The sequence below is a fragment of the Chryseobacterium sp. CBSDS_008 genome (assembly GCF_049959325.1).
Taxonomy (GTDB): Bacteria; Bacteroidota; Bacteroidia; order Flavobacteriales; family Weeksellaceae; genus Chryseobacterium.
The window spans coordinates 3,745,880-3,803,550 of sequence record NZ_CP188202.1 but is presented as its reverse complement, the minus strand read 5'-3'; the positions used below and the strand labels follow the sequence as shown (position 1 = coordinate 3,803,550).

54 protein-coding genes and 1 riboswitch (2 of these 55 running past the window's edge) are annotated in these 57,671 nt (G+C 36.6%); of the genes, 12 read left to right on the top strand and 42 right to left on the bottom strand.

Annotated elements, in window-relative coordinates; genetic code table 11:
• The 5 genes from ACP3T3_RS17240 to ACP3T3_RS17220 form a co-directional block, all read right to left on the bottom strand.
• Positions 1 to 198, bottom strand: partial view of a fatty acid desaturase family protein gene (locus tag ACP3T3_RS17240; protein ID WP_426477015.1) — the 5' end (the start) only. The gene continues 894 nt to the left of window position 1, outside the view; 198 of the gene's 1,092 nt are visible here — the first part of the coding sequence; its start codon is at positions 196 to 198; its stop codon lies beyond the left edge, outside the window.
• Positions 199 to 280: 82 nt separating this feature from the next.
• Positions 281 to 1,291: a homocysteine S-methyltransferase family protein gene (locus ACP3T3_RS17235; RefSeq protein WP_426477014.1), complete on the bottom strand. Its 1,011-nt coding sequence runs from the start codon at positions 1,289 to 1,291 to the stop codon at positions 281 to 283.
• A gap of 36 nt (positions 1,292 to 1,327) precedes the next feature.
• On the bottom strand, positions 1,328 to 2,488 hold the full coding sequence (locus tag ACP3T3_RS17230) for an O-succinylhomoserine sulfhydrylase (protein ID WP_426477013.1): 1,161 nt from the start codon (positions 2,486 to 2,488) through the stop codon (positions 1,328 to 1,330).
• Positions 2,489 to 2,616: 128 nt separating this feature from the next.
• The gene (locus tag ACP3T3_RS17225) at positions 2,617 to 4,155 is read right to left on the bottom strand and encodes an ACT domain-containing protein (RefSeq protein WP_426477012.1); all 1,539 of its coding nucleotides are present in this window, start codon (positions 4,153 to 4,155) and stop codon (positions 2,617 to 2,619) included.
• Positions 4,156 to 4,160: 5 nt separating this feature from the next.
• On the bottom strand, positions 4,161 to 5,099 hold the full coding sequence (locus ACP3T3_RS17220; protein ID WP_426477011.1) for an alpha/beta fold hydrolase: 939 nt from the start codon (positions 5,097 to 5,099) through the stop codon (positions 4,161 to 4,163).
• Between the two features lie 60 nt (positions 5,100 to 5,159).
• A riboswitch (SAM riboswitch) is annotated at positions 5,160 to 5,266 on the bottom strand.
• A gap of 188 nt (positions 5,267 to 5,454) precedes the next feature.
• On the opposite strand from ACP3T3_RS17220, the gene ACP3T3_RS17215 reads away from it, so the two are divergent.
• Positions 5,455 to 8,070, top strand: coding sequence for an MGH1-like glycoside hydrolase domain-containing protein (locus ACP3T3_RS17215; RefSeq protein ID WP_426477010.1), 2,616 nt, complete (start codon positions 5,455 to 5,457; stop codon positions 8,068 to 8,070).
• 183 nt (positions 8,071 to 8,253) lie between these two features.
• Here ACP3T3_RS17215 and ACP3T3_RS17210 read toward each other — a convergent pair whose 3' ends face one another.
• The 8 genes from ACP3T3_RS17210 to ACP3T3_RS17175 form a co-directional block, all read right to left on the bottom strand.
• Positions 8,254 to 8,673 (bottom strand): OsmC family protein, encoded by a 420-nt coding sequence (locus tag ACP3T3_RS17210; RefSeq protein ID WP_426477009.1) that lies wholly within the window; start codon positions 8,671 to 8,673, stop codon positions 8,254 to 8,256.
• Positions 8,674 to 8,700: 27 nt separating this feature from the next.
• Positions 8,701 to 10,023, bottom strand: a complete 1,323-nt coding sequence (locus tag ACP3T3_RS17205) for a DUF58 domain-containing protein (protein ID WP_426477008.1) — start codon at positions 10,021 to 10,023, stop codon at positions 8,701 to 8,703.
• Positions 10,024 to 10,191: 168 nt separating this feature from the next.
• Positions 10,192 to 10,425, bottom strand: coding sequence for a four helix bundle protein (locus ACP3T3_RS17200; protein WP_426477007.1), 234 nt, complete (start codon positions 10,423 to 10,425; stop codon positions 10,192 to 10,194).
• Between the two features lie 69 nt (positions 10,426 to 10,494).
• Positions 10,495 to 11,526, bottom strand: coding sequence for an AAA family ATPase (locus ACP3T3_RS17195; protein WP_426477006.1), 1,032 nt, complete (start codon positions 11,524 to 11,526; stop codon positions 10,495 to 10,497).
• A 115-nt stretch (positions 11,527 to 11,641) separates the two neighbouring features.
• Positions 11,642 to 12,799, bottom strand: coding sequence for a hypothetical protein (locus tag ACP3T3_RS17190; RefSeq protein ID WP_426477005.1), 1,158 nt, complete (start codon positions 12,797 to 12,799; stop codon positions 11,642 to 11,644).
• Between the two features lie 11 nt (positions 12,800 to 12,810).
• A complete protein-coding gene (locus ACP3T3_RS17185; RefSeq protein ID WP_426477004.1) occupies positions 12,811 to 13,602 on the bottom strand; it encodes a DUF4129 domain-containing protein in 792 nt (263 codons plus the stop codon).
• Positions 13,595 to 14,557 carry a DUF4013 domain-containing protein gene (locus ACP3T3_RS17180; protein ID WP_426477003.1) on the bottom strand — a complete coding sequence of 321 codons (963 nt, stop codon included), beginning with the start codon at positions 14,555 to 14,557 and terminating at the stop codon, positions 13,595 to 13,597. Before ACP3T3_RS17180 ends, ACP3T3_RS17185 begins: the two co-directional genes overlap by 8 nt.
• Positions 14,541 to 15,524 (bottom strand): stage II sporulation protein M, encoded by a 984-nt coding sequence (locus tag ACP3T3_RS17175; protein WP_426477002.1) that lies wholly within the window; start codon positions 15,522 to 15,524, stop codon positions 14,541 to 14,543. Before ACP3T3_RS17175 ends, ACP3T3_RS17180 begins: the two co-directional genes overlap by 17 nt.
• 28 nt (positions 15,525 to 15,552) lie before the next feature.
• On the opposite strand from ACP3T3_RS17175, the gene ACP3T3_RS17170 reads away from it, so the two are divergent.
• Positions 15,553 to 16,302 (top strand): RDD family protein, encoded by a 750-nt coding sequence (locus tag ACP3T3_RS17170; protein WP_426477001.1) that lies wholly within the window; start codon positions 15,553 to 15,555, stop codon positions 16,300 to 16,302.
• 145 nt (positions 16,303 to 16,447) lie between these two features.
• On the top strand, positions 16,448 to 16,738 hold the full coding sequence (locus ACP3T3_RS17165; protein ID WP_426477000.1) for a GNAT family N-acetyltransferase: 291 nt from the start codon (positions 16,448 to 16,450) through the stop codon (positions 16,736 to 16,738).
• Here the strand turns inward: ACP3T3_RS17165 and ACP3T3_RS17160 are convergent.
• The 5 genes from ACP3T3_RS17160 to smpB all read right to left on the bottom strand — a co-directional run bounded on the left by ACP3T3_RS17160 (position 16,727) and on the right by smpB (position 21,464).
• A complete protein-coding gene (locus tag ACP3T3_RS17160; RefSeq protein ID WP_426476999.1) occupies positions 16,727 to 17,698 on the bottom strand; it encodes a glycosyltransferase family protein in 972 nt (323 codons plus the stop codon). The genes ACP3T3_RS17165 and ACP3T3_RS17160 overlap by 12 nt on opposite strands.
• Positions 17,699 to 18,523, bottom strand: coding sequence for a UDP-2,3-diacylglucosamine diphosphatase (locus tag ACP3T3_RS17155; RefSeq protein ID WP_426476998.1), 825 nt, complete (start codon positions 18,521 to 18,523; stop codon positions 17,699 to 17,701).
• Positions 18,524 to 18,580: 57 nt separating this feature from the next.
• Positions 18,581 to 19,321, bottom strand: a complete 741-nt coding sequence (locus tag ACP3T3_RS17150; protein WP_426476997.1) for a YebC/PmpR family DNA-binding transcriptional regulator — start codon at positions 19,319 to 19,321, stop codon at positions 18,581 to 18,583.
• A 95-nt stretch (positions 19,322 to 19,416) separates the two neighbouring features.
• A complete protein-coding gene (locus tag ACP3T3_RS17145; RefSeq protein ID WP_426476996.1) occupies positions 19,417 to 20,928 on the bottom strand; it encodes an OmpA family protein in 1,512 nt (503 codons plus the stop codon).
• 77 nt (positions 20,929 to 21,005) lie between these two features.
• Complete coding sequence (gene smpB / locus ACP3T3_RS17140) at positions 21,006 to 21,464, bottom strand: SsrA-binding protein SmpB (RefSeq protein ID WP_045501613.1); 459 nt, start codon at positions 21,462 to 21,464, stop codon at positions 21,006 to 21,008.
• Positions 21,465 to 21,585: 121 nt separating this feature from the next.
• Between smpB and ACP3T3_RS17135 the strand changes: the two genes are divergently transcribed.
• Entirely contained in the window at positions 21,586 to 23,208 is a 1,623-nt protein-coding gene (locus ACP3T3_RS17135; RefSeq protein ID WP_426476995.1) for an ABC-F family ATP-binding cassette domain-containing protein, read from the top strand.
• A 77-nt stretch (positions 23,209 to 23,285) separates the two neighbouring features.
• Here ACP3T3_RS17135 and ACP3T3_RS17130 read toward each other — a convergent pair whose 3' ends face one another.
• Positions 23,286 to 24,098 carry a M48 family metalloprotease gene (locus ACP3T3_RS17130; RefSeq protein ID WP_426476994.1) on the bottom strand — a complete coding sequence of 271 codons (813 nt, stop codon included), beginning with the start codon at positions 24,096 to 24,098 and terminating at the stop codon, positions 23,286 to 23,288.
• Between the two features lie 109 nt (positions 24,099 to 24,207).
• Here ACP3T3_RS17130 and recJ point away from each other — a divergent pair, with 109 nt between their 5' ends.
• The 6 genes from recJ (at position 24,208) to ACP3T3_RS17100 (ending at position 32,760) form a co-directional block, all read left to right on the top strand.
• Complete coding sequence (gene recJ / locus ACP3T3_RS17125) at positions 24,208 to 25,920, top strand: single-stranded-DNA-specific exonuclease RecJ (RefSeq protein ID WP_426476993.1); 1,713 nt, start codon at positions 24,208 to 24,210, stop codon at positions 25,918 to 25,920.
• A gap of 102 nt (positions 25,921 to 26,022) precedes the next feature.
• Positions 26,023 to 26,607 carry a nicotinate (nicotinamide) nucleotide adenylyltransferase gene (gene nadD / locus ACP3T3_RS17120; protein ID WP_426476992.1) on the top strand — a complete coding sequence of 195 codons (585 nt, stop codon included), beginning with the start codon at positions 26,023 to 26,025 and terminating at the stop codon, positions 26,605 to 26,607.
• Positions 26,608 to 26,684: 77 nt separating this feature from the next.
• Positions 26,685 to 27,023 (top strand): DUF3817 domain-containing protein, encoded by a 339-nt coding sequence (locus ACP3T3_RS17115; RefSeq protein WP_426476991.1) that lies wholly within the window; start codon positions 26,685 to 26,687, stop codon positions 27,021 to 27,023.
• 238 nt (positions 27,024 to 27,261) lie between these two features.
• The gene (locus ACP3T3_RS17110; RefSeq protein WP_426476990.1) at positions 27,262 to 29,523 is read left to right on the top strand and encodes a TonB-dependent receptor domain-containing protein; all 2,262 of its coding nucleotides are present in this window, start codon (positions 27,262 to 27,264) and stop codon (positions 29,521 to 29,523) included.
• Positions 29,524 to 29,568: 45 nt separating this feature from the next.
• A complete protein-coding gene (locus tag ACP3T3_RS17105) occupies positions 29,569 to 31,821 on the top strand; it encodes a TonB-dependent receptor domain-containing protein (RefSeq protein ID WP_426476989.1) in 2,253 nt (750 codons plus the stop codon).
• Between the two features lie 78 nt (positions 31,822 to 31,899).
• Entirely contained in the window at positions 31,900 to 32,760 is an 861-nt protein-coding gene (locus ACP3T3_RS17100; RefSeq protein ID WP_426476988.1) for an alpha/beta hydrolase fold domain-containing protein, read from the top strand.
• A gap of 45 nt (positions 32,761 to 32,805) precedes the next feature.
• Here ACP3T3_RS17100 and ACP3T3_RS17095 read toward each other — a convergent pair whose 3' ends face one another.
• The 11 genes from ACP3T3_RS17095 to ACP3T3_RS17045 all read right to left on the bottom strand — a co-directional run bounded on the left by ACP3T3_RS17095 (position 32,806) and on the right by ACP3T3_RS17045 (position 43,359).
• Complete coding sequence (locus tag ACP3T3_RS17095; protein WP_426476987.1) at positions 32,806 to 34,560, bottom strand: discoidin domain-containing protein; 1,755 nt, start codon at positions 34,558 to 34,560, stop codon at positions 32,806 to 32,808.
• A gap of 27 nt (positions 34,561 to 34,587) precedes the next feature.
• On the bottom strand, positions 34,588 to 35,613 hold the full coding sequence (locus ACP3T3_RS17090; protein WP_426476986.1) for a hypothetical protein: 1,026 nt from the start codon (positions 35,611 to 35,613) through the stop codon (positions 34,588 to 34,590).
• 4 nt (positions 35,614 to 35,617) lie between these two features.
• Entirely contained in the window at positions 35,618 to 37,147 is a 1,530-nt protein-coding gene (locus ACP3T3_RS17085; RefSeq protein ID WP_426476985.1) for an NAD(P)-binding protein, read from the bottom strand.
• A gap of 37 nt (positions 37,148 to 37,184) precedes the next feature.
• Positions 37,185 to 38,699 carry a polyamine aminopropyltransferase gene (locus tag ACP3T3_RS17080; RefSeq protein WP_426476984.1) on the bottom strand — a complete coding sequence of 505 codons (1,515 nt, stop codon included), beginning with the start codon at positions 38,697 to 38,699 and terminating at the stop codon, positions 37,185 to 37,187.
• Positions 38,692 to 38,907, bottom strand: a complete 216-nt coding sequence (locus ACP3T3_RS17075; RefSeq protein ID WP_062673653.1) for a DUF350 domain-containing protein — start codon at positions 38,905 to 38,907, stop codon at positions 38,692 to 38,694. Before ACP3T3_RS17075 ends, ACP3T3_RS17080 begins: the two co-directional genes overlap by 8 nt.
• Before the next feature lie 12 nt (positions 38,908 to 38,919).
• Entirely contained in the window at positions 38,920 to 39,114 is a 195-nt protein-coding gene (locus tag ACP3T3_RS17070) for a hypothetical protein (protein WP_426476983.1), read from the bottom strand.
• Complete coding sequence (locus tag ACP3T3_RS17065) at positions 39,111 to 40,568, bottom strand: DUF4178 domain-containing protein (RefSeq protein ID WP_426476982.1); 1,458 nt, start codon at positions 40,566 to 40,568, stop codon at positions 39,111 to 39,113. Before ACP3T3_RS17065 ends, ACP3T3_RS17070 begins: the two co-directional genes overlap by 4 nt.
• Before the next feature lie 2 nt (positions 40,569 to 40,570).
• Positions 40,571 to 40,930 carry an S-adenosylmethionine decarboxylase family protein gene (locus ACP3T3_RS17060; protein ID WP_426476981.1) on the bottom strand — a complete coding sequence of 120 codons (360 nt, stop codon included), beginning with the start codon at positions 40,928 to 40,930 and terminating at the stop codon, positions 40,571 to 40,573.
• A gap of 20 nt (positions 40,931 to 40,950) precedes the next feature.
• Entirely contained in the window at positions 40,951 to 41,874 is a 924-nt protein-coding gene (gene ctlX / locus ACP3T3_RS17055) for a citrulline utilization hydrolase CtlX (RefSeq protein WP_426476980.1), read from the bottom strand.
• Positions 41,875 to 41,929: 55 nt separating this feature from the next.
• Entirely contained in the window at positions 41,930 to 42,337 is a 408-nt protein-coding gene (locus tag ACP3T3_RS17050) for a four helix bundle protein (RefSeq protein ID WP_426476979.1), read from the bottom strand.
• A 107-nt stretch (positions 42,338 to 42,444) separates the two neighbouring features.
• Entirely contained in the window at positions 42,445 to 43,359 is a 915-nt protein-coding gene (locus tag ACP3T3_RS17045) for a dimethylarginine dimethylaminohydrolase family protein (RefSeq protein WP_426476978.1), read from the bottom strand.
• Between the two features lie 290 nt (positions 43,360 to 43,649).
• Between ACP3T3_RS17045 and ACP3T3_RS17040 the strand changes: the two genes are divergently transcribed.
• Positions 43,650 to 43,814, top strand: a complete 165-nt coding sequence (locus ACP3T3_RS17040) for a hypothetical protein (RefSeq protein WP_426476977.1) — start codon at positions 43,650 to 43,652, stop codon at positions 43,812 to 43,814.
• A 34-nt stretch (positions 43,815 to 43,848) separates the two neighbouring features.
• On the opposite strand, the gene ACP3T3_RS17035 is transcribed toward ACP3T3_RS17040, so the two are convergent.
• From ACP3T3_RS17035 to ACP3T3_RS16995, 9 genes are all read right to left on the bottom strand, one after another.
• On the bottom strand, positions 43,849 to 46,023 hold the full coding sequence (locus tag ACP3T3_RS17035) for a TonB-dependent receptor domain-containing protein (protein WP_426476976.1): 2,175 nt from the start codon (positions 46,021 to 46,023) through the stop codon (positions 43,849 to 43,851).
• An 80-nt stretch (positions 46,024 to 46,103) separates the two neighbouring features.
• Complete coding sequence (locus ACP3T3_RS17030) at positions 46,104 to 47,165, bottom strand: helix-turn-helix domain-containing protein (RefSeq protein ID WP_426476975.1); 1,062 nt, start codon at positions 47,163 to 47,165, stop codon at positions 46,104 to 46,106.
• Between the two features lie 208 nt (positions 47,166 to 47,373).
• Entirely contained in the window at positions 47,374 to 48,660 is a 1,287-nt protein-coding gene (locus tag ACP3T3_RS17025) for a citrate synthase (RefSeq protein ID WP_426476974.1), read from the bottom strand.
• 84 nt (positions 48,661 to 48,744) lie between these two features.
• On the bottom strand, positions 48,745 to 50,037 hold the full coding sequence (gene eno / locus ACP3T3_RS17020) for a phosphopyruvate hydratase (protein WP_426476973.1): 1,293 nt from the start codon (positions 50,035 to 50,037) through the stop codon (positions 48,745 to 48,747).
• A 204-nt stretch (positions 50,038 to 50,241) separates the two neighbouring features.
• The gene (locus ACP3T3_RS17015; RefSeq protein WP_426476972.1) at positions 50,242 to 51,030 is read right to left on the bottom strand and encodes a sensor histidine kinase; all 789 of its coding nucleotides are present in this window, start codon (positions 51,028 to 51,030) and stop codon (positions 50,242 to 50,244) included.
• The gene (locus ACP3T3_RS17010) at positions 51,027 to 51,647 is read right to left on the bottom strand and encodes a hypothetical protein (protein WP_426476971.1); all 621 of its coding nucleotides are present in this window, start codon (positions 51,645 to 51,647) and stop codon (positions 51,027 to 51,029) included. The genes ACP3T3_RS17015 and ACP3T3_RS17010 overlap by 4 nt, the downstream gene beginning before the upstream one ends.
• Before the next feature lies 1 nt (position 51,648).
• A complete protein-coding gene (locus ACP3T3_RS17005; protein WP_426476970.1) occupies positions 51,649 to 52,476 on the bottom strand; it encodes a hypothetical protein in 828 nt (275 codons plus the stop codon).
• A 3-nt stretch (positions 52,477 to 52,479) separates the two neighbouring features.
• The gene (locus ACP3T3_RS17000; protein WP_426476969.1) at positions 52,480 to 53,112 is read right to left on the bottom strand and encodes a response regulator; all 633 of its coding nucleotides are present in this window, start codon (positions 53,110 to 53,112) and stop codon (positions 52,480 to 52,482) included.
• A gap of 217 nt (positions 53,113 to 53,329) precedes the next feature.
• Positions 53,330 to 55,180: a glycoside hydrolase family 35 protein gene (locus ACP3T3_RS16995; protein WP_426476968.1), complete on the bottom strand. Its 1,851-nt coding sequence runs from the start codon at positions 55,178 to 55,180 to the stop codon at positions 53,330 to 53,332.
• Between the two features lie 68 nt (positions 55,181 to 55,248).
• On the opposite strand from ACP3T3_RS16995, the gene ACP3T3_RS16990 reads away from it, so the two are divergent.
• Positions 55,249 to 55,683 (top strand): hypothetical protein, encoded by a 435-nt coding sequence (locus ACP3T3_RS16990; protein ID WP_426476967.1) that lies wholly within the window; start codon positions 55,249 to 55,251, stop codon positions 55,681 to 55,683.
• Between the two features lie 104 nt (positions 55,684 to 55,787).
• Here ACP3T3_RS16990 and rplQ read toward each other — a convergent pair whose 3' ends face one another.
• The 3 genes in view from rplQ to rpsD are tightly spaced (at most 33 nt apart) and all read right to left on the bottom strand, a layout consistent with a single transcriptional unit that may run on beyond the window.
• The gene (gene rplQ / locus ACP3T3_RS16985; protein ID WP_047422412.1) at positions 55,788 to 56,309 is read right to left on the bottom strand and encodes a 50S ribosomal protein L17; all 522 of its coding nucleotides are present in this window, start codon (positions 56,307 to 56,309) and stop codon (positions 55,788 to 55,790) included.
• A gap of 6 nt (positions 56,310 to 56,315) precedes the next feature.
• Complete coding sequence (locus ACP3T3_RS16980; RefSeq protein WP_002983269.1) at positions 56,316 to 57,311, bottom strand: DNA-directed RNA polymerase subunit alpha; 996 nt, start codon at positions 57,309 to 57,311, stop codon at positions 56,316 to 56,318.
• A gap of 33 nt (positions 57,312 to 57,344) precedes the next feature.
• Positions 57,345 to 57,671 carry the 3' portion of a 30S ribosomal protein S4 gene (gene rpsD / locus ACP3T3_RS16975; RefSeq protein WP_047096812.1) on the bottom strand. It continues 282 nt past the right edge of the window, so 327 of the gene's 609 nt are visible here — the last part of the coding sequence; the start codon falls outside the window, past its right edge — the gene reads right to left on this strand; its stop codon occupies positions 57,345 to 57,347.

Genomic DNA, 57,671 nt, shown 5'->3' with positions numbered 1-57,671 from the left:
ATAGATCCAATGTTTCTCGGCATTCAAAAGAGCCAGAAAATAAAATCCAACGTAGATCAGCGGAAGAACAACCGCCTTGATCTGAATATAGATATCCCTGTTCTCAGAAATGGCTTCTACCCTTTGGTTCACTTTTTTTCTCAATTCATTAAACAGTTTTGTATCCTCTGAATCTTTTAAGTAAATCGGCTTTTCCATATAGTTAACTTTGTGGTTTACTTAAAGTTAATATTTATATTTCAGCCTTCATTCTTGATTTTGATTAAAAAAATCTATCAAATCACACAAATTCCTTCAATTTTCTAGGCGGATAATTTTTTACCAGCTCAGCAATCGCTTTAATATGTTCAGGAGTTGTACCACAGCATCCCCCGATAATATTGATCAGCCCTTTTTCTACATATTCTTTGATCTGTCTTGCCATATCTTCAGGCGTTTCATCATATTTTCCGAAAGCATTCGGTAAACCGGCATTCGGGTATGCTGAAACGTAGAATTCTGAATTATGAGCCAGTGTTTCAAGATAAGGGGTCAGCTGATCGGCTCCCAATGCACAGTTGAACCCTACGCTTAATAAATTCAGGTGGGAAACGGAGATCAGGAAAGCTTCTGCGGTCTGTCCACTCAATGTTCTTCCTGAAGCATCGGTAATGGTTCCTGAAACCATGATCGGTATTTTAATTCCTCTTTCATCCTGCAGTTCATCAATCGCAAATAATGCTGCTTTTGCATTCAAAGTATCAAAGATGGTTTCTACCAGAAGGATATCTGATCCTCCATCCAGCAAAGCTTCACACTGCTGCCTGTAAGCGACTCTCAACTCTTCAAAAGTGATGGCTCTGTATCCGGGATCATTCACATCAGGACTTAAGCTTGCCGTTCTGTTCGTTGGCCCGATAGATCCAGCTACAAATCTCGGCTTATCCGGATTTTTCGCAGTGTATTCATCACAGGCTTTTCTTGCAATTTTTGCAGATTCATAATTCAGATCATACACCAGATCTTCCATGTGATAATCTGCCATCGCAATGGTAGTTCCGGAAAAGGTATTGGTTTCAATGATGTCTGCTCCTGCTTCCAGGTATTTCTTGTGAACTTCTTCAATTGCCTGAGGCTGTGTCAGAGAAAGCAGGTCATTATTTCCTTTTACCGGATGCTCCCAGTCTTTAAAACGCTCTCCTCGGTAGTCTTCTTCTTCAAATTTATACCTCTGAAGCATCGTTCCCATGGCACCGTCAAGAATTAAAATTCTTTCGGATAAAGCTTTATATAATTGTTCTGAATTTTTCATTTTTATCTATTTTAGGTATTCCCTCAACGGTTTGAATTAATCTAAAGCCTGCTTCAGATCTGCAATAATATCGTCTACATTTTCCAGTCCTACTGAACAACGTACCAGCCCTGCAGTAATCCCTACCTCATTTCTTTCTTCGTCTGATAGTTTGGAATGTGTAGTGGATGCCGGATGCGTAACGATCGTTCTTGTATCACCTAAATTGGCAGAAAGCGAACACATTTGTATCTTATTTAAAAAATTTCTTCCGCCTTCTATTCCGCCTTTTATTTCAAACGCTACGATATTTCCTCCCAGCTTCATCTGTTTTTTGGCGACTTCATAGCTTGGGTGGGATTTCAGGAATGGATATTTTACGAGTTCTACATTAGGATGACTTTCTAAGAACTCGGCTACTTTCAATGCATTCTCACAGTGTTTTTCTACACGGATAGCCAATGTTTCAAGGCTTTTTGATAATACCCAGGCATTAAAAGGAGATAATGCAGGTCCTGTATTTCTTGCGAAAAGATAAATTTCTCTGATCAGGTCTTCTTTTCCTACGGCTATTCCTCCTAGAACCCTTCCCTGCCCGTCAATTAATTTCGTTGCTGAGTGTACAACAATATCTGCACCGTATTTGATTGGCTGCTGAAGATAAGGGGTTGCAAAACAATTATCTACAATAAAGATAAGATTATGTTTTTTGGCGATCTGTCCGAAAAATTCAAGATCCAGAATTTCAATAGCCGGATTGGTAGGCGTTTCAAGATATAAGATCTTTGTATTGGGTTGAATGTATTGTTCAACATTTTTTGCATCACCTGCTTTGAAGTAAGAAGTTTCAATATTCCATTTCGGGAAATATTTGGTAAACAAAGTATGTGTAGATCCGAATACAGACTGACAGCTCACGATATGATCTCCGGCATTTAATAGTGCTGCAAATGTAGAATAGATAGCGGCCATTCCTGTAGCAAAGGCATATCCTGCTTCTGCGCCTTCCATTTTAGCAATCTTATCGGTAAATTCTGTTACGTTTGGATTAGAGAAACGGCTGTATAAATTTTTTGGTTTTTCTTCGGCAAAGCTTGCCCTCATATCTTCCGCATCCTGAAATATAAAACTGGAGGTAAGATATAATGGTGTAGAATGCTCGTCAAATTGGGTTCTTTCCGTTTGGGTTCTTATTGCTGATGTTTCAAAATTTTCCATATAGTTTTAATTTGTCAATTTACCAATATATCAATCTAACAGTGCAACAATGAGATTCTTTGCTATGCTCAGAATGACAATAATCAATATTGGTAAACTGTTACATTGTTAGATTGTTACATTACATATTATTTCGTTTCACTTACTCTTAAAATATCTCCGAATACGCCTCTTGCCGTCACTTTTGCCCCGGCTCCGGCTCCCATAATCACAATTGGATTTTCACCATAGCTTTCTGTATAAATCTCAAAGATGGAATCAGAACCTTTTAATTGTCCTAAAGCTGAAGTTGCCGGAACAGAAATCAGTTTTACATCTAATTCACCTTTGTCTTTCTGCAGATCACCATGTAAATCTCCTACATATCTCAGTACATGCCCCGGTTCCTGGTTTTCTTTTATTTTCTGATATTCTTCGTCCAGTTCTTCCAGTCTTGAAAGGAATTCTGATTTTGAAACTTCAAGTAAGCTTTCCGGAACCAGATTTTGAACACTGATATCTCCGAATTCGTTGATCAGGTCTAATTCTCTTGCCAGGATCAATAATTTTCTTGCTACATCATTTCCTGATAGGTCTTCTCTCGGATCCGGTTCTGTATACCCTTTTTCCAAAGCTTCGTTGATGATGGTTGAGAATTTATCTTCTCTCAAAGAAAAATTGTTGAAAACATAGCTTAGTGTTCCGGAGAATACGCCTTTGATTCTGGTTATATTTTCTCCTGAAAGGTGTAATAATTTGATGGTATCAATTAACGGCAACCCTGCGCCCACATTGGTTTCATACAGATAGCGTCTGTTATTTTTATTCAACGTATATCTTAGTTTTCTGTATTCTTCTATCGGAAGGGTATTGAAAATTTTGTTGGAAGAAACCAGATCGAATCCGTTTTCTGCCAAAGCGTGATAGTTCTTTACAAAATCTTTGCTTGCTGTGTTATCCACAACGATAAGGTTCTCCAATTGATTTTCATTGGAGAAATTAATCAGTTCTTCTACACTCGATGGATGTTCTGCTGTCAAAACCTCATCGCCCCAGTTGGCATCAAATCCTTTTTTGTTGAAGGCAATTTTCTTTGAGTTGGCTACTGCAACTACTTTAAGGTCTATTTTTTTACGTTTTTTAATTTCTTCGGCAGATTCAAGCACCTGTTCGATCAGAGTTTTTCCTACGTTTCCGTGACCAATAATTGCCAGATGAACGGTCTTTGGCTTTTTGAAAATTTCAGATTCTATGATATTTCTTGTTTTTTCATCCTGTGAGGAAGTCACAACGATGTTGACTCTGTTTTCTCCTGCCACCTGATTCAAAAGCAATGGGAAAACATTGTTTCTTGCCAGCTCGGCAAAGACTTTATTGAAATCTTCTGCTACAAAACCGATCACAGAAACATTATTGATACTATAGATCTGGGAAACTTTTCCGGACTTTCTTTCTGCTTCAAACTCATTAATAAGACAAGCTACTGCTTTTTCTGCATCAACTTCCTGAACCAGAATAGAAATTCCGTTTTCTATGGCCTGCTGGGAAATTACTCCCACACTGATGCGCGCTAAAGTAAGCGCTTTAAAAATTCGTCCGTCAATCCCGATTTCACCCAGGAAATCTTCTCCTTCAAATTTGATGATTGATCTGTTCTTCAAAAATTTTATTTCGTTAGCATTTTTCATTACTTCTATAAAATGTTTTTAATGATATTATTTAATTGTTGATATTCCATTAGGAAAGCGTCATGCCCGTGTATAGATTGGATCTCGTGATAAGAAACATCCTTATTTTTCTCTTGTAAGTTTTCAAAACACATTCGGATTTCAGAAGCCGGGAAGAATAAGTCTGTATCTACGGAGATCATGTGCATTCGCGCCTGTATGTTCTCCAGTCCTGTCTCATCAGCATTGATATTCATCAGGAGATGATTCATCAGTTTGTATGCTTTTAAACTAAACCTCTCGTTTAGTGCATTACCATGATAAACCAGCCAGTCTTCTGATTCCAGGCGTTGTTTGTCCTGGTTATATTGGTTTTGAAATCTGTCATTGAGTGACTGTGGAGTTCTGTAACACAACATGGCATGAATTCTCGCTTTCTGTAATGGTTCTTCTTTATCATTCAATAAAAATTTCTGAACCAGACATTGGGCATGAAGCCAATCGTGTGTTCTGTAATCACAGGCAATAGGAATAAATATTTCTGCGAGATCCGGCTGCCTGGCAAGCATTTCCCAGGCAATGCCTCCTCCCAGAGAGCCTCCTATAATGGCATATAGGTTTTTGATATGTAAAGCTTCAAGCCCTTTCAGAAATATCTGTGCGATATCTGAAGGCGTAAAGTCTTCATAATCTTCAATTAAAAAATTGTCATATCCGTTTCCGGGTATGTTGAAGCACAGCACTGTATATTTATCGGTATCAACAATCTGATTTTCTCCTACCAGCTGCTTCCACCATCCTTTTTCTCCGGATACATTTGAGTTTCCGGTAAGAGCATGGTTGATTAAAATGACAGGGGCTGTAAACAGATTTTTCCCAAAAAGCTGATAGCTTAATGAGATATGGTATTCCTTTTGGGAATTGGTTTGATACGAAAGATTAATATAGTTTAGTTCTGTTTTCAATTCTATTAAATTTTAATACAATTGAAAATGCCACAGGAAATGGCTGAAAAGAACTTCAGTAAGTTATCTGTCCAAAATACTTTGGTAGAACGTAGCACCTTCTTTGCTTGCGCAAAGGGTTGCTAAGGTTTCATAGGGTCTAATCCCTCAACCTTTCTTGATAACATTTTCAATATTTGAATGAACGAATGGTGCAAAGGTAGCTCTTTTCTTTTAATTTCAAAAAAAAATTATTTTAATATTTAAAAAAGCCCTTAAATACAAGTATTTCAAAGCTGTATTAAGAATTATTCAGATGAAAAAAATTGGAATTACTTTTCAAAAAAACTAACTTCGTATAGAAAAGTGATGAGATATGACCGCCGAAAAAGAAAGACTACAAGATACCAAATGGAAAAACTGGGGACCTTATGTAAGCAACCGGCAGTGGGGAAATGTACGCGAAGATTATAGCCCGAACGGGAATGCATGGAATTTTACCAATCATAGCAATGCCGAAAGCTATGCCTACCGATGGGGTGAAGAAGGTATTGCCGGAATTTCTGATGTAAAGCAGCTTTTATGTTTTGCTTTCTCATTTTGGAATAAGAATGATAAAATGGTAAAGGAAAGATTCTTTGGATTGAGCAACCCTCAGGGGAATCATGGGGAAGACATTAAAGAAATCTTTTATTATCTGGATAATACGCCTACTCACAGCTATATGAAGATGGTGTATAAATATCCGATCAATGAATTTCCTTATGATGAGCTTGTTGCAGAAAACGGAAGACGCAGTAAAAAGGAACCTGAATATGAGCTATTCGATACCGGAATTTTCGATAATGATGAATATTTTGATATTTTCATTGAGTATTGCAAAGCCGATCACAATGATATTCTGGCCCGAGTAACAGTCTGCAACCGAAGCCAGCATAATGCACCTATTGTTGTAGCACCTACAGCATGGTTCAGAAATAACTGGAAATGGGGTTACAATACTTATAAAGGAGAACTGAGTGCTTCTGATGACGGATGTATAAATATCGGGCACGACAGTATTCCTATCAAAAAGTTCTATTCCCGGAATCCAAATGCACAAAGTGTATTCTGTGATAATGAAACCAATACCTCCAGGCTTTACGGAGCTCCTAAAACAGAGGATACTTATTATAAAGATGGAATCAATAATTTCATTATTCATGAAACCAATACCATAAATCCTGAACAAAAGGGAACAAAAGCTTCTTTTCTGATTGATGAGCTTATTGGAGCTGGAGCATCAAAAGTTTTTGAATTCAGATTATGTCCCGATGAGACTGATGAGCCTTTTGAAAACTTTGATCATATTTTTGACATGCGACAGGCTGAAGCTGAAGAATTTTATAACGAAATTCAGAGTGACACCGTAAATGAAGACGAAAGAAATGTTCAGAGACAGGCTTTTGCAGGACTTCTCTGGAACAAGCAGTTCTATCATTATAATATCGGAAAATGGCTGAAAGGAGATCCTAATTTTGAGGCTCCAAGAAACTTCAACGAATATGTAAGAAATACAGAATGGAATCATCTTCACAACAAGGATATTATTTCCATGCCTGACAAATGGGAGTATCCATGGTATGCAACGTGGGATCTGGCATTCCACTGTGTGCCTTTTTCTATCATCGATGCTGAATTTGCCAAAGGACAGCTTTTACTCCTTACGAAAGAATGGTACATGCATCCTAACGGGCAGCTTCCTGCCTATGAATGGAATATGAGCGATGTGAATCCGCCTGTACATGCCTGGTCCTGCTTCCGTGTTTTTAAAATTGATGAAAAAAATAACGGAAAGCCGGATTTATTATTTTTAGAGAAAGTATTCCAGAAACTGCTGCTTAATTTTACCTGGTGGGTGAACCGAAAGGATAAAAACGGTAAAAATATTTTCGGAGGCGGTTTCCTTGGGCTTGATAATATCGGGGCTTTTGACCGGAATATGGTTTTAAAAGATGGCCAGCACCTTGAACAGGCAGATGGCACCAGCTGGATGGCCATGTATGCACTGAATATGATGCGTATTGCCATGGAACTTGCCCAATATTACCAGGTATATGAAGATATGGCGATCAAGTTTTTTGAACATTACCTTTATATCGCTGAAGCCATGGAAAACCTGGGTGAAGGAACAAAAGGCCTGTGGAACGAGGAAGACGGATTTTTCTATGATGTATTGCAGCTTGGAAACGGAGACAGTGTTTCTTTAAGATTAAGGAGCATTGTAGGCTTGATTCCTCTGTTTGCTGTTGAAATTGTAGACCACCGTCTGTTGGAAAAGATGCCGAATTTCAGAAGCAGAATGGAATGGATCCTAAAAAATAAACCGGAACTTACCAAACTTGTCTCCCACTGGGATGAGGAGGGACAGGGACGAAAGCATCTGATGAGCATCCTCCGCAAAAACAGGCTTACTAAAGTTCTGACCAGAATGCTTGACGAAAAAGAATTTTTAAGTGCTTATGGAATCCGTGCAATGTCTAAAGTATATGAGGAAAATCCGTTTGTATTCTCCGTGCATGGAACAGAAAATATGGTGTATTATACTCCTGCAGAAAGTGACAGCCGGATGTTTGGCGGAAACAGCAACTGGCGCGGACCGATATGGTTTCCTATTAACTTCCTGATTGTAGAAAGTCTGCAGCGCTTCCACTATTATTACGGAAACAGCCTGAAGGTAGAACTTCCAACGGGAAGTGGTGATAAAAGAAATCTTGATGAAGTGGCTCAGAATATCAGCAAAAGACTTTGTTCAATATTTTTAAAGGATGAACACGGGCAACGGGCTTTCAATGGGGGAAATCCAAAATTCAATTACGATGAACATTTCAGAGATTATATTACCTTCTTTGAATATTTCCATGGAGATAACGGCCGTGGTGTAGGTGCTTCTCATCAGACAGGATGGACTGCTACTGTGGCCAAATTAATAAAGCCAAGACTTACCATTTAATGAGTAATAGGTAATGAGTAATATAAAAGAGGCTGTCTCAAAAGTGTCATTCTGAACACAGGCTGAAAGTCTGCGAACGTAGTTCATAAATGCAATGAAGAATCTTATTAATGAGATTCTTCCTTCGTCAGAATGACAAAAGCCAAATTATTTGGCTTTGTGACAGCCTCTTTTTCTAAGAGATTAAATTTTTTCTCCGTTCACATATACTTCGTATCCGATTTCTACATTCGGTTCTAATGTTTTCGATACGGAACAGTATTTTTCAAAAGAAAGTTCTGCAGCCTTCAGTGCTTTTTTAGGATCAATTTCTCCTTCTAAAAGGAACTTCAGGTTGATAGATTTAAAAGGTTTCGCATCCTCTACCTGTACTCTTTCTCCTTCTACTTCTGCCTGGAAACTCTTGATTTCCTGACGCTGCTTTTTCAGAATAGATACCACATCAATTCCGCTGCAGCCTGCTACAGCCATCAGCACGCTTTCCATAGGAGAAACCCCTTTTGCTCCCGGCTGGGAAGTGTTGTCTAAAAGGATAGAATTTCCTTGTGAGTTGGTGCATTCAAATAAAAAGTCGTCGTTTATTCTATTAAGTGTAATTTTCATTGCTTATTGCTTATTGCTTCTGCAAAGTTATAAAATTCCTCTCGCTTTTATCTCCAGATATTTATTGATAACATCGATATTCAAATTTTCCGGAAGGGTATATACCGTATAAATTCCATATTTACGAAGCTCCTGAATGATCAGTTTCTTTTCAAATTCAAACTTTTCAGCAATGATCTCATCATAGATTTCCTGCATATTTTCAGGATTTTTATTAATCAGTGTCTGCAGTTCTGAGTTTTTGAAGAAGACCACTACCAGTAAGTGATTTTTAGCAATTCCGCGAAGATATTTTAATTGCCGGTTCAGCCCATCCAGCGTTTCAAAGTTGGTAAAAAGCAGAATTAAACTTCTTTGATTGATGGAATATTTTACATCCTGATACAAACGGTTGAAATCACTTTCAAAGAAATCTGTTTTAATATTATAAAGCGCTTCTGAGATTTTCTTAAGCTGCCCGGATTTATTATCAGCCGCAATTTTATTCTCAGCTTTTTTGGAGAATGTCATCATTCCGGCCCGGTCTCCTTTTCTCAAAATAATATGAGACAATGCCATGGTTGCATTGATGGAATAATCCAGTAAACTTAATCCGTTAAAAGGCATTTTCATCGTTCTTCCTTTATCAATCAGCATAAAAATACGCTGTGATTTTTCATCCTGAAACTGGTTTACCATCAGGCGGTTGGTCTTGGAGGTTGCCTTCCAGTTGATCGTTCTGATATCGTCTCCGGGTACATATTCTTTGATCTGCTCAAATTCCATCGTGTGTCCCAGCTTTCTGACTCTCTTGATTCCTCCTAATAAAAATTCACTCTGAATGGCCATAAGCTCATATTTTCTGAGATGAATAAAGGATGGATAAGAAGGCAGCATAGCATCTTTCTGGAAGATAAATCTTTTTGAGATCAATCCCAGTGGTGATGATGCATACACATTCAAGCCTCCGAAATGATATTCTCCTCTTTCTTTGGGCTCTAGTGAATATTGAAAAAAGGTATTCGCTCCTGAAGCAATCTGCTTTTCGATCAGAAAATCTCTTTTCTGAAACTGGAACGGGATTTCATCAATAATCTTAGTAGCTATAGTAAAGCTGTAATTATTCTTGATATCAATTTTAACAAAATTTTCATCTCCGTTGGACAGTTTTTCCGGCAGAATTCTTTGAGCCTGCAATGCATTCTTTTGATTAAAAAGCAACAGAAAATCTACCATTGCTGTCAGAAAACAGATCAACAGTACGATATGAGCTGCCCACATCAGCACCGGAAAGAAAAATGCCAGGACATACAGAACTCCCACTCCGATGAGCGCAAAAAAGAAACGTGTATTGATGTATAAGTTTTTCATTGGTTAGGTTGCAGATGAAAGGTTTTAGGTGGTCGTTTATTAGCTTTTTTACAATCATTATTATTGTAAGGAATTAATGAGGCCGTTCAACATTTTAGATATTTCTATAATCTTTTCATTTAATTTTAAATACTCATTTTCATTTAAAATTGAGATTTTTTGAAATGATTAATTGTGCTTCACTTCTGCGCAACTGCCTCTTGATATTTTTAAAAACTGCAGATAATCAGGTTTGCTTCTTCTTCCCTCAGCAATGTTAGAAGGGATAGAAACAGCAGCTCTTCTGATTTGTGATATTAATCCATAGACTTCGGCTTTGGGAAAAGTTTCGGTAATCCTATACATTTCAGTAACAAAATCAATAGACTTCTGCCAAACTAAAAGCTCTTTAAAATTTGCCATTCTGCAGCTATTTAAACATTCACCCACTATCAACTGCTACCTGCCACCTATTATCTACTATCTATTAATCTATCTAGGAATCTCTATTCCTTCTAAAATCTGACGGATAATTTCATCTGCAGTAAGACCCTCCATTTCTCTTTCGGGAGATACAATTACTCTGTGTCTTAAAACAGCATAACTTGCTTCTTTAATATCTTCAGGAGTTACAAAATCTCTTCCCCTAAGTGCTGCAAATGCTTTTGAAGCTGTAAGAAGTGCCAGTGATGCTCTTGGAGAAGCTCCCAGATACAAAAATTGATTTTCTCTGGTATTGATAATAATCTTAGCAATGTATTCCATCAATTGTCCTTCCACAATGATTTCTTTTACCAGATGCTGGTAGCTCTTCAACTGTTCGGCTGTGATAACCCGGTTTACCCCTTCTGTCTTATCTTCTTTTTTACTTTCATGCTGATTTTTAATGATCGCTATTTCCTGCTCAAGATTAGGATATCCTACATTGATTTTGAATAAGAAACGATCCAGCTGAGCTTCCGGAAGCCGGTATGTCCCCTCATGTTCTATAGGGTTTTGTGTTGCAATTACAAGAAAAGGTTCTTCCAAAATATAACGGGTACCGTCCATTGTGATCTGCCTTTCTTCCATTACTTCAAATAAGGCAGACTGCGTTTTGGCAGGTGACCTGTTGATCTCATCAATCAATATAAAGTTGGAGAAAATGGGTCCTTTTTTAAATTCAAATTCTGAGTTTTTCACATTGAATACAGAAGTTCCCAAAATATCAGAAGGCATCAGATCCGGAGTAAACTGAATTCTGCTGAAACCTACGTCAATAGTCTTGGCCAGTAATTTTGCGGTAATCGTTTTGGCTACTCCCGGAACACCTTCAATAAGAACATGACCGTTGGAAAGTAATGCTGCCAAAAGATGCTCAATCATTTTTTCCTGGCCTACAATCACCTTTCCTATCTCTGATTTTACTTTCTCTAAGCTGGCACGAAGTTCGATCATATCAATTCTCGACTGAAACTGCTCTTCCTGCTTATTAAGGTTAATAGAGCTTTGGTTTTCTATATTGGGGTTATCAAAGTTTTCCATAATAAAATTTAATTTATCATTCTAACAATGTAAGAATCTATAATTGTATCCTTCCTGTGAATACTGATTATAACATTGATCAATTCTACATCATTAGGTTATTATATTTTTTATATTATTTAAGTATTTCATCAAGGAGCATATTGATCCTTGTAAGGTCTTCCTTCATTACGCTGTCGTAAGGGTCTTGGGCTTTTTTGATAAGTACTATCGCTTCACCTATCATTTCTACTGGCTTTCCGGTTTTCAACTGTAATTTTTTCGCAAATTCCTCATCCAGATTCTGGGTATCTATCAACAGATCCATTCTCACTTTATTTAAAAAATACTGTGCTTTCTTGGCCATCATATCATGAAAATCACCTTCCTGAAGATACAGATTTCCAATACTTTTTACAAAATCCAGGGAAGTATTCCTCAGCGGCTCTTCTACAGGTACTATTCTCTGTTTTCTTTTTGCATTAAAAAAAATGAAAAGAATAAGCCCGCCCAAAAACACCCACCATGCATATTTTAAAGCCGGATTTGATAAAACAAACCTCATAAAGAAACGGGATGCAGAACTTTTATTGGATACAAACCAAAGGGTTTCCCTGTCCTGTAAATACGAAAATACATCCTGAGCATATTTTACTTTTCCGGGTTTCAAAAGGTAATAGTTGGTCAGAAAAAGAGGTTCGGTATGAGCATAGATATGTCCTTTTCCAAACTTCACTTTGATAAAGTTGGCCTGATCTGTATTCTTTTTCTCCACCGTTTTCCCAAGGACTTCCACTTTAGGTTTGATAAATGAAAATCCTCTTCCGGATGGAAATTTATCTAATCTGATAAAATCATTCTGAAATTTTTTATCAGTAAGCTTCAGAACATTTTCTTCTTCAAAAGATATTTCTGAATCGTAATATCCGATACTGTCTGAAACTTCTTTCGGCATACGGGTCACCATCAGAAATGCATCTGAACCTTCCGATACCTGAGACAGGATTTTTTTCCATGACTCACCGTCAAGGGTGTTTTCAATGACTACAATATTGTGAGCTCCTTTTTTATGCTGGCTGTAATATTCATAAGGAACCTGCTCAATCTTCTGCAGATTGTTTTTAAAAAGATATTTGGCTTCATTATTAAAAACAAACAGCCCGAACGGAGACTTTTCATTGATATCAAAATTCTTGCGCCAGTCTGTTGTTTCTTTTTTGTTAACTTCAAGCAATGCCAGAATAATCATCACAACGATGAAAATTGCAGCATATGTTTTGAAAGTTTTATTCATGGTTACTATTGTTATGGTTTAAATGCCTGATACTGGTTTTTAAATTTCTGATAGCTTTCTTCTTCAATATTAAATTCTCCATACCAGACATAATCAAAGATATAAGAAAGATTAGAGAATTCCTTTTTCAGATGAGTAGCTTTTAATTCTATGGCATAGTCCTTATTTGTTTTTTCCGGATTCCAGCTGATCAGCTTTTTATCACTTAGTTTTTTAAGAATAAAAAGGAACTGGTAGCGGACTGCAGAACGGTAATCTCCTGCATGTTCAAATTTCGCAATACTTTCAGGAAAATTGATTTCATGGATATTTTCATGGAGTTCCTGCACATTAAGATCCAGTTTTTTATTCTTTTTACCAAAAATAAAATTCCCGTCTTTCCCCAGGATATATCTGATGATGAAATAAAGCAGAAACCCGATCAGGATAATGGCAAAAAGACGTATAAGAACGGTGGTGAATTCTGCTGACTTAGTCAATGTCGTTTCCCCAAAAATACTCTGTATAATCTGATCCAGTTTTCTCATCAGCTTCTGAAAGAAAGATTCTCTCGGCTTTGATACTGAATAATCAAACTCCTTTCCTTTATATCTTGACGGGATATTCTCTTTGAATGTCTTAGGATAGACTGTATTTTCCGATACCGGATTTTTCATCAGCACAGAATCTGCACGCAGCATATTTCTGTAATGTCCGGTGGTATATAATGAATCTGCCAGATCATCAGACCCGGAATTATCATCCTGAGCATGAACCAGCCCAAGAGAGAGAAAAAGCAGTATGAAAAAAAGAATTCTATTCATTGATTCCAATCGTGTCTATTTCTGCCAATTCTACTTTCTGATGAAGATCTGTTCTGCTGTCATAATACATCAATCCTGCATTCACATACATCAGATTGGAAAGAAAAAATGAAAGCAGCATCGAAACTCCATAGAATACAAAAAACAGGATTCCTGCTGTTCCCGTAAAAGGATTCTGCTCAAAATTTCCATCCGGTGTAGAGGTGAGAAGCGAGCCGTAAAAGAAAATCATCGGAATAAATGTGAATACAGATGTTGCCATGTAAATAATAATAAACATCACAAATGCAGATCCCCAATATTTCCAATATGGCGACTTTTCGCTTCCGTTCGGATAGGAAAACTGAGAACGCAAAGCATAGCTCAGACTTCCCCAGAAACCTCTGTCGGAATTAAAATAATCATACATCAGGAATGTAGTGAAATTAAATATCGTAGGATAAAGCAGCAGGATCAGAAACAATCCGATAATAATAAAAATCAGGATGTAAGAAAATCCTACAACAAATAAAATCGCTGGAGTAACAATAAAGATCATTCCAAGGCACAGCTTACCAATTCTTCCGGCATTGTTTTTAAAGTCACTCAGAATTTCATCAGCCTTTATCTTTTCCGCTCCCTGTGCAATTCTTTTTAAATAAAAAACAGGATACAGGTAATTGACAATCATCAGGATCATGAAAAGCAGGAAAGTGAGCAATCCTACCGTAATCAGCATTCCTGAATTTTCCGAAAAGTACTGTTCGAAATAATACGTCTCACCTCCCAAATTGGAACCGAATAGCTGCGAAAAAAGTTCTTTATATCCGAAAATAACAACAGCTACCATTAAGATCAAAAGCAAACCGTTGATCAGAATATAATTTTTAAAATAATTCTTCCCGTATAATTTGAAAAAATTGAAACTATCACTAATAAAAGTTCCAAAATCTCTTTTTTTATAAAATTGTATCATTGATATGTTTATTAGTTTTTTTGTAGACAACAGACGGATAGATGAAGTAATAAAATCCTATAATTGCCAGTGAGCTGAAAATAATAACCAGGTTCAGAAACAAAGGCATCTTCAATGCATGTCTTGTGACATAACCTTCTATAATCCCTGCACAAATGGTGAAAGGAACCGTACTTAAAAATATTTTAAATGAATCTTTAAATCCTTTTTTGAATGAATTAAACCTTGAAAACGTCCTTGGAAATAAAATAGAAGCCCCCAGAATCAATCCGCACATCGCTTCCACCACCATGGCAAAAATTTCAAACACTCCATGAAGCCATATTCCCCTTGCACTGTCTTTCAATGCTCCATAATCATAAAAGAAATACTGGAAAGCACCCAGCATCACACTGTTGGAAAGCAATGCAAACAATGTTCCCACGCCTCCTGCAATGCCATAAATATATAGTTTTGCCCCCACCTGGATATTATTGAAAATAATCCCGATTGTACTTCCCCAGGTACTTCCGCTCTGATAAACACCTACAGCATTATTATTTTTAATATTTTCAACCGTTTCATTCACATATCCTTCACCCAGAATAATATTAACAAAATCTTTATCATAGATTGCAGAAAGCACTCCTATTGATGTAAATAAAATAAAAAAAAGAAATGCATACATCAGATACCTCCGATACTGATACATCAGCAGCGGAACTTCCGTTTTGAAAAAATAAACCAGCCTGTTCTCCTCTACTCTTTTTGTTTTATAGATCTTCTGAAAAATCTGCGCAGATAAATGATTCAGATACACCGTAGTGTTACTTTTGGGATAATAAGTCTGGGCAAAAGAAAGATCATTGATCAGGTTTATATACAGTGAAGACAGGTCATCAGGATTTTTTTTAATTTTACCTTGAATAACCTGTTCGATTCCCAACCATTTTTCTTTATTTTGTTTAATGAAATAAACTTCTCTCATAATTATTAAGGCTAAAATAATAAAAAATATGTCTCAAATTGCGATAAATACCTCACAAAATGTAAATATTAATTTTAATATTGCAGGTGTAGGAGAAAGGATGCTTGCCTTCATTATTGATCTTCTGATCAGGATTGCCTATGTGGTAATTATCCTGTATCTTTTCTTCAGTATTTTTGATTTGGGATATCTTTTGGACGGGCTTGACGGCTGGTCAATACGGGCCGTATATCTTGTCCTTACCTTTCCTATTTATATTTATCCTCTTGTATTGGAAAGCCTGATGGAAGGGCAGACTCCCGGTAAAAAACTCATGAAAATCAAAGTAGTGAAGATTGACGGTTACCAGGCCAGTTTCGCAGATTATATGATCCGGTGGGTTTTCAGAATTGTAGATGTTTCATTTGCCGGAGTAGTAGGACTTATTTCTATGATTGTTTCTAAAAATAACCAGCGTCTGGGTGATATTGCTTCCGGAACGGCTGTTATTTCTCTGAAAAACAATATCAATATCTCTCATACCATCCTGGAAAATATTCATGAAAACTATGTTCCTTCTTTCCCTCAGGTGATTGCTTTGAGTGATAACGACATGAGGATCATTAAAGATAACTACACCAAAGCTTTAAAAGCAGACGACCGCCAAATCATCAACAAACTGTCTGATAAAATAAAAAGTATTCTTAAGCTGGAAATAGATCCCACTAAAATGACGGAAAGGCAGTTTATTAATGTGGTGATTAAAGATTATAATTATTATACGGGAAAAGATAACTAGTCTGGTGAATGGTCAATTTTGCTTCGCAAGTGAATAGTCACCAAAAAAAGAAACTGAATCATTGCTTATTGCTTATTGCTTATTGCTTATTGCTTAAGCAAAGGTCGGTGCAATTTTTGTATAATTAACCATAAAGTCTTGAATTATGAAATTCGAAAACAATAAATCCGGAAACGGCGGAGTTCTTATCTTAAATAACGAAATAAAAGAAGTCGGAAGACTGACGTATACTATTTTTCCTGAAGACCACAAACTGATTATCTCTTTTGTACTAGTACATCCGGAATTTGAAGGAAGAGGAATGGGAAAGCTTCTCGTGGAAGAAGCCATCAGATTTGCAAGAGAAAACAATTGGAAAGTATATCCACACTGTTCTTATGCAAGATCTGTGATGATGAGAATGAGTGATGTGGACGATATATTTTTAAGGAATTAAAACTTCATTAAGCAGAATGTTTTCAATGTCATCAGGATAATCAACCTTAAGGTGATGATCAGATGCTACCCACTCCATAATTTCCTGAAGATTTAGAACCTTGGAATTGGGTATTCCCATTTTGTCAAGGGCACATGCATTACATTCCTGTTCATATTGATTATGAATAGGAATTACGAATAGTTTCTTGTCCATAAATAATGCTTCTGCGGGCGTTTCAAAACCTGCATTGCATAGTATTCCCTCACATCCTTCAAAGTATTTCAGATACTGGCTTTCATCAATAGGAAATACTTCCACATTTTTTACCTTCACCTGTACTTTGCTGTATTTTGAAAATACTTTCCATTCTACAGGAATTTTTCTTAAAACTTTAATGATATTTTCATCCGCAAAACTGGGAAGATACACAAGATAATATCCCTGCTTGTAAGGATTAAGATTTCTGATTTTTCTTCTGATCACCGGTTTTTTGATCTGTGGATGGTAATTTTCAAAATGAAAACCTATTTTTCTTTCGCTGGGCACATAGTATTTCAAAATCATTTCTCCCAGAAAATCTTTTTTCTTAGGTTTTGGTGTTTCCGGAAAACTCATGGAAGCCTGATGGCTGAGTTCTATCATCGGAAGATTTCTCAGCTTGGAAGCCCATCCTGTTAAAGGCTCATAATCATTGATGATTAAATCATATTGTGACAGCTCCAGTTCTCTGATTATTTTAGCCGCTTCAAAGAATTTATTTTCTGTAAACGTTTTTCGGTATGATAAACCACCTGTTTTGTTATAAAGAAGTGAAATACCTCTGTATTGGAAATTAATGTCAAAATCAGCTTTTAATTGGGACTGATGTCCACTGATCAAAGTATCAACAGATGCATATTTTTTGAGAAGAGGAATTATTTCCTGCGCTCTGGCAACATGCCCGTTACCGGTACCCTGGAATGCATACAAAATCTTCATCTAGGAAAAATTAGTTACGATTTTTAAAAGCGCAGAATTATCCATTTCCGGGATTTCTTCTGCTTCATCATCTTGCAGTAAGTGTTTATGCTCATCATAATAAAAAATTTTCCATTCTTTATCATGGTATTCTAAAGCAGAAAGATTTTCTATCCAGTCACCGGAATTCAGATAAGTGCAGGATCCTTTTTTATTAACAACCTCACGAATCTGCGGCTGGTGGATATGTCCGCAAACTACATAATCATAATGGTTATCAATAGCAAGTTCGGAAGCTGTAAGCTCAAAATCTCCGATATATTTTACTGCCTTTTTCACATTGTTCTTGATCTTCTTCGAAAATGAGTATTTCTCTTTACCCATTTTTTCTAAGAACCAATTGACAACATTATTGATGATGATCAGGAGGTCGTAACCTTTTCCGCCAAGTTTGGCGATCCATTTTGAATGCTGGACGGATGCATCGAAAACATCACCGTGAAAAATCCAGGTTTTTTTCTGATCTATATTCAAACAGATTTTATTACAGACTTTCAGTTTTCCCAGTTCAAAATCGGTGAACTTACGAAACATTTCATCGTGATTGCCTGTAATATAATAGACATCTGTGTTTTTGGTAGCTAATGAAAGTATCTTCCTGATTACTTTCAAATGAGGTTTAGGGAAGTAAGACTTTTTAAACTGCCAGATATCAATAATATCGCCGTTTAAAACTAAAGTTTTAGGCTGGATAGAATTAAGATACCTCAACAATTCTTTAGCCTTACATCCATAAGTTCCCAAATGAACATCCGATATAACAACTAATTCAACGTTTCTTTTCATAGTTTTGTACAAAGAAACTAATTGAAAGTGAACTGTATATGAATGCTATATTATTTTTTATAAAGAGTTCATCAGCTCTTCTGTGATTTCCATGTTATGGTAAACGTTTTGCACGTCATCATCCTCTTCAAAACGCTCAAGCATTTTCATATTTGCTTTGAACTGTTCTGCGTTTACCTCTTTTGTATTATTAGGAATTCTTTGAAGTTCTGCACTTTTTGCTTCAATTCCAAGCGCATCCAATTTGTGAGATAGAGAACCGAAATCTTCAAAAGCAGTGGTAATCATTACTTCTTCTTCATCTTTTTCTACATCTTCTGCGCCTCCGTCAATCATTTCCATTTCAAAATCATCCCAATCCATTTTGACCTGCGTCAAATCAATGGTAAAAATTCCTTTTCTGTCGAAGATAAATGCTAATTCTCCATTCTTACCCAGGTTACCGTCAAACTTGTTAAAAATAGCTCTTACGTTCGCCACAGTTCTTGTCGTGTTATTGGTGGTACACTCTACAAAAAAAGCTACACCACCCTGTCCGTAACCTTCATAAGTGATTTCTTCATAGTTTTCTGCATCTGCACCACTCGCTTTCTTAATGGCTCTTTCTACGTTATCCTTAGGCATGTTTGCTCCTTTCGCATTCTGGATACATCTTCTCAGCGCGGGATTGGCTTCTGGATCTGTTCCTCCGGCTTTTACCGCCAATGCAATATCTTTTCCTATTTTAGAGAATGTTTTGGCCATTTTATCCCATCTGGCCATTTTAGAAGCTTTTCTATATTCAAATGCTCTTCCCATTTTAATTTTTAAATTTCCAACAAAATTACTCAAAAGTCAACAAAAAAAAAATACCTCCAATCAAATTGGAGGTATTCATTATTTAGAAAAATTAATTATTTTCTTTTCTTAGCTGAAGCTTTTTTCTTAGCTGGAGCTTTTTTAGCTTTCTTCACTACAGTCTTCTTCTCTACAACATCAAGATCAGATTTCTTAAGTGCATCCCAAGCAGCACCATTTACAGCTTCAACAACTACTTTTCTGTCAACCATTCTGTCTGCATCAGAAGCTTTTTCAGAAACAGTAGCGTCTCTTTCACCAACTCCTACAGATTTTAACTGGTTACCATTAACTCCTCTAGCTTCTAGAGCACCTACTACTGAAGCAGCTCTTTGTCTAGAAAGTTTCAAGTTGTAAGCATCAGCACCTTTCTTATCTGTGTGACCAGTTACTAAGAAAGTACCATCGTTAGATTGCTTGATGATTGTAGCAGCTTGATCTAATTTACCGCTAGATTCAGGTCTGATTGTAGCCTTATTGAAATCAAATAAGATATCTTTAAGAGCTCCTGTAGCTTCTTTAGCGATTACATCTTTAGGTTTAGGACATCCGTTGTATTCAGGAAGACCTGGAACAGTAGGACAAGCATCATCTTTATCTAAGATGCCGTCTCCGTCTGTATCTGGCCAAGGACAACCATTGTTTTCAGCAGGACCTGCTACTGTAGGACAAGCATCATCTTTGTCGATTACACCGTCTCCGTCTGTATCTGGCCAAGGGCATCCGTTGTTTTCAACCGGACCAGCCACTTCTGGACATTGATCGTCTTTATCTGGAACTCCATCACCGTCAGTATCAGGACATCCTTGGAATTCTGGTAAACCTGGTGTATCTGGACAAAGGTCATCTTTATCTAGGATACCATCCTTATCTCTGTCTCTGTTTCCAAATCTGAATAAGATAGAAGCAGAAGCCTGCCAGAAGTTAGCAACAGTAGATTTGTCACCTGGAGTTGATACATAATCTCCCTGAACACCAAGACCGAAGTTCTTAGTTACCCAGAAGTTAGCACCAGCACCTGTAGCTACAGTAAAGTGATTAGCCTTACCATTTTCATTACCTCCGTCACCGTTATTAACATTTTCGATTGGATTACCGTTAGCATCAACAGATGTTCTAGGGAAAGTAAGAGCTGTATAGTCATGTCTTAAGTAGTTAGCACCAACTCTTAAATATGGATCAAACCAAGATTCTTCGTTCCATAAAAGACCTGCAGCGTGAGCCTGGAAACCAAGACCTGTCATTAGGAAAAATTCTTTCCCCATGTTGAATCTTTTGTTTTCAACATTTCCAACAGAAGTTTGCCAGTCAATTACTAAACCTTTTCCAACGTTTCTAGCAACTGTTAACTTAGATAGTGGAGGTGTAATAGAAAAGTTGTTCACATTGAACATACTTTTTGTCAAATTGTTAGCAGAGAACGTATTACTGAAGTTACTTCTTGCTGCTACGTGGTTTTCAGCATGAGCACCAACTCCGATTAACCACGGATTGTTGGTAGTCTGTGCGAAAACAGTAGAGGCAACAGTAAGCGCCAATGCTGAAATTCCTAATTTTAGATTTTTCATAGAATTAAATGATTAAATAATTGATAATGCAAAATAAATATAATTTTTCTTTATATACAAAGTTTTTCCAATGATTTTTAACTTTTCTTTAATATTCTGTCCAGGTTCCGTTTATTTTCTCTATCTTTTATCGCCTCTCTTTTATCGAAAAGCTTTTTCCCTCTACCCAGCGCTATCAGCACCTTTGCTTTACCCCTGTCAGTGATATATAATTTTAAAGGTATAATGGTGTTTCCGGCATCCTTTAACTTTTTTTCAAGTTTTTGTAATTCTTTTTTGTGCAAGAGCAATTTCCGTTCCCTTTTTGTTTTATGGTTGTAAAAAGTTCCCAATTTATACTCATCAATCATCATGTTGATGATGTATAATTCCCCATCAATAAACTGACAGAACGATTCTGTGATAGATGCTTTGGATGAACGCAAAGATTTTATTTCTGTACCCGTTAAAACCATTCCGGCTTCATATTCTTCCAGAATTTCATATTCAAAACGGGCTCTTCTGTTTAATATACTAACTGTTTTCTCAATCTTCATCATTTTAAAATTTCGTTAATGAAATATATAAAAAATACCATACAATTAAAAACTTGACTATTATATTATTACAATATACCCAAATTCTTTTCGTATTTTTGCGCCAAATTTACAAAACTATATGTTAACAGTATCTAACTTATCTTTACAATTCGGGAAAAGAGTTCTTTTTGACGAGGTAAATATTATGTTTACCAAAGGAAACTGCTACGGAATCATCGGAGCAAACGGTGCGGGAAAGTCTACATTCCTTAAAATATTAACAGGAAAGCAGGATCCTACAACAGGGCATGTATCTCTGGAACCAGGGAAAAGAATGTCAGTTTTGGAGCAGGATCACTTTGCTTATGATCAGTTTACTGTTCTGGAAGCTGTTTTGAGAGGTAATAAGAAATTATATGAGATAAAAGAGGAAATGGATGCGTTATACGCAAAAGAAGATTTCTCTGACGAAGACGGAATTAAGGCCGGCGAACTAGGTGTAATTTATGATGAAATGGGAGGATGGACAGCAGAGTCTGATGCACAGACCATGCTTTCAAACGTAGGCATTTCTGATGATATGCACTGGCAGCTGATGAGTGAACTTGAGAACAAGGACAAAGTAAAAGTTCTTTTAGCGCAGGCACTTTTCGGTAATCCTGATGTACTGATTCTGGATGAGCCTACCAACGACCTTGATATTGATACAATCTCCTGGCTGGAAGATTTCCTTGCTGACTATGAAAATACGGTAATTGTGGTTTCTCACGACCGTCACTTCTTAGATACGGTTTGTACGCACATCGGTGACCTGGATTATGCTAAACTTAACCTTTACACAGGTAACTACTCTTTCTGGTACCAGGCTTCTCAGCTGGCAACAAGACAAAGAGCTCAGGCTAATAAGAAAGCTGAAGAGAAGAAAAAAGAACTTCAGGACTTTATTGCACGTTTCAGCTCAAACGTAGCGAAAGCTAAACAAGCTACTGCAAGAAAGAAAATGATCGACAAATTAAATATTGACGATATCAAACCATCTTCAAGAAGATATCCGGCTATTATTTTCGAAATGGAGAGAGAAGCAGGTGATCAGATTTTAGATGTAAAAGGTCTTGAGAAAACAAAAGACGGAGAATTATTATTCTCTAATATTGACTTAAATCTTAAGAAAGGAGATAAAGTAGCTGTACTTTCCAAAAACTCTTTGGCAATCACTGAATTCTTTGAAATTCTGGCCGGAAATGTTGAAGCAGACAAAGGTTCTGTTGCTTGGGGAGTTACTACAACCCAATCTCACATGCCTTTGGACAACACTAACTTCTTCCAGGAAGATCTAAGCCTGGTAGACTGGTTAAGACAATTTACAAAAAATGATGAAGAGCGTCACGAAGAATTTGTAAGAGGATTCCTGGGAAGAATGCTATTCTCCGGAGATGAAGCTTTAAAATCATGTAAAGTACTTTCAGGAGGTGAAAAAATGAGATGTATGTTCAGCAGAATGATGCTTCAGAAAGCCAATGTTCTTTTACTGGATGAGCCAACCAACCATTTAGACCTTGAGAGTATCACCACATTGAACAACTCTTTATCTAACTTCAAAGGAAACATTCTGTTGTCTTCTCATGACCACGAAATGCTTTCCACGGTCTGTAACAGAATCATTGAACTGACGCCTACCGGAATCATCGACAGAGAAATGACTTATGACGAATACCTTGCTGATAAAAAGGTAAAAGAATTAAGAGAAAAAATGTATTCTTAATCTATACAGCATAATAATTTATATAAAAAAACCTCAAAGCAGTGCTTTGAGGTTTTTTGTTGAAAATATATAATTAATTATTTCGTAAGTTTTGCAGCAGGCAAAGAAACCGTTCCCGGATCTTTCCACAAACCATCTTTTTCAGCTTTCTTTTTAATGGCTTCTGCTCTTTTATTACTGTCCGGATGAGAATTGAACATTTTTTCAAAATTCGTTTGTGTACTTCCTTCTGAAAGTAAAGCCAGCTTTTTAAAGGCTGTATACGCTCCCACTACATCATATTTATTGGCTTTCATGAAATCATATGAATAAGTATCTGCTTCAGACTCTTGTTTTTTACTGTGTGAGGCATCTAAAAATGCATTCGCCATCTTTCCCACCTGGCTCTCATTAAGAGTAGCGACAGCTGATGATGCCGATGATGCAGCATCTAATGCAGCAGCCTTCAGATAAGCCGATTTCATGGCATCTTTTGTATCTTGATTTTTAACGTGTCCGATTTCATGTCCGATTACAGCAAGCAATTCATTATCGGTCATAATATCCATTAATGAAGAGAAAACACGTACACTTCCGTCTGCACAGGCAAATGCATTGATATCTTTTACTTTATAAACTTTATAGTTAAGATTCAACCCATCCTGAGATTTGTGCTTTCCAAACAGCTTGTTCAGTCTCACAGTATACGGATCTTTTGGTCCTGCTACAGCATTATGTTTATCCATCCAATCTACTGATTCTTTGGATAGCTTAACTGCATCTTCGTTGGTAAATGTTAAAGCTTTTGCACCATTTGTAACCATTCCGGCAGCTTTTCCTAGATTAATTTTCTGTGCATTGACCGAATACACAGTTCCCATTAAGAAAAGGCATAGAGTAATTTTTTTCATAGTTATTTAAATTTTGGAGCACGAAGATAGCCTTTTTTTAACAAGTATAAAGTCAAAACTTCATTCCGGTTCTTTTCAGAATGCTATTTTTTTTCCTTATTTTTGTGAAATGAGTCAAAAATGGATTTACAAGCCTGAACCCGATGAGGAAGTTGTGGACAGACTAAGTTCGTCACTTGGTTTTGGTACTTTTGAATCTAAAGTCCTCGTTCTAAGGGGAATTGACAATTATCAAAAGGCCAGAGAATTCTTCAAACCGAACCTTAATGATATACACAATCCGTTTTTAATGGCAGATATGCAGAAAGCTGTAGAGCGTATTGCAACTGCAATTGAGAATGGTGAAAAAATATTGGTATATGGTGACTATGATGTGGACGGAACCACAGCAGTTGCCCTGATGTATCTTTATCTCAGCAAAATTGTTGAAAAAAAATATCTGGACTACTATATTCCGGACAGAAATTCTGAAGGCTATGGAATTTCCACAGAAGGAATTGATTTCGCCAAAGAAAATGGCTTCTCACTAATCATTGCTCTGGACTGCGGAATCAAAGCACTTGATATGATTAATTATGCCAGCAGCCTGGATATAGATTTTATTATCTGCGACCATCACCTTCCGGGTGAAGAGATTCCCAATGCAGCTGCAGTACTTGATCCGAAAAGAAGTGACTGCCGATATCCTTTCAAGGAGCTTTCAGGGTGTGGTGTAGGTTTTAAACTCTGCCAGGGGCTTAATACAATCTATAAATTACCGGAAGCGGAATTATTTGAACTTACAGACCTTCTGGCTATTTCTATTGCGGCAGATATTGTTTCCATGACAGGAGAAAACAGAGTCTTGGCGAAGATGGGGCTAAAAACACTCAGAAAAACCAGAAACCTGGGTTTAAGATTATTGATTCCTGAGGATAAACTTTCTCATTTTGAAATTTCCAATATTGTTTTTGAAATAGCTCCTAAAATTAATGCTGCCGGAAGAATTTCTCACGGTAAAGCAGCTGTGGAACTCATGGTTTCAGACAATCTGAAACATGCCAATCAGATTGTAAGTGATATTATGGACCTCAACGATGAAAGGCGTGAACTGGATATGAACTCCACACTTTCTGCCTTGAATCAGATTATAGAATCCCAGCAGGAAACCAAGCATACTACTATTGTTTATCATCCTGAATGGAATAAAGGAGTGATTGGTATTGTGGCTTCAAGACTTATTGAAACCTATTATAAGCCTACATTGGTATTTACCGATGGGAATAACGGAGAAATGGTAGCTTCTGCAAGGTCCGTTTCGGATTTTGATGTACATGAAGCTCTTGATATGTGTTCTGAATATTTCCTTAAATTCGGGGGACATCACGCGGCGGCCGGTCTTTCAATGGAAAAAGATAAGTTTGAAGCCTTCAAGGAAAAATTTGAAAGAATTGTTTCCGAAAAAATCAAAGACCACCAGAAAGAGCCTTCCATTACCATTGACACAGAAGTTAAAATTGATGAGATCAACAGAGATTTTATCAATTTTCACAGAAAGCTGGCTCCATTCGGACCTCATAATATGAAACCTATTTTTACATTAACGGATCAGAAACTTTCCGGATATGTAAAAACAATGGGAAAAGATAACAATCACCTGAAGTTTTATATCAGACAGGAGTCTACGGGACGAAATATTGAATGTGTCGGATTTAAACTTGGACAGTTTGTTGAAGATTTTAAAAACAAAAATTTCGACCTTGCATTTACACTGGAAGAGAATCACTGGAAAGGCAATGTAACGCATTATCTTAATATCAAGGATGTGAAATTCAGGGAATAAAAGGTTGCAGGATTCAGGCTGCAGGTAATCAGAACAAATATTGAATTCTGTGAGCCCTGAAGTACTGCCACCCATTATCTGCTACCTATTATCTAACAAAAAATGAAAAAAATCGGTTTATTTTTCGGATCATTCAATCCTATTCATATCGGACATCTCATTCTGGCTAATTATATCCTGGAAAATTCTGATATGGATGAGCTTTGGTTTGTAGTGAGTCCGCAAAATCCGTTTAAAGACAAGAAATCTTTACTGAATGACCATAACAGGCTTGACATGGTACAGCTGGCAGTAAAGAATTATCCCAATATGAGAGCTTCCAATGTGGAATTCTCTCTTCCAAAACCGAGCTATACTATTGATACCCTAACCTATCTTCATGAAAAGTATCCGGATTACTCTTTCAGCCTGATCATGGGAGAAGATAATCTGAAGAGCCTTCACAAATGGAAAAACTCCGATACTTTGATCAAAAATCATCATATTATCGTTTATCCGAGAGTGTATGAAGGAGAAAAGAAAGATTCCGAATATCTGCAGCATGAAAATATCTCTCTGATAAAGGCGCCGGTCATAGAACTTTCCGCTACAGAAATCCGCAATATGATCAGGGACGGTAAAAATGTAAGACCCATGTTGCCTCCTGAAGTTTTTGAATATTTGGATGGTAGCAGTTTTTATAAGTAATTTTGCAATCAGTAATGAGAGTTTGGAAGTTGGAAAAGATATTTAACTTTAGAACTCTCAACTCATAATTTAAAGAAATGGACTTCATCGAAAAATTTTTCTCAAAATATTCTCAGGAAAAAATCATCAAATGGTTTAAGCAGATTTGTCTTGCAGAAGCTGTTTCATGTCTTTTACTGTATTGTGTTGCGATGATCTGGATCCGGTATGATGAAAATCTATATTCTATAATCTTTATCAGCATCATTGGAAGTCTCCACGGATTATTTTTTACCCTTTATCTCTTACTTTGTCTTCCTGCAAGAAAAATTTATCACTGGGACGATGAAGATTTTGTCTTTGCTTTATTATCTGCATTCTTCCCGTTCGCAACCATTTGGGTAGATAAAAAATTAGCCCGATTCGATAGAGAATAATATTTTTTTCATAAAATTTCTTGTTTGGATGTAACAATTTTATTGTTGCAACTGTCTTATTATACAGAAAGATCAAGTAATCCATATTTTAAACAAATTTTTATTAACTGATAATCAATTGATTATAATCATTATAAAATATTTTTAAGTACTTTGTATTGCATGATACTAAATTTATTACATATCTTTGTAATGTTAAATAACAAACCATACAAGCTATTAATTAAAAATAATAATCATGAAAACTCAAATTCTTATTGCGGCACTATTTTTCGGTGGATTTATAACTGCCCAGCAGAAAAAAGACAGTTTGAAAGTAAATGCTATTGATGCAGTGACTCTCAGGAAGCAGGTTTTCAAAAAACAAGGTGACCGTTTAGTTTACGATGTTGCTTCTTCATCTATTGCTAAAGGAACCAATACCTTTAACCTTTTAAAGCAAACTCCGATGATTTCCAGCATCGATGGAAAAACGCTGAAGATTTTGGGGAAAAATGATGCTGTCATCTATATCAACAATAAGAAAACAAATATGGATTCTGAGGCATTGATTGAAATGCTGAAGTCTACTCCATCAGAGGATATCCAGAAAATTGAAGTGATTACCGTTCCGGGAAGCGAATTCCAGGTTGAATCCAAAGAAGGTGTTATCAATATTGTCATGAAAAAAAGCAAGAACAACGGCTACAACGGAACGTTGAAAATGCAGAATGAGCAAGCTTATTACAATAACCCTAATGCAGGAGCATCTTTTAACTTCAGACAAGGAAAGTGGTCCGGTAATTCAAACTTCAGAACAGGAAGCTGGACAGACAGACAAAGATATACGCTCTCTAACGGAGATCCTACTTTCAGAAATGAATCATTCGGGTTTAATGATGATCCTAATAAAAATTTTGGCGGAGGCTTTAACGTTGATTATGAGATTAATAAAAAACATAGTCTTGGTTTCTCTTACAACATGAGGTATAATAAAAGTTTCAATTCTGTCCTGGATATTACCAACTGGCAAAATGGGGTTTTAAATAACAGAACAGTTAATAATGAAGATGCACAAACGAGAAATCATTCTTTCAATTTAAATTATGAAATGAAAACAGATTCCTTGGGAAGCAAGCTTACTTCAAATGTATCTTATTTGTGGTTCAACAGGGATAAAGTAAGTTTTAACGAAAGTTTTCCTTTAACCAATGATACGATTAACAAGTATTCAGCACTGCACCAGTCGGTACCCCAAATTATCAACAATTATGCAGCCAATATTGATTATCTGAAGAAGACTGCTAAAGGAGCCACCTGGCTGATGGGAATTAGCTATAACCATACCAATACAGATAATGATACCAGACAGGATAAGCTGAAAAACGGGGAATTTGTAATAGATCCCACCCAAACCAATCACTTCATTTATAAAGAAAATATTCTTGGAGTTTACCTGAACTACGAAAGAAAACTGACTGAAAAAATCTCCGGAAAAATAGGTGCCCGATATGAAATGACCAGAAGTACCGGCGATATAGTTGACAAAACAGGATTTGAAAGAAACTACAATAATCTTCTGCCTTATCTGAATTTAAATTATGCCATCAATACAAATCATAATTTAAGCTACACTTTCTCCAGCAGAATCAGAAGACCAAGATTCTGGGAACTGAATCCTTCAAGAACCTATTTTACACCTACCAACTACACGCAGAACAACCCATTTATACTGGCTTCCAAATATTATAATCAGGAGCTTAACTATATATACAAAAATGCATTCTATGCCAATCTTAGCTTTAATATGGTAGAAGATGCTGCCGCTTCAGATCTGTTACCATTACAGGGAACAGTAACGGCTCTTAAAAAAGATTCTCAAGGGAAAATTATAAAGGATATCAAAGGAAATCCTATTATGGAAACCACCAGATTTTTAAGATATATCAGAACCAATTACGGCAAAAACAGGGAGATTGCTTTAACCCTTGGGATGAACAAATCCTGGTTCAAAGATATATGGACAACCAACTATTCTGTCAATCTGGGATATGTGACTTATACAGGCGGAGTATGGGAAGATCCTACTTCTATGCCGGCTCCCGGGGAAACTGAAGTGGTAGATCCTTATATCATTGATGTTAAAAACTACAACATGTCTGCTACTTTCAATAATATCATCAGGCTGTCTTCTAAAAAAGACTGGTTCCTGGGTGTCAATTACTTTTTTGCCAGCCAGACGGCCATGGAAGGCGGTATGATAGGAGCAAGACAAAGCTTCGACTTCAGTCTGAAAAAAATTGCAGGTGACTGGACTATCGTAGCGGAAGTAACTGACTTGTTTAATCAAAGCTTTTACAGCGTTAAAGGAGTACAGCCCAATGGAAAATATAACAATATAACCAACTTCAACTATCCAAGGCTAATGAGCATCGGAGTTACTTACAATTTTGGAAATCAGAAACTGAAAAAAGCAAGGGAAATGAAATCAGCGAATGATGCTGTAAAATCAAGAACCTAATTTATAAAAACTTATTTCACTCAACCACTCTTAAATAAAAACAGCATGAAACGTATAATTTTGTCAATGGCCATCGTATTCGGTACCTGTGTATTTGCGCAGGAAAAGAAATCTGATACGGTGAAAACAAAAAACATAGAAGGAGTTACCATTACGAAACAGGTTTTCAAAAAACAAAGCGACCGTTTTGTATATGATGTAGCAGCTTCTCCTGTCGCTAAAGGAAATACCACTTTTGACCTCCTTAAGCAAACGCCTTTATTATCTTCCACCGATGATAAAACTTTGAAAATCGCAGGAAAAAATAATGCCCTGATCTATATTAACGGCAGAAAAAGCAATATGGATTCTGAATCTCTGGTTCAGTTCCTGAAAAATACTCCGGCAGAAAACATCCAGAAAATTGAAGTGATTACCGTTCCGGGAAGTGAATTCCAGGTTGAATCTTCGGATGGGATCATCAATATCGTTTTAAAGAAAAAAATGAGTGATGGTCTCAACGGAAATATGAGAATGTCTAACACCACCAATAAATACAACGGAAGCCAGGCCAGTTTCTCAGCCAACTACAGAAAAGATAAATTAGGAATCAGCGCCAGTCTCAGCGGTGGTGAAAATATCGAGGCACAAACCTATACCTTAAGAAACGGAACTGCAACAACCTCCAACGAATCTACCGGAGATATTGATGATCCGAACAAAAACATCGGAGGTTATCTGAATATTGATTATCAGCTGACTGACAAAAGTAATCTTGCCTTATCCTGGAATACATGGGCCAATAAAAGTTATAATTCTACGGTCAACCTTTTTAATACCATTAAAACAGAAGACGGAACAAAATATACATGGTCTAAAAATAAAGAAGACTCCAGATCTTACAACAATTCACTGAACTTAAATTATGAGCTGAAGACCGATTCCCTGGGAAGCAAACTTAATGTAAATGCGGCTTATCTTAATTATAAACGATTCCAGCTTACAGACAACAGAACCCATACATCTGATGTGAATATGGGACTGGGAAAAATGACAACACAGGTATTCCAGGATCTTCCGCAAATCATCAATAACTTCTCCGGAATGGTAGATTACAATCAGAAATTTAAAAATGATCTGACCATTTCAATAGGAGGAAATTATAACAAAACCAAAACAGACAACGATTCTAAAAACATTACCTATTTCTTTGATCCTGCAAAAGATCCGGATCCAAGACCGAATCACTTTATCTATGATGAAAACATCTATGGTGCTTATTTGACTGTTGAAAAAAAGATTTCCGATAAGCTTTCCGGAAAAATAGGAGCGAGATACGAGATTACAAACAGTTTGGGAACCTCTGACAATGCTCCTACAGAAGCTCTTAAAAGAATTGAAAGAAATTATAACAATCTCCTTCCATATCTGAGCTTCAACTACGCAATAAATGATAAAAACAATATTTCGTATTCCTTTTCAAGCAGAATGAGAAGGCCTAGTTTCTGGGAGCTTAATCCTGTAAGAAATATTCTTACCGATGATAATTACACACAAAACAACCCATTTGTAAAGGCATCATCCACTTACAACCAGGAACTTACCTATATGTTTAAAAATTCATATTTCCTGATTTTAAATCATTCTTATATTCAGGACGCTATTACCCAGGTTCCACTGCAGGGTTATCCGGTATCACCTGATGGTAAAGTAGGAGAAAATCCTGTTCTTAGATACATCAGAACGAATTTTGGGAATAAACAGGAAATGTCTGCCATGGTAGGTATCCAGAAGTCGTTTTTCAAACAATATTGGACAACCAATTTCAATATCGGAGTTCAGCATAACATCAACAATGGAAGTCTTGATATGGATCCTACCACGGGAGACCGATTCAGAAACCAGGAGGGTAAGGATATTGTCTACACGAATAAAACAAATTCTACCAGCCTTTTGATTCAAACCAATAATACCATCCGTCTTGATAAAAAGAAAACCTGGTTCTTTGGAGTTAATTACTTCTTTGTAGATAAGCAGCAGATCGAGCTTGGGTTGTTAAAAGGCTTAATGAGCTTAGATCTCAGCCTTAAGAAAATGTGGAACGACTGGACTTTTGCAGTGAATGTAAATGATGTTCTGAATACCAACATCGTTAAAATTGAAGACTTCCAGGAAAACGGAAATTACAACTATATCCACCAAAACCGTTATAACAGAAGCCTAACGGTAAGTCTTACCTATAATTTCGGAAACCAGAAAGTGAAAAAGGTAAGAGACATCGAAGGAGCATCAGATGCTATCAAAAGCAGAACAAAATAAAGATTATCTTTCTTCATATTTAATTATTCTTACGGTATCCGCTGATTCTTTTCAGCGGATTTTTTATATTTAATCACTATGAAAAAAGATGTAAAAATTATTTTGATTTTCCTCAGCCTGCTCTTTCTGTGGATAAGCTGTACAGAAAAAAAGATAAAGCTGGGCAAAGATATCAAATTTGATAAAGAAGAAAATATTCATTATGGAAACAGCCCTGAACAGGTAATGGATCTCTATATCTCCAACACAGAATCAGCTGAGAAAAAGGATGTTTTTATCATAATTCATGGTGGAGGCTGGCGTGGTGGAAATAAGTCACAACTCACTTTCTTCACCCTTTCTATGATGCAGAAATTTCATGATCATATTTTTGTTAATATGAACTACAGACTGGCTTCGGCAACTCAATTTGGACTTCCGAATCAAACGGATGATATTAAAAAAGTGACTGCAATGCTAAAAAAGAAACTGGGTTACAACCCAAGCCTGATTTTATTAGGAAACAGCGCCGGCGGACATTTGTCTATGTTATATGCCTACCAGTTTGATATGGATAAAAAAGTAAAAGCCGTGATTAATATTGTTGGTCCGGCCGACCTTTCAGACTCTTGTTTTAGAAATTATCAGGAATATTCTTTTGTTGAAAGAAGGCTTGTAGACCCTCGCATACCGAAACCGGGAACATCCAGAATAGATTTCGCAAGCCCTGTCAAATGGATAGATAAAAACTCCCCTCCTACTTTATCTTATTATGGAAATTCAGATCGTGTTATTCCGTCTTCACAAGAGAAAATATTAGATTCTGCATTGAATAAAAATCATATTCTCCATGAGTATTATCAATTCAATGGTGGGCATCTGGATTGGGATAAACATCCTCATGATGAATTTCTCATCAATAAAATTGAAACGTTTCTTAAGAAAACAGTCAAAAAATAACACGTTCCGATTTTAAAACGTGTTATTTATTTATTTTATTTCAATCTATTCAGATTTTGCAACGGCTGTTCTTTCAGAAACCCCATTCGCATTGAAAGCTTCAATCTGGAAATAGTAGGCATCTGTTCTGTCTGCTCCTGTAAAGAAATACTCATTCTTTCCGTAGACCATAATGCTGCCGTACAATTTATCAGGAGTCTTTCCGAAATAGATTACATAGCCGTCCGCATCAGGATTCTGCTGCCATTTCATCCAGATACTTCTTCTCTCCCCATATTTTTTCGGATCAGCTCTTAAAGGCACAAAACCTTCCACCTTTGCAGGCTTATTTCCTGCTCCTTTTCCAAACACTCTGAAACCGCTTAATGCAAATTTTCCGGTAGGCATTTTCAGATTTTCCATTTTAAGGAAACGGGCTTTTGCCGGCTGTTCAAGCTCAACATAGTCGTGAGGAACGTCTTTCGTGTTTTTGCTTTTATCCACAATCACATTCCATTTCTTTCCATCATTAGAACCGTAGATTTTATACTGATGCATTTTTCCCAGGGTTTTTCCCATAAACTCAGCATCCTGATCCGCATAATTGATCTGAATGGCATTGATGGTAGAAACTTCCCCTAAATCCGTCTGGAACCATTCTCCGGAATTTCCGGTTTTGGCACTCCAATATGTTTTGATATCTTCATCTACAGCATAGTTCGGCTGATAACCTCCCAAAGTAGATGAAACCTGAACCGGTTTATTATAATTCAACAGCATCCATCCGGCAAAAAGACCTTTTGTAAAATCTTTCCCCTGCGCATACTGCGGAAGATAGGTTGGGTAATCTCCATAAGCCGTGTTACAATACATCACATCATCTTTATCAAAGCCAGCAGGCCAGATTCCGAGTCTTCTTTCAAAATTATTTTTGGTAGAGATAAAAATGGTGGAAATATGCCACCAGTTTTTATAATTGTCTTCAAATGTAGCGCCGTGGCCTGCTCCTCTGGCAAAACCTCCCGGTTTATAAGAAAATGGATTGTGCTGTTGGTATTCGAAGCCTTCTAAAGGATTTTTGCTTACATATACTCCATCGGAATACCCGCTGAATTCTGTTGCCGGAGCGCCATACTGCATATAATATTTTCCGTTGTGTTTTGTCATCCAAGCTCCTTCCACAAAAGGCTGAAGAAAAACATTATCATTGTATTCCCCGAAACGTTCCCATCCGTGGTCTTCGGGTTTTAATTTAATAATAGGCTTTACGAAACCTTCAGACTGAAGGTTTTTCACTTTCACCTCTGTTCCCAGCAATGGCCATTCGTTACTGGAACCCCAGTACAGATATAATTTATTTTTATCTTCATCATAATGGAATGCCGGATCCCAAGCTCCTACTTTTAAAGTATCTACTGCAATTTTCCAGTCGTCTTTCGTTGGGTTTGTACTTTTCCAGATCGGAAAATCCTGTTCCCAGGTAGAGCCATAGACGTACAATGTATCTTTCATTGCCCAGACAGCCGGAGCATTAAGATCATGAGTATATTTATTATCTTTTAAAAATTTTCTTTTCACAAACTTCCAGTCCAGCATATCATCACTGTACCAGTATCCTTCCTGATTGGTAGAAAAAAGAAACAGTTTATTCTTAAAATTAACAATCACCGGATCTGCCGTAGCACGGTGTTTTCCCTGTTTTGAAAAAACTTCGAAAGGCGTATAACCATAATCAATATTAATGGGATTACAGAAAGTTTTCTGTTGAGCCCCTACAATCATTCCGAGAAAAATTGCCAGTGACAGAAAATATTGTCTCATTTTTAGATTTTAAAGATTATGGCAAAGTTAACTAACTTTTTTTGGTTTTCTCCAAATAAAGCCGTCCAGAAGATAATGAGTAAGCTGCGGAACAACCAATAAAGGAACCAGAAACTGAAACAGATTTTCTGAGATCATTACATTCAGGGAAAAATGCTCATTCCACACCAGAGTTTCCCATAAAAATTCTTCCAGAAAGGCGAACAATAAAATGACACCGATAAATAGAAATATTCCGGAAAAAGATTTAAAAACCTGCATTCCATTCAACTTACTATTTTCCTTTTGCTGTATTTCCCGGATATAAATCAAAGCGATATAAGGAATTCCATGGGAAACTACATTCAGAAAAGTAAAAAGAAGATCATTGTTGAAATATATAATCCCAAAATACCATGAAAGGAAAGTTCCGGTGATCAGTGCTGTTTTAGGAATATTAATTCTTTTTGTTTTAAAAGTTTCAAAAACAGTTTTAATAATCCAAATGATCAGAATTGTAAAATAGATTATGGTAATTAAAGGAACGTAATCCGGAAGATTTTGAAGCCAGTCAAATTCATTGTTAACGAACCAGGTAAAGGCACGAGGTGTTTTAAACCAGTATAACATGGGATAAATTGTTGCAGAATAAACGGCAACCTCATCTATTTTTTTACTCCAGTTATTGGGTTCAAAGCGCGCATAAATCCTCATAAAACCGTATTGCTGGCGTATAAAATGGAAAACGGCAACCAAAGCCAGTACCGACCAGAATGTCAGACTTCCGAATTGAAACAGAATGATTCCCAAAACCCAGCTTATCGCAGGAATTCCGAGATACAGCAGTTTATTTTTTTGTATTTCTCCTTTTACAAAATAGGTTTTAAACAAGGTAGAATAAACATGGGCTACATCCACAAAAACAATCAGGAAAAGCCAAGTGTAAAAGGAATAATGATTTTCCAGCGCCTGGATTTGTTTCTGAAAAAGGAAAATAACAAGCAATACAAGGAAAGGTGGTGATAAAATAAACCACCAGTCTGTTTTTGCATTATGTATCCACGGCTGTTTCATTATATTATTGTATCATTTGTCCTGCAGTCCGGATTCCCTGATAAAAAGCTTCTTCAAAAATAGATATTCCTGAAAGATCAGAATGGGCAAAGAAAACTTTACCTTCTACAGGCTTTTTCGCTGTTCCTGTTTCCTCTCCAAAGATCTGATTGGGAACCGGAGCAATCATGGCGTGCCCTATTTTGTGAAACTGCATTTCCAGAATAAAATCTTCTATTAAAGGGTGGGCTTTCTTAAGATCATCCAAAACTAAAGTTTTAAGTTCGGCTTCTTTCATTGCGTAAAGCTTTTTCCTTGCTTTTCTGCAGTCTGCTGTTGAAAAACTCTTGTAGTGGGTAATCACTTTCTCACCGATAATCTGGTTCAGATTCTGATGCTGGTCAAAGATATATCCCAATCCGGAAGATCCATAGATCATATTATCCCAGGCGAGTTCTTCATCTCCTCCAAATTCATTTTTCAGCGTAATCGTTGTTAAAAGCCAGGGTACATAATGAAATGATGATGCTCTTTTTTGATTAAAAATTCTTTCATTCACAAACTGTGGGGTTGCAAACAGCACTTTATCAGCAATGATCTTTTTGGTTTTCTTTTGGGTATTATCAAAACTCAATACCTCAACCTTCTCATTGATTTTTACATCAAAAACCAGATTTCCTGAGATCTGTTTTCCTTCTGTATATTTTGATAAATGTTTTGCCAGTCTTGCATTTCCTTCCGGCCATGTGAAAACCTGATCTTTATATTTTGTGCTCCAGTTGTTTTTTCTTCCGGCAAAATAATGAATTCCTGCCCATGCGGAAACATAGTCTATTCCCAATCCGAAATCGTCTCTACAGGAATAATCCAGCAGCCAGAAAAGTTCTTCGGAATGATAGTTATTTTCCCTGAGCCAGTCTTTAAAAATGATTTTTTCAAGCTTTACAACCTCATCTTCCCTGCTTGAATCATGCACCGGAATGGCAAACCAATATTTTCCCTGCGGATCTTTCTTTACACGAAGCTCATCCATCAACTTAAAAAAGCGGTTAAACTCTTGCTGAGTCTCCGCCGAAATACCTCTTTGAGGCACAATATCGTTTTGCCAGGAATTTTTATAAAACAGTCTTTCCTGCTGTGGAAAAGTCATTTGGTATTCATCAAGAACAGGTTCTCCATTTTCTTCGGTTCCCAGGCAGATTTTACACTCTTTAAGGAAATCTATTATTTCTACGTTTTCCTTATTAGGTAAAGGTAAATAATGAGCTCCTAAAGGGAATTTTGAAAATGAATTCTGCCCATTGGAAGAGTTTCCTCCCAAGTGGTTTTCCATTTCAAGGAGAAGATAATCCTGCTCATGATGCTGGCTGAAAAACCGGCATGCAGAAAGTCCGGAAATTCCACCACCCACGATAAGATATTTTGTGTGGATAACTTCTGAGAACTGTGGAAAATCTTTTGCCCATAGCTTATGGCCGAGAACATGGTTTGTTCCGGTGATCTTCAGCAGCAATGATTTTACTTTCTTTCCGCAATACTGCAAAAAGGGAAGCATAAGGCTACCTAAAAATATAGTTTTAAGAAAATCCTTTCTACTGTACTTTCCCCCACTCTTCATCGAAATAACGGACTAATATCTGGTTATCCAGACGGTTAACTTCTACGTCTTTCACTTTCATATCCTTATTAAAATAAGACATTTGTGAAAAGTTGTAATCATAATATTTTAAGCCAGATAGCTTTCTGTAGATTCTGTTGTTGACAGGTTCAAATGAAGCCATAGAAAAGCCCCATTCTCCAAAAGACGGAACATAGGTGTGATAGGCTGCCGTAAAAGGAAAAATCTGATTGATCGTTTTTTCGATGCACCAGAAAGATTTCGGGGCGAAATACGGAGAGGTTGTCTGAACCACAATTTTGGTATCAAGCGTTGTCAGCTTCTCCAGTTCTTTATAAAACTGCAGAGAATATAATTTTCCTAAGCTGTAATTGGACGGATCCGGAAAGTCTATGATGATGACATCAAACTTCTTTTTGCTGTCTTTTACCCAAATGTAGGCGTCTTTATTGATGACTTCTACTTTCGGATTGGAAAAAGAGCTTTGATTCAACCTGCGCATGGTTTCGTTGGTCTTGAAAAACCGGGTCATTTCTCCATCAAGATCTACCAATGTTACTTTTTTAACATCTTTGTATTTCAAGACTTCTCTGGCGGCAAAACCATCACCACCTCCGAGAATCAGAATGTTATCAATATTTTTTGCCATAGACATCGCAGGATGTACCAATGCTTCGTGATAGCGGTATTCATCGGTGGATGAAAACTGTAAATTGTTATTCAGATATAAACGAAACTCATGAGTATTTCTCGTTAAAACGATTCTTTGATAGGGTGAGCTTTTGGTATAGACTACATTTTCACCGTATAGTTTTTCTTCAGAGTACGATAAAATCGTATCTGAGAATAAGAAAAGTCCTAACAGAAATGCAAATGCTGCTATAGATTTTACTTTTAGTGATAAAGGCTTTGATAATTCTTTTGTCAGGTAATAGCATAGAAATATCGCAATAGAGATATTAATTAACCCAAAAAATAAAGGCGTTTTTACAATTCCCAGCTTTGGAATCAAAACCAACGGAAAGAGAATCGAAGCCAGTAAAGCCCCGATATAATCGAATGCAAAGACATTTGAGACTAAGTCTTTAAACTGTACTCTGTCTTTCAGAATGTTCATCAGAAGCGGTATTTCCACTCCGACGAGGCAGCCTGTGAAAAAGACAAAAAGATAGAGAACACTTTCAAAGTGTGCGAGTGTATTAAACAAAATAAACAGCACTACAGAGCTGATTCCCCCTACGATTCCTACAAGGATTTCGATCTCGATGAATTTATCAATAAGATTCCCTTTGATGAATTTCGCAAAATAGGAACCTACTCCCATTGAAAAGAGATATACCCCGATAATGAAAGAAAACTGCTTTACAGAGTCTCCTAAAAGATAGCTCGCCAGGGCTCCGGCCACCAGCTCATAAATCAATCCACATGTAGCAATGACGAATACTGAAAACAATAAAAGCAGCTCAAGAGGAATCCTCTTCTTATCCATGAATTGCCGCGCTTATAATCATTGAAATTCCGATGATAAATGCCCCGAAAACAATAGCCAATGCTATATTTTTGTTCTGAGCGATCTCATGCCATGTTTTCTCCGGTGTAAGCTTTTCAATAACGAAATAGCACACGAGAAGAATTGCGATTCCCAAGAATGAGTAAAGAACCGAGTTTAATATGGGTAAGAAATTGATGTTGTCCATAGTTTTATATTTTTATTTGTGATAGTATCTGTAGAATCCTACTCTGGAATGGCTTCTGGTAGTTCCGTCGCGGTATGTTTCCGTTTTGGCACAGTCGCAGACCTGATTTCCCTGATAGGTAAGGTATACGAACCAGGTCAGGAAAAATCCTCCGATTAAACAGAGTATCCAGTTTTGTCTTATGTAATGTAAAATATTAGTTATCATGATGTGGCGTATGGGGTGTTTGAACTATTCTTCCATTTATTCACATTAAAGAAATGTCTTCCTATCCACATCGCGACAAAGAGTGCAATCATTATGAATAAAATAAATCCGAAGTTCCAGAATGAAACAGGAAGCCAGGTTGCCTTGAGCTCTACATAGGTATTGCTTGAAATGGGATCTGTAGTAAGTTTAGGTGCTTCAGCATTAATCAGGGAATCCAGCTTTTGAGTTCCGAAAGACGTTTTAGCAAGTCTGATTACCTGTGAAGTATCTTTTTCCAGCATTTTTTCATCTGCAAAAGTTTGCGTCTGAACCTTGAATATGTCTGTAACCTCTATAGTTCCTGATTTATCCCTTGATATCATCACTCTTGAATCAGGAGATGTAAGACCGGAAAATGAAAGTATTCCGCCTTCTTTTTCGGCGGAAATAAGGAAGTGATACTGACCGGAACTTACCCCGCAAAGATTAAAATCTTCAGACTGACTTCCTTCTGACCAGCTTTCCCCATCTTCATAGCCATGGTATTGTTCGATATCTTTTGAAGTATAGACAACTTCGTTGGTATTTTCATTCACAAGACTTAGCTGAACATTCGCCCACGAATTATCAACACCTGAAAATGCACTCACCTTTAATGGGGCTGAGCCTCCGGAAAGCGTGAAACTTTTACTCACCAGCTCTTTATCTTTTACATCAGCAAAATTGATGGTTTCCGCAAAAACAGTTTCATTGGTTCTTGAGGTATAGACATACAGCTGAAGCAGACAAATCATTAATGCAGCCACACAAAAGATGTTCACAGCCTGCCTGATATCGAAATAATACGGCTGAACGATCCCTATTCCTGTATAATACGGAAGGTTTTGTATTTTAAATGCTTTTTTAACCTCATATCTTGAAATGTGAACTCCATAGAAATACTGGCTTTTTTTACTGGTCTTCTCCTGAGAGATCATACGGGTTCCGTTGACATATTCTTTATAAGTAGCAATACTGAAATCCAAATGTTCATCAAAAAATCCTGCTGCCGCATCTATACTGCATGGTGTATTTTCATACCAGCGATAGGTTCGTCCAAGATAGGTTGGTAATTTCGAATTTTTACCTTTAAAATCATCAGGGTGCATTGAGGTTATAAAAACCCAATGGCCATCGCTTTCACTCAGGAAAGCATCATTTCCTTTGCTGTCTTTTAAAGAATATTCCCGCCAGAAAATGCCTGTTCCGTATTTTTTGACAATAATAGAAACAACGGTATATTCTACACCTTCAATTTTTCCTTTCTGTCCGACATCCAACACAACGTTTTCGGTCGGCACCTTCAAATGTTTGATATTCTTATTTCCGGCTACATCAATAAGATGAGAGCAGGTTTTACAAACATATTCCTCAATAGGAAAAGTAAGATCTAATGTATTTTCGGATTCGCATGCTGGGCAGACATAGTGCATTTTTATCTGTAAATTTTGTGTTTCTGAATGGTATTAGCTTTAAAATACTGAACCACTTCATCTGCAATCTTCTCTACTTTCTCGGTGTTATCCTGGGTATAATTACAAAGGAAAACATCAAAAGTAAGCTGTTTAAATTCCGGCCACGTGTGGATACAAAGGTGAGACTCTTTCAGGATCACTGCGGAAGTAAAACTATCGTTTTCAAAAATATGATTGGTAACTCCAACAATCTCTACCTCTTTGGTTTTCAGAATTTCTTCTGCAAACGCCAGAAAACCTTTGCTGTCTAATAACAAATCTTCTGACTCCGTTTCCAAAGTCAGAAGAATATGTAAACCTTTACTTGATAATGGGTTCAATTAATTTTTTCGTAAATATATTATTTTTTTGGAAGAAAAACTTCAGCAAGCATACATCTTGCACTTCCGCCTCCATTTACTTCAATGGTATTCAGGTCTGAATAAATGATTTCGCAGTATTTTTCAATCGCTGCAACCTGTTCTGAAGTTAGAGACTGATAAGCGGTCTGGCTCATCACCAGGAATTTCTCACCGTCTTTATTCTGAACCTGAAGCATATTTCCTGCAAACTGCTGCATTTGTTCTTCTGAAATTTCAATGATTTCTTTTCCTGAGCCTTTAATGGTTTCTATTACTTTTTCTCTTTCCAGCTCATCATCAATACAGTCAAGGCAGATTACTACGAATTGATCTGCCACACACATCATGACATTGGTGTGATAGATAGGAAGCCTTTCTGTCCCTACCGTCTGGAATGAATGGAAAACAACCGGAGTGAATCCGAATTTTGTACAGAATTCTCTGAACAGTTTTTCATCCAGTCTCAAAGAAACAGAACCGTAAGCAATCTTATTATCGTGATCGAAAATCATACTTCCCGTTCCTTCCAGAAAATGTCCCTGGGTTTCTGAAAATGACCAGTCATCAATTTCAGCAACTTCGAATCCCTGATCCTGGATGCTTTCAATAATATCTTCTCTTCTTTCCACTCGTCTGTTGGATGCGAACATTGGGTATAAAACCACTTTCCCGTCTTTATGGAAACTTACCCAGTTATTCGGGAAAATAGAATCCGGGGTGTGAGGATCCAATGTATCTTTTATGGTAATTACATTGATTCCTTTTTCTCTCAGCTTTCCCACAAAGGTATTGAACTCAGCCAAAGCTTTTGACTGGATATCAGATCCCGTCTGTTCTACCTGAAAATAATTGTTTTCTGCTGTTTCAGCGTTGTAACCGAATGCAATCGGCTCTATCATTAATACTGTATCTGTTGTCTGCATTTTTTATAAGTTTGAGGGTGTTAGTATATGAGAGTTTGAGAGTTTGAACAACGATTTACAAATTATCCTCTTCTTTATTAACCGGAGAGAATGAGCACCACTTTTCCGACTGACTCATCATATTAACTAGCATCCCTATTATTTGGTTATATTGTTTGGGCAAATTTTCATATTGCTCTTCATTCATATAATTGCAGGCAAAAGCAAACTGAAGCCATGTTTGGGTTTCTCTTGCTTCTCCCTCCGAATCTGTAAGCTTAGCTATGAAGGATTTTTCATATTTTCTTTTTCCCCAAGCCTCACTAATATTTGCCGTTACAGATCTTGATGATCTCCTTATCTGGTCTGTAAGTGAATAAAGTTCTTCTTTTGGAAAAGATTTTGAGAGTTCATAAATCAACTGTGCTGTTTCAAATGATTTTTGAAAAACCTTTAAGTCCTGATGAATTTTAATCGTTGACATACACTACTATTTATTTAAAATTAAAAAAACATTCAAACACACCAACACTCTAACTCTCAGACCCTAAAGACGCCTTCACTCTCAAACCCTAAAACTCTCCCACTCCGCTATTCTCTCACAAGCGGCATTGTAGAACATCGCAACAAACCGCCCATTTTAGAGATTTCTCTGTAAGGAATTTCTTCAACTGTCATTCCCCACTCGTTTCTCAAATGGTCATTCATCCTGGTAAATGCTTTGTCTGAAACTACTACATCAGGAGCAATGGAAAAAATATTCGGAAACATTTCAAACATTTCTTCATCATTGATATGGAAACAGTTTTCTTCTCCGAAAATATCAATGATTAAACGGTAGTCGCTTTCATCCACGAATCCTTTTTTATAAATGATACATTTGTCTTCTCCAACGGGATTAAATGTACAATCCAGATGCAGAATACCTTCAAACGGAACTTTATCGTTTTTCTTCAGTTCCAGGTCAATGATTCTTTTCTTCGGAAAATATTCTTTTAAGATTTCTATGGCATATTCGTTCGTTCTTGCAGTCTTATAGTTTCTGTAATCTTCACTGAAGCAGGTTCCGATAAAAAGAAAATCATTCCATACGATTACATCACCTCCTTCAATATGTGCTGTTTCCGGAAGATTGATAATTTTTCTCCATGCTACTTTTTCAAAAACGCTTTTGTATGCTTCCTGCTCGTCTGCTCTGTCAGCAATTACATTGGAAATGATCATCTTATCATCGATCACAAAGGCTACATCTCTTGAAAAAACCTGATTGTAATCTTTGATGATACTTGGGCGCAGCACTTCAACGTCATACTTTTTTAAAACTGCTTCAAAAGCGTTCATTTCATTAATAATATCCTCTTCCTTAGGATAAATGTTGTGTTCGATTGAGTAATATGACTTTGCGTCATAACTTTCCTCCAGTGTGGGAACAGGCCCCAATGAATTAGGCTGGCCTAGAACTACTGACTTCAGCCTACCCGTTTCGTTTTTAATATTTAGTCTCATAAAGATTTATGCAATACTACAAATATAAGTAAAGGTCTCTACCTATAAAACTTTTGGATTATTTTATGCATTAAATTTGATTTCTAAAATCAGTACTCTTCAACAAAATTTCCTTGTCTGTTTGGCTAACTCCAGTGAATAGCCCCAAAAACATCTACAACTTACTATTTTCCATCTACATAAGAACAAAAAAACAGATAATCATATTATTTAATTTCCTATATTAGTGATATAATTTTCGCGAAATTATAACCCATAAAACGTAACTATTAACACCAAAAATCAAAGTCATGAACAAGAACAATCCGGTGCTGAAAAACGCACAAAAATTAGGAAGAGATCAACAAAAATCCGTAATGGGAGGAGCGCCAATCTCAACTGGCAGAAGATGCTGTGAATGGGATGATGCAGGAAACTGTTTTATCTGGACATGCGACAGATGCCAATGTCCATAATAAAAATGAAAGCCTGCTTTTTAAGCAGGCTTTCTTATCTCGTTCTGTTTTCTTCTTCTGTTTTCTGGGTTTCTTTTACCTGATATTTTGAACTTCCTAGAGTATAACTGAACGAGAATACCAATCTGCTGCTATCCCACCAGTGGGTAAAACGGTTATCCATAATCTGTTTATGCCTGAATTCTAACCGCTGTTCATAGGAATCAAAGAGATTATTAAAACCAATCTTCGTGTTCAGTTTATTATCAAACCATGATTTTTGAACTGATACATCTATGGTATATCTTGGTTTAATGATGTAAAGACTGTTACCTGTTTTGGATTCATAACTGCCAAATACATTCACTATAAATCCTTTTGGAAGTGAAAATACCTGGTTCAGCCTCACTTCATAATTATAGATATTCAATGCAAAAACGTCATCCAGATAAGGTCTGAATTCATAATTATAATATCCTGCAACCTGGGTGGTGATATTCCACCATTTTGTAATGCTGATTGGAAAACTGGCTTCCAAAACAGCAAAGTTCCGGTAAGGAAGATTTGTTCCCAGATATTCTAATACATTTGTTTCAGGGTTGTATAAGGGATAACGGGTCATAACGTCTTTTTCTTTACCAATTGTAAAGCTTGCCACCCAGTTTTTATAGCGATAGGTTGCTTTAATCTGGCTGGTAAAGGAAGGCAGTAAATAAGGGTTCCCAATCCAGTAATTTAACGGACTGAAATAAAACCTGAACGGATTAAGCTGTGAGAAAGCAGGTCTCGTTATTCTTCTGCTGTAAGAAAGAGAAAGTTCACTGGAGGTATTCAACGTGTAACTTACACTTAATGACGGCAACCATTTTAGATAGTTTCTTGCAATCACAGAATCCACGGTAACTGCATTGGAAATACTGTTTGTATTTTCAAATCTTAATCCTGCATTGATTTGAACGTTCCCAATTTTTTGCCTGTACGCAAGATATCCAGCCCATATTTTTTCTTTATAAGAGAAAATATTACTTCTCGCAGGATCAAAAACAAATTGATTTCCCACAGACAATGTATCATACCTGATATGATTATCGGTATCAGAATTGCTGTATTTAAAACCTGCTTCGATGTCTATATTGTTTATTTTCTGGGAGGCATCTATTTGTGCAGTATAAATAGTAATTTTATTAACGAGATCAGACCTCCAATATGACAGGATATCCGCTGTACCCTGGTCTCTGTTGATAAAATCATCATTCTGTTTATTTTTAACTGAAAGATAATTCCCTAAAAAACTCAGTTTAAATCCTTTGTTCTGAAAGGAATAATCGGTGGTTATTCCATAATTGTCCTGTAAATAATTAGTGGGGTTTTCACTGACTGTATTCAATACTGTTTGGGTTTCACTTTTATCGGTAGTAAAAAGTGATCCGTTTCGGGCACGGTCATTGTTTCTAAAATTACCTCTCAGACTGAGTCCTAATCTGTTTTTATCATTCAGCCTGAAATCAGCTCCCATCTGCAGGTTGTAAACCTTCCCAAAATCTTCTTGATACGTATGAGTACGCATAATATTAGTATTTGCCAAACGCTGTAAAGCATTATAACGGTAGGTTGATATTCCTTCATTATAACCTGCCTGAACACTGTAGGTTACTTTTCCGGTGTTATATGATATATTGAGTGCATTTTCCCGATAGTTGAATTTATTGATGTATATATTTCCATTATAGCTCCCTTTCCACCCGAGACGGATATTCTTTTTTAGCTTAATATCAATAATTCCCTTAAACTCAGCATCATATTTCGAAGACGGATTGGTGTTTACTTCTATAGATTCTACCATTTCAGGGGATAAGGACCGCAAATAAGCCTGTAATTCCTGATTGCTCATCGCTACAGGCTTTCCATCAATAAAAACAGCAGGTGTAATCCTTCCCCCAATAAAAATTCCGTCCTCCTGATCAACGGTTACACCAGGAGTTTTCCTCAGGACATCGAGAAGATGAGTGGAAGTTTTAAAGTCTTTGTTTCCGGCAACAGATAATACCAGATTGCCGTCATTCAGTTTCACTTTTCGTGGAACAGGCTGGATAACAACTTCTGAGATATTTGTTGTGGACGATTTCGCTTCAGCCAGAGAATCCTGAACTTTTGTTTTGACAGATTCCTGTGCTTTTACAAAAAATGATAAAAACAGCAGAAACAGCAAAAGCCATAATTTGATGATCATAAATTTTACATTTTATGAGATCAAAAGTATCGGCCTGGTGTAAAAAAGCGGTTTTAAAATTAAAATTCCGCAGTACTGAATTATAAATTGGAACTTTGAAACCTAGGATCGGTAAGCGTTTGAGCCTGTTTATACAAAAGTGGTGTTGTATTTTTAATTTTCTTGAATGTTGAAAAGAAAGTTGACTTAGAATTAAAACCTACTTCATACCCTATTTCTTCAATTTTCAGATAGGAACCATTTTCTATCTTCTCACAGGCTTCATTGATCCGGTATTCATTGATGCAGGTAGCAAAACTTTTGCCCAGGTTATCATTCAGCAGTTGGGAAAGCTGATGAGCCGATATATTCATTCTTGAAGCGAGATCGTTTAGTTTTAAATTCGGATTTTTATAGAGCTCTTCTGTATCCATTAACCTCTCCAATCTTGATACAAAGTTGTCTGCCATCTCTCCGGAAATCTTTTTATTGGAATATTTTTCGGTTTCTTTTACCGGAAGCTGCTGATATTTTTTATTGAATAAAATCAAAAAATTGGCATACAGCACAAATGAAAATACCAGACTTCCTCCTGCACAGTAAATCTGTACCCACCCTGTTGAAATCAGCTGATACGTCAAAAAGATAATCGCATTACTAACTAAAACCGGAAGAACAAATTTATTTGGACTTTTATGATTCTGTTTAATGAAAATATAATACTGATAGACCGCAAGAAACACAAATACGGACCAAACGGTATAGATAAAAGTACCAAAGTAGTGATCCCATGTAATAGGAAACACCAAATATAGCAATCCAACCCCTCCTAAAATAAGGGTTAATATTCCAAACCATTTCTGACAGTTTTTCCAGTCAAACTGATCTTGCTGAAAAGAAGATTGTACGTAGTAATATAAAGCCGGTCCGGTAAAAAATAAGGCAGAGAGCCCTAAATGCGGGATAATTCTTGGTAAATCCGGATAAAAATAAATGCAGACAGAAATTCCCACCCTTGTGCTTAGCATCAGTAAAAGAAGTCCAAGGAAAAAATCCGGCAGATATTTCATTTTTTTCACGAACAGCAGATAGATTCCCAGCAGAAGTCCGTTAAACGCTCCTACCGCACTGAAGAAAAATAATATCTGTTGTCCGAAAGTCATTGGGTATTAATTTTTTACAGTAGTAAATTTAATAATTTATTAGATTAAAAATCAACACCATAAAAAATATTCCGGTTTATTGTCAGGCTAAAGTTTATAAGCCGGCTATTTCCTGAATGAATGGGCTAAAGCTCCTGCAGAATTTTCTCATCTAAATATAAAGAATCCCAAAGGAGGCTTTGGGATTCTTTTATGGTATAAGCAAATATTATCTGCTTGCGATGTCGATGTAATTTCTCTGCTGGGCACCTTGGTAAACCTGTCTTGGTCTTCCGATTGGGTCTCCTTTCAGTCTCATCTCTTTCCACTGGGAAATCCATCCCGGAAGTCTTCCTAATGCAAACATTACGGTAAACATTTCTGTAGGAATTCCTAACGCTCTGTAGATGATTCCTGAATAGAAGTCAACGTTTGGATATAGTTTTCTTTCAATGAAGTACTCATCTTCAAGTGCTACTCTTTCTAACTGCATTGCAATGTCAAGAGCTTTATCCTGAATACCAAGTGCGGTAAGGATATCATCAGCAGCTTTCTTGATAATTTTCGCTCTTGGGTCGAAGTTTTTGTACACTCTGTGTCCGAATCCCATCAGACGGAAGTTATCATTCTTATCTTTAGCTTTAGCAACATATTTAGATACGTCACCGCCATCTTTCTCGATCAGTTCAAGCATTTCGATTACAGCCTGGTTAGCACCACCGTGAAGTGGTCCCCAAAGTGCAGATACTCCGGCAGAGATAGAAGCGAAAAGACCTGTGTGGGCAGAACCTACCATTCTTACTGTAGAAGTAGAACAGTTTTGTTCGTGGTCTGCGTGAAGGATTAATAATTTATCTAAAGCATTTACAACTACCGGATCGATTTCGAAATCAGCGTTTGGTAATCTGAATGCCATTTTGTAGAAGTTCTCCACATAGTTCAGGTTGTTATCTCCGTGGTTTAATGGTAATCCCTGAGTTTTTCTGTAAGTCCATGCACAAAGGTGAGAGAACTTAGCGATCATAAGCTCAGCCGCGTGATCCATTTCTTCTTTAGAGTTTACGTTAACTGCCTTCGGGTTGAAAGCTGTTAAAGCAGAAGTTAAGGAAGATAACACTCCCATAGGGTGGGCAGAACGAGGAAAAACATCAATGATTTTTTTCATTTCGTCTGCGATGAAGTTATATTTTTTAATATTGTTGTCGAATGAAGTAAACTGATCCTGAGTAGGTAATTCTCCATGTAATAAAAGATACATTACTTCCGTGAAGTTAGATTTTTCAGCAATCTGCTCGATTGGATAACCTCTGTAGAATAATTCTCCTTTATCTCCGTCTAAGTAAGTGATGTCGCTAATAGTAGCTCCTGTATTTTTGTAACCTAAATCCAGAGTGATCAAACCTGTCTGGTCTCTTAATTTCGAAATATCAATCCCTCTGTCTCCGATAGTACTATCCACGATTGGATATTCATATGAATTACCGTCGTAATTCAATATTACTTTGTTGTCTGACATTATTTATTTATTTTTTTTAAATATACCACTTTCCATAAAATACGGCAAACAAAAAATATCGCTTGCCGTTATTTATAAATTCGATTATCTTTTTATTTTAAATGCTTCTAATCCTGGGAAAATTGCAGTTTCACCAAGGGCTTCTTCGATTCTTAATAGCTGGTTATATTTTGCCATTCTGTCTGATCTTGAAGCCGAACCGGTTTTGATCTGTCCGCAGTTCATTGCTACTGCTAAATCAGCAATTGTAGAATCTTCAGTTTCACCTGATCTGTGAGACATTACTGAAGTGAATTTATTATTCTGAGCCATTTGTACCGCAGCCATTGTTTCAGAAAGAGAGCCAATCTGGTTTACTTTTACAAGGATTGAGTTGGCAATACCTTCTTTTACTCCTCTGGATAATCTGTCTACATTGGTTACGAATAAATCATCACCTACCAGCTGTACTCTGTCACCGATTTTATCCGTTAACATTTTCCATCCTTCCCAGTCATCTTCCTGCATACCGTCTTCGATAGAAATGATTGGATATTTAGCCGCCAATTCTGCAAGGTAAGAAACCTGCTCTTCTCTTGATCTGTGTGCTCCTTTGTCTCCTTCGAATTTTCTGTAATCGTAAGTTCCGTCTTTGTAGAATTCTGAAGCGGCACAGTCTAATGCAAGCATGATGTCGTCACCAGGTTTATATCCTGCTTTTTCGATCGCCTGAAGTAAAGTATCCAGAGCATCTTCAGTTCCGTTGAAAGTAGGCGCGAAACCTCCTTCATCTCCTACTGCTGTAGAAAGGCCTCTTCCTTTAAGTATTGATTTTAGATTGTGGAAGATCTCAGTTCCTTTTCTCAATGCGTGAGAGAAAGAATCTGCTTTTACGGGCATAATCATGAATTCCTGGAATGCGATAGGAGCATCTGAGTGAGATCCGCCGTTAATTACATTCATCATCGGAACAGGAAGGGTGTTTGCATTCACACCACCCACATATTTATAAAGAGGCATTCTCAGTTCTGCAGCAGCTGCTCTTGCTACTGCCAAAGAAACACCAAGAATAGCATTGGCACCAAGATTTCCTTTGTTAGGGGTTCCGTCAAGATCAATCATGATCTGATCGATATAGTTTTGTTCAAAAACCGGCTGTCCAACTAAATTCTCTGCAATTACTTCTTTTACATTTTCAACAGCTTTCAGAACTCCTTTTCCCTGATATTCTGAACCGCCGTCACGTAATTCTACTGCTTCGTGTTCTCCTGTAGACGCTCCTGAAGGTACAGCTGCACGGCCCATTGCCCCGCTTTCTGTAAATACATCTACTTCAATAGTAGGATTTCCTCTGGAATCTAAAATCTGTCTTGCTTCTATGTAAGAAATTGCACTCATTTTTTATTTTTTTAGTTTAGACAAATTTAATCAAAATTTAACTTTTAGGGGTATTTCACGGGATTTTTTTGAAATAAATCCAAGTTAAATTTAAGTTAATTTATATAATGATAATTGCACCATTTTATGGCAGTGGATAGGAATTTAAAATGAGTTTTTTATCATCCTGTTTCTTTAACTTTTTAATTATATTTTTGTATTCTGTTATAGGAATATTTTGAAAATAAGACAGGTACCCGGATTTTCGGATATGATAGTATATTCGCCGGACAATTCAGTTATTCGTCTTTTCATATTCCGGAGACCGTTTCCTTGTTTCCGGCCATCAGGAATTCCGGTTCCGTTGTCAGAGATTTTCATAGAAAAGTTATTTTTTTCCTGCAAAAATGAAAGCTTCAAGGTATTGGCATGACTGTGTTTGTAGACGTTATTAACAGCTTCTTTTAAACAGAGAAAGAGATTACGCCTCATTTCTGTGGAAACAGGTGTATCAGCAATAATATCTTCACATTCTGAATGCAGTATTATTTTTGTTTTCTTTAAAAAGTTTCCGGTATAAAGGATAGCATAATCAATGAAGCTTCCTAAGGTATCATTTCCGGAGTTCAGGTTCCAAAGCATTTCGCGCATGGAGATATTCATTTCTTCAGAGGTTTTCAGAAGTTCATCAATATCGCTCTGCAGATCGTCATCTTCTGCTTTCTGCTTCAGAAATTCAGCCTGAAGTTTTAATGCAGAAATCCCGGCACCAAGATCATCATGCATATCATGGGAAATCCGTTCCCGTTCCTGTTCAAGAACTTTTTGTTTTTCGAGTTCTTTCTGAAGGAGCTGGTTTCGGTGTTCGGCTTCTTTGAGCTGTTGTTCCTTCAGATATAAAAGTTGTTTTCTGTTGTACATTAATACAACGAAAATTGTGAAAGCAACCAGAAGCACAACCAAAAGTAGCGCGATTAAAAAAACAAGTTTTATTTCTGAGGGTAAAGACTTCATTTTTTATCCATCGAGTTATATTTATGTAAGGCAATATAAAATAAGCCACAGCAGACAATATTGATTATATTCAATATTTGCTTCAACAGTTTCAGAAATGGTTTATCAATTTCATTCAGCAGATACATCGGAGTAATTCTGAAAAGAAAAAAACAGCTCCATAAGAGTATTGAGGCTGAAATCCAGAAGATAGGGTCGTCTGTAATTTTCGATGTATTAATATTATTTAATTTATAGCTGCACCAGTACAGCACCTGCAGTATATTGATAACGCAATATGTGATCGCAATATTCAGATTATATTTATCAGTATAAAAAAGTTCTGTATTCAATAGTATTGCTATTAAAACGGCTGTAGATAATGCAGCAGCTATCTTCTTGTTTTTAATGTGCCTAAAATAGAAGATGATAAAATAAAAGCTATTGAAAAGATTCAGATAGTTATACTGAATTGATCTGGTTGGAATAATATTAATTTCCGAAAAAAAATCAACCCCGAAATTTACAGCCAGATACAACAAAAAATAGTCCTGAGAGGACAATTTCTTTACTCTCAAAACTACGATGCCTTTTATCAAAACAATAAAAGAAATGATATAGTAAGCTGTAATAAGCATTTTAAGGTTCTAAACTTCCCTGGTCGTAATAAGGGAAATCTGCACTAAACAGTTGTTTATTATTATCTGACGGCATAGTTGCAAGATAAACTGACTCTTTTCCAGTTCCAACACTTACAGTTTTCTTTTTTCCAATACATGGTATGAAATCAAGCCTACTTACATTTTTTTGAAGACAGCCTTCCAAATACATGTGTATTCTGTCGATATATTGTTTTACGAGAATCAAATCATAGCGTATAGAGTTTGCTACATAAGCATCATTTGATGCATTGGTGAGAGTTCTGCCTAAATCCGTACTATCAAAGCTTCCAAATTGAGATACATCAACCTCATAATATCGATCCAGATTAAAAACAAAATAATGTTTATCCAGTCTGGTTGTATCTGCTGCCTCGTGGAAGGAAAGAGTGGCATATAAATATCCTTTTACACTTTTCAACAACAATTGATTTTCTTCGGGCATCATTCTCGAAAATTCATTAATTGTATTATCTGTAATTTCTCTAAAAGAGATCTTCATTATTGTATAGCCATCATTTAAATGGTTTCTAACAAGGGTTTCAAGTAAGCGGAAGTCTATATACAGCTCCTGTGCGAGGTTGGGAACCCGTTGCTGAAATACGCCACTGTTTACTCGAAATTCATCATCCCCTATAGGATGTGTTACAAAAAAGGTTACACCATGTTTCGTAATATAATCCTTTAGCTGTTGTTCCCGCTCAGTAAACTCGGCCATTTCATAGAAGTCTTTAATTGTGCCTGCTTTTTGCATAGCAATAATAGCAGCTTCCAGCGTGCATTTAAAATCGTCCAATTCTTTTTCCATTTTTTAGTTTTTTGATTGATTAAATTTATTGACTGCCTCCACTTTATTGTTTACGTGAAGTTTTCTGTAGATATTTCCGACATGTTTTTTGACAGTATCGATGCTGATGAATTTCTGATCTGCAATTTCTTTGTACAGAAGTCCCTGTGAAAGAAGTTCAAGAACTTCCTTCTCACGTTCTGTAAGTTCATCAAACCCCTTGATTTCCGGAAGTTTTTTTTCGAAATGTTTGAGTACTCTCCTTGCAATAGAAAGGCTCATAGGAGCACCGCCATTATAGACATCGCGTATAGAAGAAAGAATCTTGTCCATGCTTTCTCCTTTTACAAGATATCCCATAGCGCCAGCCTTTAGAGAATTAAAGATCTTTTCATCATCATCAAAACTGGTGCACATGATAAATTGTGTACCGGGCATTTCTTTTCGTAATTTTTCTATGATTTCTATACCGAGCATATCCTGCAGCTGGATATCCATCATTACGACATCCGGAGAAATACCGGGCAGATTCATCATTGCATCATTTCCATCAAAGAACTGAGCGGTCACTTTCATATCCTTCTGATAATTGATGACCTTCTTCAACGCATTGTTGTAGTTTTTTTCATCTTCTACTATGGCTATGGAAATGCTCATGTCTTTGTTTGTTTGAAGCAAATTTCAACAGAAAACAATTTGAAATCAATTACACCTTTGTGTAATATTAATGTTTGAGTTTGAAGGTATGGTTCAGTCTTTTAGTTTTTAATAAATTTAATCAATTTTTTATTTCAAAAACAATAATAACTTAAATATTTCACATTAAATTAAAACAAAATCAAAGAAGTTATAACTGCATCTTTAAAATGAATTATTATTTCATAATCTGGTCAAGAATAGGATGATCAAGGCTGCTTACTGTATTATGGAATTTGATCTGTTCAAAGATTTGAATCTGGTTTCTTCCTTTTTTAAGCCATACACCAGGAATGTAAAGGGTTTGCTGGGGTCCTGCAGTACTCCAGTATCTTCCTGCATTTCTTCCATTGATGAAAACAACACCTTTCCCAAAGTTTCTCATATCAAGAAAAGTATCTCCCGTCTCATCAAGTGTAAATTCTGCTTCCTGAATTACGGGCGAGTGAATAGCAATATCTCTTTTTTTAAAAGTATGTTTAGGAAAGCTGCCAAATGGCAGCGGAAGCATTTCCCAATTTCCGGAAACTTCATTCCCGTTGATTTTCACCGGGCTGATGATTCCTTTTATATTATGAATAATTTCTGCTCCATAATTGATCCGACCCATATTTTCAACCAGAATTTCCAGCCGGTCTCCGGATTTGATTTCAATATCCAGATCATACTTTTTATTTATCCTGTTCAATTCTCCTTTCCATTTCCCATTGATGTAAATATTCGCATAATCACGCAATCCCTTTATCTCCAGCGTTCCTTTCTGATCTTTATTAAACTTTCTTCTGTAAAGTATATACCCGTTACCGATATTAAGATCTTCAAATGTCAGCGGCTGGTCACTTATAACTGGTTTCTGGCCATCGGTAAGGTCAAAAAGACAATTTACTTTTGAAAATTCAATTTGGGGAATAGTGATAACCTTCACCGGTTTTGGAACATCCGGAAGCTTACCCTTATGTATGTTTTGAAAGATTTTTCTCAATGCATTATATTTGGGAGTAGCCCATCCCGCCTCATTGATGGGAGCATCATAATCATAGCTTGTAAGATCGGGCTGGATGTCATGATCCTTGTCATAATTGGCGCCACTGGTAAATCCAAAGTTGGTTCCGCCGTGAATCATATAATAATTAAAAGAGACTCCATTTTCTATATATAGCTTTGTTTGCTTTACCACTTCTTCGGTAGAAACCTTAACAAAAGGTTCGGCCCAATGATCAAGCCACCCTGGATAATATTCTGCTACCATATAAGGACCTTTTCCTCCATGATATTCATTGATGCTTTTCTTTAAAACCTCAATATCACTTTCTCCGTTTGCTGCTGGTAAAGCACCTTCAATAGAACCTCCTTTGAAAAGCGAACTCCCGTCTGAAGTAAATAACGGCACTGAAATACCGCTGTTCACAAGCATTTCTTTTATCTTATGGCTGTATTTCCTGTGTTCTTCCAGGGGAATATCTTTTCTCTGAGCTGCATAAGATCCAAATTCATTTTCTGCCTGTACCATGATCACCGGACCATTACTGATCTGCATAGGCACAATATGTTTGGCCAGCTGATTGATATATTTCCGGCATTCTTCTAAAAAGGCTTTATTATCTCTTCTGATTTCAAGGTCTTTATTTTTTTGCAGCCACCACGGATAGCCCCCGAATTCCCATTCTGCACAAACATAAGGTCCCGGCCGGATAATGACGTATAAGCCTGCTTCCTGTGCTGTTTTTATAAACTTTTGCAAATCCTTTTCTCCTGAAAAATTCCATTTCCCGGGAGACTCTTCATGATAATTCCAAAAAACATAAGTGGTAACTGTATTCAATCCCATTGCTTTCATCATCTCCATACGGTGCTTCCAGTATTGTGAAGGAACCCTTGGGTAATGCATTTCTCCTGAATATATTGTAAACGGATTTCCGTTTAAGAAAAAATGCCCATCTCTTATTTCAAAATTTCCTTTTTGGGAAAACATAGTATTCAAGGAGAAAAATAAAAGAATTGTACATAAATAACGGTTAAAATTTCTCATATTGTAAGGCATGATTTTTGTAAAAATTAAAATATAAAAATCATATTGAATAATCAAATAATATAATCATGAAAAAAAGTCTTTTAGCGTTAGGTGCTGTACTGGCACTGGCTGTAGTCAGCTGCAAAAAAAGTGAAAGCGGAAATAAAAGCGTTATCAAAACAGACAGTTCGGAAACTGTAGTTACAGACAGCAACGGAAAAATAGATTCGGTAACACAAAGTTCTTCGACAGTAGATATCAATGGACAGAAAACTGAAAAAACAGATTTTGTTTATAAAGCTACGGACGGAACATTGGTAAAAGTAGTATTTAAAAACGATCCGAAAGAAAGTACAGTAGCCATCACCAGCAATAAGAAAACATTTACCCTGCCTAAGTCAGAAACCAAAGGAGATGAAACGGTTTACAAGAAAGATGATATGACTGCAACGGTAAAAAGAGACAGCCTACACCTTGAGCAGGGCAATCATATTATTGAGCTGAAAAGAACAAAGATTTAAATACAGTAATGTCCTTCAAATATTGAGGGACATTTTACTTTATAAGCATTACATAAAAAACCATCCGGACTCCGGATGGTTTTTTATGTATATCTGAATGAATATTATTCTTCAGTTTTTTCTTCAGTAGTGTCAGCTTTAGCTTCTTCTACTTTCTCTTCTACTGCAGGAGCTTCAGCTACTACAGCTTCAGCTTTTTTAGGTGCAGCAGTTGATCTTCTGCTTCTTCTTGTAGCTTTTTTCTCTTCAGCATTCGGGTTGTAAAGCTCGTTGAAATCTACCAGTTCGATAAGAGCCATATCAGCAGCATCACCTGGTCTGAAACCTGTCTTAATGATTCTTGTATAACCACCGTTTCTTTCAGCGATTTTAGGAGCTACAGTTCTGAATAATTCAGCAACCGCAAATTTATTTTGAAGGTAAGAGAATACTACTCTTCTGTTGTGTGTAGTATCTTCTTTTGCTTTTGTTAATAGAGGCTCAACATATACTCTTAAAGCTTTAGCTTTAGCTACAGTAGTGTTGATTCTTTTATGCTCAATTAGAGAACAAGCCATATTAGAAAGTAAAGCACTTCTGTGAGAAGCTGTTCTTCCTAAGTGATTGAATTTTTTACCGTGTCTCATTATTAATTATTTATCAGCGTCTAACTTATATTTTGCAACGTCGAAACCGAAGTTAAGACCTTTTGAATGCACTAATTCTTCTAGTTCTGTCAAAGATTTTTTACCAAAATTTCTGAATTTCATCAAATCAGACTTACTGTAAGAAACCAATTCTCCAAGAGTTTCTACTTCAGCTGCTTTCAGACAGTTAAGGGCTCTTACAGAAAGATCCATATCTGCTAATTTAGACTTAAGGAGTTGTCTTGTATGAAGAGTTTCTTCATCGTATTGGATAGATGCTTTTACAGCTTCAGTTTCAAGTGTGATTCTCTCATCAGAGAACAGCATGAAGTGATAAATTAATATCTTAGAAGCTTCAGTTAAAGCATTCTGAGGGCTTATAGACCCATCAGTTTCTATATCTAATACAAGTTTTTCGTAGTCTGTTTTTTGCTCTACACGATAATTTTCAATGCTGTATTGTACTTTCTTGATTGGCGTGAAAATAGAGTCAATAGCAATAGTACCTACCGGTGCATTGTTTGACTTATTTTGTTCTGAAGGAACATATCCTCTACCTTTTTCAATATTGAAAGTAATTTCGAAAGTTACATCAGTGTTTAGGTTGCAGATCACTAAATCCGGGTTTAGAACCTCAAATCCGTTGATAGACTTTCCTAAATCACCAGCAGTAATAACCGTTTGACCTGAAACTTTAGCAACAACCTGCTCGTTAGCCTGGCCTTCTGCTGCAGCTTTTAATCTTACCTGCTTAAGGTTAAGAATAATTTCGGTAACGTCTTCGATTACTCCTGGAATAGTTGAAAATTCGTGCTCTACACCTTCTATTTTGATAGATGAAATAGCGTATCCTTCCAGAGAAGAAAGCAACACTCTTCTCAAAGCATTACCGATTGTAAGCCCGAAACCTGGTTCTAAAGGTCTGAATTCAAATTGACCTTTAAATTCATCAGAGTTAAGTAAAATTACTTTATCGGGTTTTATGAATTGTAAAATTGCCATATTATTGGGTTGAGCAAAAATTTGATTAAAAAATTATTTAGAGTAAAGTTCGACGATAAGGTTTTCCTTAATGTCCTCCGGAATCTGGATTCTTTCAGGAGCAGAAATGAAAGTACCTTCTTTCTTCTCATCGTTGAATTGTAACCACTCATAGTTTGACTTAGAAGCCAATGCATTGGTAACAACTTCAAGAGATTTAGACTTTTCTCTTACAGTGATTACATCACCAGCTTTTACCAAGTAAGAAGGGATATTAAGAATTTCTCCGTTCACAGTGATGTGTCTGTGAGAAACCAATTGTCTAGCTCCAGATCTTGTTTTAGCAAAACCTAATCTGTATACTACGTTATCCAATCTTGA

Excerpts from the sequence above, each read along its gene's own strand:
- ACP3T3_RS17235 (WP_426477014.1), bottom strand. The coding sequence starts at position 1,291 with ATGAAAAATTCAGAACAATTATATAAAGCTTTATCCGAAAGAATTTTA.
- ACP3T3_RS17230 (WP_426477013.1), bottom strand. The coding sequence starts at position 2,488 with ATGGAAAATTTTGAAACATCAGCAATAAGAACCCAAACGGAAAGAACC.
- ACP3T3_RS17225 (WP_426477012.1), bottom strand. The coding sequence starts at position 4,155 with ATGAAAAATGCTAACGAAATAAAATTTTTGAAGAACAGATCAATCATC.
- ACP3T3_RS17215 (WP_426477010.1), top strand. The coding sequence starts at position 5,455 with ATGACCGCCGAAAAAGAAAGACTACAAGATACCAAATGGAAAAACTGG.
- ACP3T3_RS17210 (WP_426477009.1), bottom strand. The coding sequence starts at position 8,673 with ATGAAAATTACACTTAATAGAATAAACGACGACTTTTTATTTGAATGC.
- ACP3T3_RS17205 (WP_426477008.1), bottom strand. The coding sequence starts at position 10,023 with ATGAAAAACTTATACATCAATACACGTTTCTTTTTTGCGCTCATCGGA.
- ACP3T3_RS17200 (WP_426477007.1), bottom strand. The coding sequence starts at position 10,425 with ATGGCAAATTTTAAAGAGCTTTTAGTTTGGCAGAAGTCTATTGATTTT.
- ACP3T3_RS17195 (WP_426477006.1), bottom strand. The coding sequence starts at position 11,526 with ATGGAAAACTTTGATAACCCCAATATAGAAAACCAAAGCTCTATTAAC.
- ACP3T3_RS17190 (WP_426477005.1), bottom strand. The coding sequence starts at position 12,799 with ATGAATAAAACTTTCAAAACATATGCTGCAATTTTCATCGTTGTGATG.
- ACP3T3_RS17185 (WP_426477004.1), bottom strand. The coding sequence starts at position 13,602 with ATGAATAGAATTCTTTTTTTCATACTGCTTTTTCTCTCTCTTGGGCTG.
- ACP3T3_RS17180 (WP_426477003.1), bottom strand. The coding sequence starts at position 14,557 with ATGATACAATTTTATAAAAAAAGAGATTTTGGAACTTTTATTAGTGAT.
- ACP3T3_RS17175 (WP_426477002.1), bottom strand. The coding sequence starts at position 15,524 with ATGAGAGAAGTTTATTTCATTAAACAAAATAAAGAAAAATGGTTGGGA.
- ACP3T3_RS17170 (WP_426477001.1), top strand. The coding sequence starts at position 15,553 with ATGTCTCAAATTGCGATAAATACCTCACAAAATGTAAATATTAATTTT.
- ACP3T3_RS17165 (WP_426477000.1), top strand. The coding sequence starts at position 16,448 with ATGAAATTCGAAAACAATAAATCCGGAAACGGCGGAGTTCTTATCTTA.
- ACP3T3_RS17160 (WP_426476999.1), bottom strand. The coding sequence starts at position 17,698 with ATGAAGATTTTGTATGCATTCCAGGGTACCGGTAACGGGCATGTTGCC.
- ACP3T3_RS17155 (WP_426476998.1), bottom strand. The coding sequence starts at position 18,523 with ATGAAAAGAAACGTTGAATTAGTTGTTATATCGGATGTTCATTTGGGA.
- ACP3T3_RS17150 (WP_426476997.1), bottom strand. The coding sequence starts at position 19,321 with ATGGGAAGAGCATTTGAATATAGAAAAGCTTCTAAAATGGCCAGATGG.
- ACP3T3_RS17145 (WP_426476996.1), bottom strand. The coding sequence starts at position 20,928 with ATGAAAAATCTAAAATTAGGAATTTCAGCATTGGCGCTTACTGTTGCC.
- smpB (WP_045501613.1), bottom strand. The coding sequence starts at position 21,464 with ATGAAGATTGAGAAAACAGTTAGTATATTAAACAGAAGAGCCCGTTTT.
- ACP3T3_RS17135 (WP_426476995.1), top strand. The coding sequence starts at position 21,586 with ATGTTAACAGTATCTAACTTATCTTTACAATTCGGGAAAAGAGTTCTT.
- ACP3T3_RS17130 (WP_426476994.1), bottom strand. The coding sequence starts at position 24,098 with ATGAAAAAAATTACTCTATGCCTTTTCTTAATGGGAACTGTGTATTCG.
- recJ (WP_426476993.1), top strand. The coding sequence starts at position 24,208 with ATGAGTCAAAAATGGATTTACAAGCCTGAACCCGATGAGGAAGTTGTG.
- nadD (WP_426476992.1), top strand. The coding sequence starts at position 26,023 with ATGAAAAAAATCGGTTTATTTTTCGGATCATTCAATCCTATTCATATC.
- ACP3T3_RS17115 (WP_426476991.1), top strand. The coding sequence starts at position 26,685 with ATGGACTTCATCGAAAAATTTTTCTCAAAATATTCTCAGGAAAAAATC.
- ACP3T3_RS17110 (WP_426476990.1), top strand. The coding sequence starts at position 27,262 with ATGAAAACTCAAATTCTTATTGCGGCACTATTTTTCGGTGGATTTATA.
- ACP3T3_RS17105 (WP_426476989.1), top strand. The coding sequence starts at position 29,569 with ATGAAACGTATAATTTTGTCAATGGCCATCGTATTCGGTACCTGTGTA.
- ACP3T3_RS17100 (WP_426476988.1), top strand. The coding sequence starts at position 31,900 with ATGAAAAAAGATGTAAAAATTATTTTGATTTTCCTCAGCCTGCTCTTT.
- ACP3T3_RS17095 (WP_426476987.1), bottom strand. The coding sequence starts at position 34,560 with ATGAGACAATATTTTCTGTCACTGGCAATTTTTCTCGGAATGATTGTA.
- ACP3T3_RS17090 (WP_426476986.1), bottom strand. The coding sequence starts at position 35,613 with ATGAAACAGCCGTGGATACATAATGCAAAAACAGACTGGTGGTTTATT.
- ACP3T3_RS17085 (WP_426476985.1), bottom strand. The coding sequence starts at position 37,147 with ATGCTTCCCTTTTTGCAGTATTGCGGAAAGAAAGTAAAATCATTGCTG.
- ACP3T3_RS17080 (WP_426476984.1), bottom strand. The coding sequence starts at position 38,699 with ATGGATAAGAAGAGGATTCCTCTTGAGCTGCTTTTATTGTTTTCAGTA.
- ACP3T3_RS17075 (WP_062673653.1), bottom strand. The coding sequence starts at position 38,907 with ATGGACAACATCAATTTCTTACCCATATTAAACTCGGTTCTTTACTCA.
- ACP3T3_RS17070 (WP_426476983.1), bottom strand. The coding sequence starts at position 39,114 with ATGATAACTAATATTTTACATTACATAAGACAAAACTGGATACTCTGT.
- ACP3T3_RS17065 (WP_426476982.1), bottom strand. The coding sequence starts at position 40,568 with ATGCACTATGTCTGCCCAGCATGCGAATCCGAAAATACATTAGATCTT.
- ctlX (WP_426476980.1), bottom strand. The coding sequence starts at position 41,874 with ATGCAGACAACAGATACAGTATTAATGATAGAGCCGATTGCATTCGGT.
- ACP3T3_RS17050 (WP_426476979.1), bottom strand. The coding sequence starts at position 42,337 with ATGTCAACGATTAAAATTCATCAGGACTTAAAGGTTTTTCAAAAATCA.
- ACP3T3_RS17045 (WP_426476978.1), bottom strand. The coding sequence starts at position 43,359 with ATGAGACTAAATATTAAAAACGAAACGGGTAGGCTGAAGTCAGTAGTT.
- ACP3T3_RS17040 (WP_426476977.1), top strand. The coding sequence starts at position 43,650 with ATGAACAAGAACAATCCGGTGCTGAAAAACGCACAAAAATTAGGAAGA.
- ACP3T3_RS17035 (WP_426476976.1), bottom strand. The coding sequence starts at position 46,023 with ATGATCATCAAATTATGGCTTTTGCTGTTTCTGCTGTTTTTATCATTT.
- ACP3T3_RS17030 (WP_426476975.1), bottom strand. The coding sequence starts at position 47,165 with ATGACTTTCGGACAACAGATATTATTTTTCTTCAGTGCGGTAGGAGCG.
- ACP3T3_RS17025 (WP_426476974.1), bottom strand. The coding sequence starts at position 48,660 with ATGTCAGACAACAAAGTAATATTGAATTACGACGGTAATTCATATGAA.
- eno (WP_426476973.1), bottom strand. The coding sequence starts at position 50,037 with ATGAGTGCAATTTCTTACATAGAAGCAAGACAGATTTTAGATTCCAGA.
- ACP3T3_RS17015 (WP_426476972.1), bottom strand. The coding sequence starts at position 51,030 with ATGAAGTCTTTACCCTCAGAAATAAAACTTGTTTTTTTAATCGCGCTA.
- ACP3T3_RS17010 (WP_426476971.1), bottom strand. The coding sequence starts at position 51,647 with ATGCTTATTACAGCTTACTATATCATTTCTTTTATTGTTTTGATAAAA.
- ACP3T3_RS17005 (WP_426476970.1), bottom strand. The coding sequence starts at position 52,476 with ATGGAAAAAGAATTGGACGATTTTAAATGCACGCTGGAAGCTGCTATT.
- ACP3T3_RS17000 (WP_426476969.1), bottom strand. The coding sequence starts at position 53,112 with ATGAGCATTTCCATAGCCATAGTAGAAGATGAAAAAAACTACAACAAT.
- ACP3T3_RS16995 (WP_426476968.1), bottom strand. The coding sequence starts at position 55,180 with ATGAGAAATTTTAACCGTTATTTATGTACAATTCTTTTATTTTTCTCC.
- ACP3T3_RS16990 (WP_426476967.1), top strand. The coding sequence starts at position 55,249 with ATGAAAAAAAGTCTTTTAGCGTTAGGTGCTGTACTGGCACTGGCTGTA.
- rplQ (WP_047422412.1), bottom strand. The coding sequence starts at position 56,309 with ATGAGACACGGTAAAAAATTCAATCACTTAGGAAGAACAGCTTCTCAC.
- ACP3T3_RS16980 (WP_002983269.1), bottom strand. The coding sequence starts at position 57,311 with ATGGCAATTTTACAATTCATAAAACCCGATAAAGTAATTTTACTTAAC.